46 protein-coding genes (1 of these 46 cut by a window edge) are annotated in these 52,770 nt (G+C 67.9%); 27 read left to right on the forward strand and 19 right to left on the reverse strand.

The features are described from left to right. The 5 genes from AU193_RS10475 to AU193_RS10495 all read left to right on the forward strand — a co-directional run. Positions 1-162 carry the final stretch of a hypothetical protein gene (locus AU193_RS10475; RefSeq protein ID WP_371259179.1) on the forward strand. 843 nt of this gene lie to the left of the window's left edge, so the window shows 162 of its 1,005 coding nt (coding positions 844-1,005); its start codon lies off the left edge, out of view; the stop codon is at positions 160-162. Between the two features lie 8 nt (positions 163-170). Next, positions 171-1,640 carry a hypothetical protein gene (locus tag AU193_RS10480; protein WP_064422355.1) on the forward strand — a complete coding sequence of 490 codons (1,470 nt, stop codon included), beginning with the start codon at positions 171-173 and terminating at the stop codon, positions 1,638-1,640. A gap of 168 nt (positions 1,641-1,808) precedes the next feature. Then, positions 1,809-3,638 (forward strand): phosphoenolpyruvate carboxykinase (GTP), encoded by a 1,830-nt coding sequence (locus AU193_RS10485; protein WP_064422312.1) that lies wholly within the window; start codon positions 1,809-1,811, stop codon positions 3,636-3,638. A gap of 195 nt (positions 3,639-3,833) precedes the next feature. Beyond that, a complete protein-coding gene (gene fadD4 / locus AU193_RS10490) occupies positions 3,834-5,375 on the forward strand; it encodes a fatty-acid--CoA ligase FadD4 (RefSeq protein ID WP_064422313.1) in 1,542 nt (513 codons plus the stop codon). Further along, on the forward strand, positions 5,372-6,262 hold the full coding sequence (locus AU193_RS10495) for an enoyl-CoA hydratase/isomerase family protein (RefSeq protein WP_064422314.1): 891 nt from the start codon (positions 5,372-5,374) through the stop codon (positions 6,260-6,262). Before fadD4 ends, AU193_RS10495 begins: the two co-directional genes overlap by 4 nt. On the opposite strand, the gene AU193_RS10500 is transcribed toward AU193_RS10495, so the two are convergent. Further along, complete coding sequence (locus AU193_RS10500) at positions 6,254-6,991, reverse strand: GntR family transcriptional regulator (RefSeq protein WP_064422315.1); 738 nt, start codon at positions 6,989-6,991, stop codon at positions 6,254-6,256. The genes AU193_RS10495 and AU193_RS10500 overlap by 9 nt on opposite strands. Positions 6,992-6,994: 3 nt before the next feature. Beyond that, positions 6,995-8,143, reverse strand: coding sequence for an acyl-CoA dehydrogenase family protein (locus AU193_RS10505; protein WP_064422316.1), 1,149 nt, complete (start codon positions 8,141-8,143; stop codon positions 6,995-6,997). 31 nt (positions 8,144-8,174) lie between these two features. Between AU193_RS10505 and AU193_RS10510 the strand changes: the two genes are divergently transcribed. Genes AU193_RS10510 through AU193_RS10520 form a run of 3 tightly spaced genes read left to right on the forward strand, consistent with a single transcriptional unit; the run spans position 8,175 to position 11,636 of the window. Then, a complete protein-coding gene (locus AU193_RS10510) occupies positions 8,175-9,167 on the forward strand; it encodes a MaoC family dehydratase (protein ID WP_172798269.1) in 993 nt (330 codons plus the stop codon). A gap of 52 nt (positions 9,168-9,219) precedes the next feature. Then, positions 9,220-10,338: a CoA transferase gene (locus AU193_RS10515; RefSeq protein WP_064422318.1), complete on the forward strand. Its 1,119-nt coding sequence runs from the start codon at positions 9,220-9,222 to the stop codon at positions 10,336-10,338. Beyond that, positions 10,332-11,636 carry an amidohydrolase family protein gene (locus AU193_RS10520; protein WP_064422319.1) on the forward strand — a complete coding sequence of 435 codons (1,305 nt, stop codon included), beginning with the start codon at positions 10,332-10,334 and terminating at the stop codon, positions 11,634-11,636. Before AU193_RS10515 ends, AU193_RS10520 begins: the two co-directional genes overlap by 7 nt. 1 nt (position 11,637) lies before the next feature. Here AU193_RS10520 and AU193_RS10525 read toward each other — a convergent pair whose 3' ends face one another. Continuing rightward, entirely contained in the window at positions 11,638-12,540 is a 903-nt protein-coding gene (locus AU193_RS10525; protein ID WP_064422320.1) for an alpha/beta hydrolase, read from the reverse strand. Positions 12,541-12,688: 148 nt separating this feature from the next. Here AU193_RS10525 and AU193_RS10530 point away from each other — a divergent pair, with 148 nt between their 5' ends. Genes AU193_RS10530 through AU193_RS10540 form a run of 3 tightly spaced genes read left to right on the forward strand, consistent with a single transcriptional unit; the run spans position 12,689 to position 13,964 of the window. Then, on the forward strand, positions 12,689-12,880 hold the full coding sequence (locus tag AU193_RS10530; protein ID WP_064422356.1) for a ferredoxin: 192 nt from the start codon (positions 12,689-12,691) through the stop codon (positions 12,878-12,880). A gap of 2 nt (positions 12,881-12,882) precedes the next feature. Then, on the forward strand, positions 12,883-13,533 hold the full coding sequence (locus tag AU193_RS10535; RefSeq protein ID WP_256364336.1) for a metalloregulator ArsR/SmtB family transcription factor: 651 nt from the start codon (positions 12,883-12,885) through the stop codon (positions 13,531-13,533). Continuing rightward, positions 13,530-13,964: a hypothetical protein gene (locus AU193_RS10540; RefSeq protein WP_064422321.1), complete on the forward strand. Its 435-nt coding sequence runs from the start codon at positions 13,530-13,532 to the stop codon at positions 13,962-13,964. Before AU193_RS10535 ends, AU193_RS10540 begins: the two co-directional genes overlap by 4 nt. Here the strand turns inward: AU193_RS10540 and AU193_RS10545 are convergent, their stop codons facing one another. Next, positions 13,965-16,133, reverse strand: a complete 2,169-nt coding sequence (locus AU193_RS10545; protein ID WP_064422322.1) for an acyl-CoA dehydrogenase — start codon at positions 16,131-16,133, stop codon at positions 13,965-13,967. A gap of 151 nt (positions 16,134-16,284) precedes the next feature. Here AU193_RS10545 and AU193_RS10550 point away from each other — a divergent pair, with 151 nt between their 5' ends. Both AU193_RS10550 and AU193_RS10555 read left to right on the forward strand, forming a co-directional pair. Next, positions 16,285-17,508, forward strand: a complete 1,224-nt coding sequence (locus AU193_RS10550) for an alpha/beta hydrolase (RefSeq protein WP_064422323.1) — start codon at positions 16,285-16,287, stop codon at positions 17,506-17,508. Positions 17,509-17,535: 27 nt separating this feature from the next. Then, positions 17,536-18,954, forward strand: a complete 1,419-nt coding sequence (locus AU193_RS10555) for a wax ester/triacylglycerol synthase family O-acyltransferase (protein ID WP_064422324.1) — start codon at positions 17,536-17,538, stop codon at positions 18,952-18,954. A 33-nt stretch (positions 18,955-18,987) separates the two neighbouring features. Here AU193_RS10555 and AU193_RS10560 read toward each other — a convergent pair whose 3' ends face one another. Continuing rightward, positions 18,988-20,262, reverse strand: coding sequence for an alpha/beta hydrolase (locus AU193_RS10560; RefSeq protein ID WP_064422325.1), 1,275 nt, complete (start codon positions 20,260-20,262; stop codon positions 18,988-18,990). 42 nt (positions 20,263-20,304) lie between these two features. Then, on the reverse strand, positions 20,305-21,108 hold the full coding sequence (locus AU193_RS10565) for a lysophospholipid acyltransferase family protein (protein ID WP_064422326.1): 804 nt from the start codon (positions 21,106-21,108) through the stop codon (positions 20,305-20,307). 110 nt (positions 21,109-21,218) lie between these two features. On the opposite strand from AU193_RS10565, the gene AU193_RS10570 reads away from it, so the two are divergent. The 7 genes from AU193_RS10570 (at position 21,219) to AU193_RS10600 (ending at position 26,975) form a co-directional block, all read left to right on the forward strand. Continuing rightward, the gene (locus tag AU193_RS10570) at positions 21,219-22,427 is read left to right on the forward strand and encodes a serine/threonine-protein kinase (protein WP_064422327.1); all 1,209 of its coding nucleotides are present in this window, start codon (positions 21,219-21,221) and stop codon (positions 22,425-22,427) included. 112 nt (positions 22,428-22,539) lie between these two features. Continuing rightward, positions 22,540-24,021 (forward strand): protein kinase family protein, encoded by a 1,482-nt coding sequence (locus AU193_RS10575; protein ID WP_064422328.1) that lies wholly within the window; start codon positions 22,540-22,542, stop codon positions 24,019-24,021. Positions 24,022-24,042: 21 nt separating this feature from the next. Then, complete coding sequence (locus AU193_RS10580; protein WP_064422329.1) at positions 24,043-24,825, forward strand: crotonase/enoyl-CoA hydratase family protein; 783 nt, start codon at positions 24,043-24,045, stop codon at positions 24,823-24,825. A 46-nt stretch (positions 24,826-24,871) separates the two neighbouring features. Beyond that, entirely contained in the window at positions 24,872-25,069 is a 198-nt protein-coding gene (locus tag AU193_RS10585; RefSeq protein WP_156425175.1) for a hypothetical protein, read from the forward strand. A 12-nt stretch (positions 25,070-25,081) separates the two neighbouring features. Further along, a complete protein-coding gene (locus AU193_RS10590) occupies positions 25,082-25,417 on the forward strand; it encodes a hypothetical protein (protein ID WP_064422331.1) in 336 nt (111 codons plus the stop codon). A gap of 90 nt (positions 25,418-25,507) precedes the next feature. Continuing rightward, the gene (locus AU193_RS10595; RefSeq protein ID WP_253867752.1) at positions 25,508-26,431 is read left to right on the forward strand and encodes a helix-turn-helix domain-containing protein; all 924 of its coding nucleotides are present in this window, start codon (positions 25,508-25,510) and stop codon (positions 26,429-26,431) included. A gap of 1 nt (position 26,432) precedes the next feature. Then, positions 26,433-26,975 carry a dihydrofolate reductase family protein gene (locus AU193_RS10600; protein ID WP_064422332.1) on the forward strand — a complete coding sequence of 181 codons (543 nt, stop codon included), beginning with the start codon at positions 26,433-26,435 and terminating at the stop codon, positions 26,973-26,975. Here AU193_RS10600 and AU193_RS10605 read toward each other — a convergent pair. Further along, positions 26,951-27,523 (reverse strand): TetR/AcrR family transcriptional regulator, encoded by a 573-nt coding sequence (locus AU193_RS10605; protein ID WP_064422359.1) that lies wholly within the window; start codon positions 27,521-27,523, stop codon positions 26,951-26,953. The genes AU193_RS10600 and AU193_RS10605 overlap by 25 nt on opposite strands. Before the next feature lie 461 nt (positions 27,524-27,984). On the opposite strand from AU193_RS10605, the gene AU193_RS10610 reads away from it, so the two are divergent. Beyond that, positions 27,985-29,820, forward strand: coding sequence for an acyl-CoA dehydrogenase (locus AU193_RS10610; protein ID WP_064422333.1), 1,836 nt, complete (start codon positions 27,985-27,987; stop codon positions 29,818-29,820). Here the strand turns inward: AU193_RS10610 and AU193_RS10615 are convergent. Together AU193_RS10615 and AU193_RS10620 are read right to left on the reverse strand one after the other, a co-directional pair. Further along, on the reverse strand, positions 29,817-31,319 hold the full coding sequence (locus AU193_RS10615; RefSeq protein WP_064422360.1) for an aldehyde dehydrogenase: 1,503 nt from the start codon (positions 31,317-31,319) through the stop codon (positions 29,817-29,819). The genes AU193_RS10610 and AU193_RS10615 overlap by 4 nt on opposite strands. Before the next feature lie 54 nt (positions 31,320-31,373). After that, positions 31,374-32,135 (reverse strand): class I SAM-dependent methyltransferase, encoded by a 762-nt coding sequence (locus tag AU193_RS10620; RefSeq protein ID WP_064422334.1) that lies wholly within the window; start codon positions 32,133-32,135, stop codon positions 31,374-31,376. A gap of 46 nt (positions 32,136-32,181) precedes the next feature. On the opposite strand from AU193_RS10620, the gene AU193_RS10625 reads away from it, so the two are divergent. Beyond that, complete coding sequence (locus tag AU193_RS10625; protein WP_064422361.1) at positions 32,182-33,342, forward strand: glycosyltransferase family 4 protein; 1,161 nt, start codon at positions 32,182-32,184, stop codon at positions 33,340-33,342. Between the two features lie 27 nt (positions 33,343-33,369). Here AU193_RS10625 and AU193_RS23430 read toward each other — a convergent pair whose 3' ends face one another. The 3 genes from AU193_RS23430 to AU193_RS10640 are packed head-to-tail and all read right to left on the reverse strand — an operon-like array spanning position 33,370 to position 36,517. Further along, the gene (locus tag AU193_RS23430; RefSeq protein ID WP_064422335.1) at positions 33,370-33,624 is read right to left on the reverse strand and encodes a type II toxin-antitoxin system VapC family toxin; all 255 of its coding nucleotides are present in this window, start codon (positions 33,622-33,624) and stop codon (positions 33,370-33,372) included. Then, positions 33,621-35,306 carry a hypothetical protein gene (locus tag AU193_RS10635; protein WP_082682928.1) on the reverse strand — a complete coding sequence of 562 codons (1,686 nt, stop codon included), beginning with the start codon at positions 35,304-35,306 and terminating at the stop codon, positions 33,621-33,623. Before AU193_RS10635 ends, AU193_RS23430 begins: the two co-directional genes overlap by 4 nt. 14 nt (positions 35,307-35,320) lie before the next feature. Continuing rightward, complete coding sequence (locus AU193_RS10640; RefSeq protein ID WP_064422336.1) at positions 35,321-36,517, reverse strand: DUF3068 domain-containing protein; 1,197 nt, start codon at positions 36,515-36,517, stop codon at positions 35,321-35,323. A 204-nt stretch (positions 36,518-36,721) separates the two neighbouring features. On the opposite strand from AU193_RS10640, the gene AU193_RS10645 reads away from it, so the two are divergent. Beyond that, complete coding sequence (locus AU193_RS10645; RefSeq protein ID WP_064422363.1) at positions 36,722-37,834, forward strand: acyltransferase; 1,113 nt, start codon at positions 36,722-36,724, stop codon at positions 37,832-37,834. On the opposite strand, the gene AU193_RS10650 is transcribed toward AU193_RS10645, so the two are convergent. Continuing rightward, positions 37,831-39,297: an AMP-binding protein gene (locus AU193_RS10650; protein ID WP_064422337.1), complete on the reverse strand. Its 1,467-nt coding sequence runs from the start codon at positions 39,295-39,297 to the stop codon at positions 37,831-37,833. The two genes, AU193_RS10645 and AU193_RS10650, sit on opposite strands and share 4 nt — an antisense overlap. A 1-nt stretch (position 39,298) precedes the next feature. Next, a complete protein-coding gene (locus AU193_RS10655; protein ID WP_064422338.1) occupies positions 39,299-40,270 on the reverse strand; it encodes a phosphotriesterase in 972 nt (323 codons plus the stop codon). Positions 40,271-40,343: 73 nt separating this feature from the next. Here AU193_RS10655 and AU193_RS10660 point away from each other — a divergent pair, with 73 nt between their 5' ends. Next, complete coding sequence (locus AU193_RS10660) at positions 40,344-41,939, forward strand: MFS transporter (RefSeq protein ID WP_064422339.1); 1,596 nt, start codon at positions 40,344-40,346, stop codon at positions 41,937-41,939. Here AU193_RS10660 and AU193_RS10665 read toward each other — a convergent pair. Beyond that, on the reverse strand, positions 41,932-46,083 hold the full coding sequence (locus tag AU193_RS10665; protein WP_064422340.1) for a DUF3367 domain-containing protein: 4,152 nt from the start codon (positions 46,081-46,083) through the stop codon (positions 41,932-41,934). The genes AU193_RS10660 and AU193_RS10665 overlap by 8 nt on opposite strands. Before the next feature lie 49 nt (positions 46,084-46,132). After that, positions 46,133-46,306: a DUF2613 domain-containing protein gene (locus AU193_RS22815; protein ID WP_066810839.1), complete on the reverse strand. Its 174-nt coding sequence runs from the start codon at positions 46,304-46,306 to the stop codon at positions 46,133-46,135. Between the two features lie 109 nt (positions 46,307-46,415). Here AU193_RS22815 and AU193_RS10670 point away from each other — a divergent pair, with 109 nt between their 5' ends. Both AU193_RS10670 and AU193_RS10675 read left to right on the forward strand, forming a co-directional pair. Then, a complete protein-coding gene (locus AU193_RS10670; protein ID WP_172798270.1) occupies positions 46,416-47,588 on the forward strand; it encodes a glycoside hydrolase family 3 N-terminal domain-containing protein in 1,173 nt (390 codons plus the stop codon). Positions 47,589-47,623: 35 nt separating this feature from the next. Continuing rightward, the gene (locus AU193_RS10675; RefSeq protein ID WP_064422342.1) at positions 47,624-48,253 is read left to right on the forward strand and encodes a TetR/AcrR family transcriptional regulator; all 630 of its coding nucleotides are present in this window, start codon (positions 47,624-47,626) and stop codon (positions 48,251-48,253) included. A gap of 69 nt (positions 48,254-48,322) precedes the next feature. Here the strand turns inward: AU193_RS10675 and AU193_RS10680 are convergent, their stop codons facing one another. The 3 genes from AU193_RS10680 to AU193_RS10690 all read right to left on the reverse strand — a co-directional run bounded on the left by AU193_RS10680 (position 48,323) and on the right by AU193_RS10690 (position 51,122). Continuing rightward, positions 48,323-48,730, reverse strand: a complete 408-nt coding sequence (locus AU193_RS10680) for a DUF3883 domain-containing protein (protein ID WP_064422343.1) — start codon at positions 48,728-48,730, stop codon at positions 48,323-48,325. Positions 48,731-48,898: 168 nt separating this feature from the next. Next, positions 48,899-49,741 (reverse strand): MaoC/PaaZ C-terminal domain-containing protein, encoded by an 843-nt coding sequence (locus AU193_RS10685; protein ID WP_064422344.1) that lies wholly within the window; start codon positions 49,739-49,741, stop codon positions 48,899-48,901. Position 49,742: 1 nt separating this feature from the next. After that, positions 49,743-51,122: a 3-oxoacyl-ACP reductase gene (locus AU193_RS10690; RefSeq protein ID WP_064422345.1), complete on the reverse strand. Its 1,380-nt coding sequence runs from the start codon at positions 51,120-51,122 to the stop codon at positions 49,743-49,745. Between the two features lie 46 nt (positions 51,123-51,168). On the opposite strand from AU193_RS10690, the gene AU193_RS10695 reads away from it, so the two are divergent. Then, positions 51,169-52,467, forward strand: a complete 1,299-nt coding sequence (locus AU193_RS10695; protein WP_064422346.1) for an acetyl-CoA C-acetyltransferase — start codon at positions 51,169-51,171, stop codon at positions 52,465-52,467. Positions 52,468-52,770: the final 303 nt, after the last annotated feature.

Consider the following 52,770-nt stretch of genomic DNA (forward strand, 5'->3'; position numbering starts at 1 on the left):
GCCGCGGGCGCGCGCGTCGACCGGGGCGACGACCCGGCCGCGCACCTGCGCCGCGCCGTGCAGTGGCAGCGGTACGGCAACGGCCCGGTCAACGCGCTGCACCGCGCCTGTGCGGCCGACATCAGCCGCGGTTCGCTTCGCCTGCTCGGGCGGTCACGGTGACTGCGGAAGTGACGAGTACCGATCCAGTCGCCGCGGCCGATGCGGTCGTCGCGGCCGTCGAACCCGGACTCGCCCCGCCTGCGGTGCGCGCCCGCGACGTCGTACTGGTGACCGGTCCCTGGCTGGCGGGCACCACCAGCGTGGTCGCGGCGCTTCGGGAACGGATGCCCGAGCGCACCTTCGTCGAGGCGGAGGATCTCGGCCCAGCCGAGGCGCCCGCCGCTGTGGGGTTCGTGGTGTCGGCGGTGTCGCCGCTGACCGAATCCGACTGCGCGCTGGCCGATTCCGTCTCGCGTCATACCGACCTGGTGGTGGGTGTGGTGTCGAAGATCGACACCCACCGCAACTGGCGTGAGGTGCTGGCCGCCGATCGGGCGGTGTTGGCTGATCGGTCACCGCGCTACGCCTCCGTACCGTGGGTGGGCGCGGCCGCCGCACCGGATCTGGGTGAGTCGCACATCGACGAACTGGTGAGCCTGCTGTGCCGGCGGCTGGCCGATCCCGAACTGGAGCGACGAAACCGCTTGCGGGCGTGGGAAGGCCGGCTCGAGTCGGTGACATGCCAGTACCGCGCCGACGGCGACGGTGCCCATCGACGTGCTCGCGTCGCGGCGCTGCACAAGAATCGTGACGACATCGTGCGAACTCGCCGGGTGACGAAGTCCGAACGCAACATCGCCCTGCGCAGCCAGATTCAGCAAGCCCGTGTCCAGTTGGGGTATCTCGCGCGTAATCGCTGCACTTCGGTGCGGGCCGAACTCACCGAGGACGCGTCCGCACTGGGCCGCAGGGCACTCGGTGACTTCGAGTCGCGGGTGCGCGAACGTGCCGCCGAGGTGGTCGATGAGGTCGAGGACGGTGTCACCGCGCATCTGGGCGACGTGGCGGCACAGCTCGGGATGACCGCTCCGCCGGTGTGTGACGCGCCGGCGGTCCCCGAGATCGCCCCGCCGCGGCTGAAGTCGCGGCGGTTGGAGACTCAGCTGACGACGATCCTCGGCGCCGGTTTCGGTCTGGGGGTGGCGTTGGCGGTGACGCGCTTGTTCACCGGGCTGGCCCCCGGTCTGACCGTCGCCGGTCTGGTCGCCGGTGGTCTCGTCGGGCTGGTGTTGACGGTGTGGGTGGTCGGTGTCCGGCGGGTGCTGCAGGACCGGGCCGTGCTGGATCGCTGGCTCACCGACGTCACCGGCACCGTCAAGTCCGCACTCGACGAACGTGTCGCGACGCGGGTGCTGGCCGCCGAGAACGCGCTGTCATTGGAGTTGGCCGCCCGGGACGAACGCGAGGCATCCACCGCGGCGGAGCGGATCGCCTCGATCGACGCCGAACTTCGTGAGCACGCGCTCGAGAGGGCGCGGGCCGCCGCCGAGCGCGACCGCCGGCTGCCGTCGCTGCAGCGGGCGCTCGACGCCGTCCGCGCCGATCTGTCCGGCCGGCGCGCACGACGTGATGACACTCGGTCGGTAAAACCCCTGTGAAACAGCCATCTGAATCGTTCCTGTGAGTGATCGGACACACTCCCGATTCACCGTGCACTTCTAACCCGCGATAACCTCGGTATAGGGAGACCGCAGCGCCGCCTATCCCTGTCTGGGTGGCGCACACGGAGCCTTGGGGCCTGGCAGCAACAGACACAGGAGATTTTCATGACCGCAGCGACCATCCCGGGTTTGGACACCGCACCGACGAAACACGAGGGTCTGCTCGCGTGGGTGCAAGAGGTCGCCGAGCTGACACAGCCCGACCGCGTGGTGTTCGCCGACGGCTCTGACGAGGAGAACGCCCGCCTGTGCGAGCAGCTCGTGGCGGCAGGCACCTTCAAGCGACTCAACGACGAGAGGAAGCCGAACTCGTACCTCGCGCTGTCGGATCCCTCCGATGTGGCCCGCGTCGAGTCACGGACCTTCATCTGCACCGAGAAGGAGATCGACGCCGGCCCGACCAACAACTGGATGGATCCGGCCGAGATGCGCGGCATCATGACAGACCTCTACCGCGGCTGTATGCGTGGCCGCACCATGTACGTGGTGCCGTTCTGCATGGGCCCCCTGGGCGCCGAGGACCCGAAGTTGGGCGTCGAGATCACCGACTCCGAATACGTCGTCGTGTCGATGCGGACGATGACCCGGATGGGCAAGGCCGCGCTCGACAAGATGGGCACCGACGGCTTCTTCGTCAAGGCGCTGCATTCGATCGGCGCACCGCTGGAGCCGGGGCAGAAGGACGTGCCCTGGCCGTGCAACGACACCAAGTACATCACCCACTTCCCCGAGACCCGCGAGATCTGGAGCTTCGGCTCGGGCTACGGCGGCAACGCACTGCTGGGCAAGAAGTGCTACTCGCTGCGCATCGCCTCGGCGATGGCGCACGACGAGGGCTGGCTCGCCGAGCACATGCTGATCCTCAAGCTCATCTCGCCGGAGAACAAGGCCTACTTCATCGCGGCGGCGTTCCCGTCGGCCTGCGGTAAGACCAACCTCGCGATGCTGCAGCCCACGATCCCCGGCTGGCGCGCCGAGACGGTCGGCGACGACATCGCGTGGATGCGGTTCGGCAAGGACGGCAGGCTGTACGCCGTCAACCCGGAGTTCGGGTTCTTCGGTGTGGCGCCGGGCACCAACTGGTCCTCGAACCCGAACGCGATGAAGACCATCGAGGCCGGCAACACGGTGTTCACCAACGTCGCGTTGACCGACGACAACGACGTGTGGTGGGAGGGCCTCGAGGGCGATCCGCAGCACCTGATCGACTGGAAGGGCCGCGACTGGACGCCGGACTCCGAGGAGAAGGCCGCGCACCCGAACTCGCGCTACTGCACCCCGATGTCGCAGTGCCCGACGCTGGCGCCCGAGTGGGACGACCCGCAGGGTGTGCCGATCTCGGCGATCCTGTTCGGCGCGCGTCGCAAGACGACGGTGCCGCTGGTCACCCAGGCCCGCGACTGGCAGCACGGTGTGTTCATCGGCGCCACCATGGGCTCCGAGCAGACCGCCGCCGCCGAGGGCAAGGTCGGCACCGTGCGCCGCGATCCGATGGCGATGCTGCCGTTCCTGGGCTACAACGTCGGCGACTACTTCGCGCACTGGATCGACATCGGCAAGCAGTCCGACGAGTCGAAGATGCCGAAGATCTTCTTCGTCAACTGGTTCCGTCGCGGCGACGACGGCCGCTTCCTGTGGCCGGGCTTCGGTGAGAACAGCCGCGTGATGAAGTGGATCATCGACCGCATCGAGCAGAAGGCCGGTGGCCGCACCACGCCGATCGGCACCGTGCCCACCGCCGAGGACCTCGATCTCGAGGGTCTTGACGTCGATCCCGCCGACGTGGACGCTGCGCTGGAGGTCAACGTCGACGAGTGGCGCCGGGAGCTCCCTCAGATCGAGGAGTGGTTCGAGTTCGTCGGCGAGAAGCTGCCGACCGGCATCAAAGACGAGTTCGACGCGCTGAAGCACCGGTTGGAAGCGGAAGCCGAATAATCCGCGAGCGTGCGTGTTTGCGCACAACACGCCACTGAAATACGACACTTTGAGCACGCTCACCGCAGGGTGAGCGTGCTCAAAGTGTTCGTGGCTGCTCAGCGACGCTGCTGCTCTTAGAGCCGGCTGCCTGGCGAGCACACAAATCGGCGACCACTTGACACCTGTCAAGTCGGCACATCGTAGAGTCGGCCCATGCAGATCCGCGAACACGCCGAGGCGACGCCCGACAAACCCGCCGTCATCATGCATCCGTCGGGAACCGTCGTGACCTTCGGTGAACTCGAGGCGCGCGCCAACCGCTTGGCGCACCACTTCCGGCAGGCCGGCTTGGTCGAGGGCGACACCGTCGCCCTGCTGATGGAGAACAACGAGCACTTCCACACCGTGATGTGGGCGGCGCGACGGAGCGGCCTTTATTACGTGCCGATCAACACGCATCTGACGGCCGCCGAAGCGGCCTACATCATCGACAACAGCAACGCCAAGGCCATCGTGGGATCAGCGGCGCTGCGCAAGACCCTCGAGGGGCTTGGCGGCGAGCTCCCCCGCGGGCTGCCCGAACTGCTGCTCATCGCCGACGGAGCGTCGGCGAGCACCTCCAGCGATCTCGACGGCTGGCAGCGCTACCCCGAATGCGTTGCCGCGCATCCCGATACGCCGATTCCCGATGAGATCGAAGGGGACCTGCTGCAGTACTCGTCGGGCACCACCGGTCGACCCAAGGGGATCAAGCGCGAACTTCCGCACCTCACACCGGCCGAGGCGCCCGGCCTGATGACCATGATGGTCTCGTTCTGGATGGAGCCGGATTCGGTGTATCTGAGTCCGGCGCCTCTTTACCACACCGCCCCGTCGGTGTGGTCGATGACGGTTCAGGCCGCCGGCTACACGACCGTGGTGATGGAGAAGTTCGACCCGGAAAGCGCGCTGGACGCCATCCAGCGCTACGGTGTCACACACGGCCAGTTCGTGCCGGTGATGTTCACCCGAATGCTCAAACTGCCCGAGTCGGTACGCAATTCGTACGATGTGTCGAGCCTCAAGCGCGTGATCCATGCCGCGGCACCGTGCCCGGTCGAGATCAAGAAGCAGATGATCGACTGGTGGGGCCCGATCATCGACGAGTATTACGCGTCCTCGGAGGCGCACGGCTCGACGTTGATCAGTGCGGAGGACTGGCTGGCGCATCCCGGGTCGGTCGGCAAGCCCATGGTCGGCACGCTGCACATCTGCGACGAGGACGGTAACGAGCTGCCGCCCGGTGAGCCGGGTGAGATCTACTTCGAGGGCGGAACCACATTCGAGTACCTCAACGACCCGGAGAAGACCGCGAAAGCGCGCAACAGGCACGGCTGGACGACCGTCGGCGACATCGGTTATGTCGACGAGGAGGGATTCCTCTACCTCACCGATCGCAGGCATCACATGATCATCTCCGGCGGCGTGAACATCTACCCGCAGGAAGCCGAGAACATGTTGGTCACCCACCCGAAGGTGTTGGACGCCGCGGTGTTCGGGATCCCCGACGACGAGATGGGCCAGCGGGTCCACGGTGTGGTGCAGACCGTCGACCCAGCCGACGCCACCCCTGAGTTCGCCGCCGAACTGGTCGAGTGGCTCCGGGATCGGCTGGCGCACTACAAGTGTCCGCGGTCGATCACGTTCGAGGCACAGTTGCCCCGCACCGACACCGGCAAGCTGTACAAGCAGGAGCTGATCAAGAAGTACTCGTGACACACGTCGACTTGCCAGCGGGCATCGTCGCGGCGATCGAATCGCCAACTGACGCCGCCACATTCACGCTGTCGGAACACGATTCCGACGACAGCCGGGTCGTCACCGTGCCCTCGGTGGCCGACGCGCTGTCCGACGTGACCGAGCGGTGCGCCCGGTGGCCGCACGCCGCGGGCATCTGCGACGACGTCCTTCGCGCCGTCGACCCAGCCGCCCCCGCCTTCGCGGGCGTCATCACCGAGTCGCTGGCGTACTCCACACTTCAGTCGGGGCCGGAGTTCGCCCGCTGGCTCGCCGAGCGGGGACCGTCCCAACTCCCGGACATCCCCGAACCCGTTGTGGCCGAACGAATCGACGACACCCTCTACGTTCGCTTCAACCGGGTGCAGCGGCACAACGCGTTCTCCACCGACGCTCGCGGCGCGCTGCTGGAGGCGCTGGAGGTGGCGAGGCTCGACCCGTCGGTCACCGAGGTCGTGCTGTCCGGCAACGGGCCGTCATTCTGCAGCGGCGGGGATCTCGCCGAGTTCGGCAGTTTCGTCGACCCAGCGAGCGCCCATTTCGCCCGCACCCGCTACAGCCCCGCGCTGGCGCTGGCCGAGCTGACCGACCGCCTCGGTGAGCGCTGCCGCGCGCGAGTTCACGGTCAGGTGCTCGGCAGCGGATTGGAGATGGCGGCGTTCTGCGGTCACGTCGAGTCGAGCGCTGATGCCGTCTTCGGGTTGCCGGAGCTGAGGCTGGGGCTGATCCCGGGCGCCGGCGGAACGGTCAGCATCACCCGCCGTATCGGCCGGTGGCGCACGGCGTACTTGGTGCTGTCCGGCCGCACCATCGATCCGCCAACCGCCTTGCGGTGGGGCCTTGTCGACGCCGTTACGTCAACCTGAGCGGCGCAGCGTCACGCGGTAGGTGTACTGCTCGGGTAGGAAGTGGCTCACCGACAGCTCGACCGGTCGGCCGTCGGCGTCGGAATACAGCCGATCCACCCGCAGCATCGGATGACCGGGCTCGCAGCGCACGGCGTCCGCGACGGCACCATCGGCGGGGGCGACCGTGATCGATTGCGCCGCTTCGACGATCGGCGCGCTCAGATACGGCTCGAGCAACCCGATCACCGTCTGGGTGCCGACCGCTCCGTCGGCCAGGTCCGGCGAGTCCGACACCGCGGCGGCCACCGTCGGCGCCAGATGCACCGTCGTCGACACGAACGCCACCCCGGGATCGGCGCCGTGCAACCGGCGGAACACCACGGTGTGGACGATGTCGTCGTCGAGTCGAAGCCTGCTGGCCGCTTCGACGTCGACGCGCCGTCGCAGCCCTTCGAGCACCTCCATGGTGGTGTCGTCGGACAGGCTCATCAGGTCGTCGATCGAGCCGAACTGGCGCAGGTATCGCCGCCCGGAGCCGCTGGCGTAGGTGCCGCGGCCGGGTACCCGGTACACCGCCCCCTCGGCCACCAGGTCCTGGAACGCCCGGCGTACCGTCTGCCGTGACACCCCATGAGCGGCAACGAGTTCCGACTCGGTCGGCAACCGCACACCGTTGCGGTAGCGGCCGGCCGCGATCTCTTCGCGTAACTGGTCGCGCAGGGTCTGGTATGCCGGCGCGGACTTCATCGGCTACAGGCCGCCCCGGGCCACCAACTGCGAGGCGATGACGTTGCGCTGGATCTCGTTTGTGCCCTCACCGACGATCATCAGCGGCGCGTCGCGGAAATACCGTTCGACGTCGTACTCGGTGGAGTATCCGTACCCGCCGTGGATGCGGACCGCGTTGAGCGCGATCTCCATCGCGACCTCGGAGGCGAACAGCTTCGCCATTCCCGCCTCCATATCGCAACGCTCGCCGCTGTCGTAGCGCTCGGCGGCATAGCGCGTCAGCTGGCGGGCGGCGGTGAGCTTGGTGGCCATGTCGGCCAGGTAGTTGCCGATGGACTGGTGCTTCCAGATCGGTTGGCCGAAACTCTCCCGCTCCTGGGCGTACCGCAGCGCATCCTCCAACGCGGCCGTCGCCACACCCAACGCCCGCGACGCGACCTGAATACGGCCCGTCTCAAGACCTTTCATCATCTGGGCGAAGCCCTTGCCCGGTTCTCCGCCGAGGATCGCCGACGCGGGCACACGGCAGTCCTCGAAGGTCACCTCGCACGATTCGACGCCCTTGTACCCGAGCTTGGGCAGATCCCGCGACACCGACATCCCCGTCATGCCCTGTTCGACGAGCACCACCGAGATTCCCTTGTGCCGCGGAGTGGCCGTCGGATCGGTCTTGCACAACAGCGCGATAAGTCCGGACCGCCGCGCATTGGAGATCCAGGTTTTCGAGCCGTTGATGGTCAGACCGTCGCCTTCGGACGGCAGCGCCGTCGTCGACATGTTCTGCAGATCGGAACCGCCGCCCGGTTCGGTCAGCGCCATCGTGGCGCGGATCTCGCCCGTCGCCATGGCGGGCAGATAGCGACGCTTCTGCTCCTCGGTGCCGAACAGCACCAGAAGCTTGGCGACGACGGTGTGCCCGCCCATCGCCCCCGCCAGGCTCATCCAGCCGCGGGACAGCTCCTGGGTCACCTCGACGTAGCAGGGCATCGACACCGGCGAACCGCCGTACTCCTCCGGGATCGCCAGACCGTAGATGCCGATCTGCTTCATCTGCTCGATCCACGCCTCGGGATATTCGTTGGCGTGTTCGACGTCGCGCACTCGCGGCCTGACCTCGCGGTCGATGAAGGTCCGCACGGTGGCGACCAGCATCGTCTCTTCCTCGTTCATGTACGGCCATATTGACACTTTATGCGGCCAAATGCCAAAGTGGGCAGCCGTGAGCGGCCCATACTTCGACGACCTGCAGGTCGGGCAGGTCTTCGACACCGCACCGTCGATGACGTTGACCTCGGGTGCGGCCGCCGTGCATCAGTCGATCGTCGGTGACAGGTTGCGGCTCGCGCTCGACGGCGAGCTGGCCGCGGCGGTCACCGGTGCCACCGCCCCGCTGGCGCATCCGGCGTTGGTCTGTGACGTGGCGATCGGCCAGACCACCCTGGTCACCCAGCGGGTGAAGGCCAACCTGTTCTACCGCGGACTGGTCTTTCACCGGTTCCCGGTCATCGGCGACACCCTGTTCACCCGCACCGAAGTGGTGGGGCTCAAGGAGAACTCGGTCAAGCCGGGGCGGGCGCGCACTGGGCTGGCCGCGTTGCGGATGACGACCGTGGACGACCTGGGGCGCCTGGTGCTCGATTTCCACCGCTGCGCGATGCTGCCACTGAGTGACGGCGCGGGAGACACCGGCCACCGCGACGACCTGTCGACGATCGGAACCGAAAACCCCTCCACGCCCGACCCCACCACCGACTGGGACGCCGACGCCTACCGCGCGAAAGTGCCGGGGGCCCACTTCGATCCGAACCTCGCGGGGACCGTGCTGCACAGTACTGCCGACGTCGTGACTAGCGCACCCGAGCTGGCGCGGTTGACGCTGAACATCGCTGCGACGCATCATGACTGGCGGGTCAACAATCGTCGTCTGGTCTACGGAGGGCACACCATCGGGTTGGCACTCGCCCAGGTGACCCGACTGCTGCCCAACCTCGTGACGGTCCTCGGCTGGCAGTCCTGCGACCACACCGGGCCGGTGTACGAAGGGGACACGCTCTACAGCGAGGTGCACGTCGAGCGGGCGGAGCCGCTTCCGGGCGGTCGCGGCGGCGTGCTGACGTTGCGGTCGCTGGTGTACGCGGTCGATGAGCAGGACCGCAGTGTGCTCGATTGGCGCTTCACCGCGCTGCAATTCTGAGCGGCGCCACCCCCGGCGGTACACGCATGAGAAGTAGGTCGACAATGGGATCGTGACGTCGACGGTGTTGACTGTCCCCACGGCCGTGCTCGACCGGGCGCAGCGGGTCGGCGACGCGTTCGAGACCTTCACCGGCGTCCGCGTCGACGCCGCCGAGTTGATCGGCGGGCGCGCCGCGCTGCTGGGCCTCTCACCGGACGGTCGAGTGTCGGCCGGCGGAGCGACACAGCTGTTGCCCAGTCGTGACGGCTGGTGCGCCCTGACGCTGTCGAGAGCAGACGACCTCGCCGCCGTTCCCGCGCTACTCGGTACCGACGGGGTCGAAGATCCTTGGCGCGCCGTCGGAAAATGGATCGCGCGAAACGACAGCGCCGACGTCACGGAGCGTGCCCGGCTGCTCGGGTTGCCGGTCGCGGCGCTAGCCGAAACCCCCGCCGAGCCACCGCGGGTGTATCCGTTCGGGGCGGGCACAGCGACGCGCGGCCCCGCGGATCTCCTGGTCGCCGACCTGTCCTCGATGTGGGCCGGACCGCTGTGCGGACAGCTGCTCTCGTTGGCGGGCGCGACCGTGGTCAAGGTCGAGAGCGCCGCGCGGCCCGACGGCGCACGCCATGGATCGCCGTCGTTCTTCGACTGGATGAACGCCGGAAAGCTCTCCTACATGGTCGATTTCGATGAACCCGCCGGTCTGCGGGCGCTGCTGGCCGCCGCTGACGTCGTGATCGAGTCGTCGCGTCCGGCGGCATTGGTTCGCCGGGGGCTCTCCCCGACGGACGTGGCGCCGCGAGACGGTCGGGTGTGGTTGAGGGTCACCGGCCACGGCACGGACGGAGACCGCGAGAACTGGGTCGCGTTCGGCGACGATGCCGCCGTGTCGGGTGGCCTGGTTTGTGGGGGACCCGACGCGCCGGAGTTCTGCGGTGATGCGATCGCCGACCCGCTGACGGGCCTCGAAGCTGCGTTGGCCGTCGCGCAGTCGTTGCGCAGCGGGGGAGGAGAGCTGATCGAGTTGTCGATGGCCGCCGTCGCCGCCACCTACGCACAACTGCCGCGTGACAACGAATCACTCTGTGCGGCAACGCCGCAACCATCTGCAGCGGCGCCGCCGATTGGGGCCCACAACGAGGAAGTGGAGCAGCTGATCGAGCAGCGACGGTTGACGTCTTGCTGATCCAGCGGGCGACGCTGCTCGACGGCGCTGCCGTCGACATCCGGGTGGAAGAGAAGATCACTGCGGTCGAGCCTGCGCTGGTTCCGCTTCGTGACGAGCCGATCTACGACGCCGCCGGTCGAACCGTCATACCGGGATTACACGATCACCACGTCCATCTACGTTCTGCCGCAGCGGCTTTGCGGTCGGTGCGGGTCGATCCGGCAGAGGTGCGCAACCGGTCGGAACTGGCCCACACGCTGGCGAACGCGGACGTCGGCGCCGATGGCTGGGTCAGGGCGGTGGGCTATCACGAGGCGGTTGCCGGCCGGCTCGATCGCACCGTACTGGACGAGGTGGCGCCCGCTTTTCCGGTACGGGTGCAACATCGCAGCGGTGTGCTGTGGACGCTGAACTCGGCGGGACTGGTCCGAGTGGGAATGGCCGACCACCCCGACGGGCGGTTGCGCAGCGCCGACCGCTCCTGGTCGGAAACCCTGCAGCGTAACGACACCGGTCTGAACGAGGTGAGTGAGCGACTCAGCGGCCTGGGCGTCACGGGTGTCACCGATGCCACCCCGGACCTCGAGATCGACGACATCGTCAGGCTTCTGGAGACCCATCGCCGCGGCGAACTGCGCCAGCGCGTGCACTACCTCGCCCCCGGTAAGCGGATCCTGCACGATACCGACCTGGACCTCGACGGCCTCACCTCCTGGATCGCCGGACGGCATGGTGAGGGGGCGCCAGTCGCCGTGCACTGTGTGACCGCAGCGCAAATCGTCGTCACGCTGTCCGCGCTGCAGGCAAGCGGAACGCATCCGGGGGACCGCATCGAGCATGCATCCGTGGTCCCCGACGACGGCATCGAGTCCCTTGCAGCAAGCGGGGTGACCGTGGTGACGCAACCGAACTTCGTCGCCGAGCGCGGCGACCAGTACCTCGAGGATGTTCCAGCCGACGAACACCACGAATTGTGGCGCGTCGCTTCGCTGTTGCGGGCGGGGGTGCCGCTTGCGCTGTCGACCGATATGCCGTTCGGCGAGGGTGACCCGTGGGCCACAATGCGTGCCGCGGTGCGACGCGTGACCGGTAGCGGCGCGGTACTCGGCGCCGACGAACGCATCACGGCACCCGAAGCGCTCGGTATGTTCCTCGGTACCGGGGATGATCCGTTACGGCGCCGAACCGTCGCGCCCGGGCAGCCGGGCGATCTGGTCGTGCTGGAGCCGTCCCCGGACGACCTGTTCGAGACCCTGGCGTCGGACATGGTCGCCGCCACCGTGATCGCTGGCGAGGTGGTGTTCGAGCGCGGGTGACTCAGGCGGCCGCGGGTGCCAACGCCCGCTGCAACATCGCGCACTGCGTGTCGAAGAACTGCTGTGAGACAGAGGCTTTGGGCACGATGCCATCGAATCCGTGGAATGCGCCGTCGACGATCTCGACCTCGCACGGCACTCCTGCGGCCTCGAGTCGTTCGGCGTACTCGAGATCCTCGTCGTGGAAGAGATCCAGTGTTCCGACCCCGATCCATGCGGGTGGCAGTCCGCTCAGGTCGGCCCGGCGAGCGGGCACGGCCACTGCGGGATCGGCGTCGCCGAGATAAGCCGACCAGCCGAACTTGTTACTCGATCTGTTCCACAGTCGAAGCCCGGGGTTGTCCGGTTCACGGCGGTCCACGGTACGGTCGTCGAGCATCGGATAGACCAGCAGCTGGGCGGCCGGTGCGACCTCGCCGCGGTCCCGCGCCAGCAGCGCCAACTGGGCCGCCAACCCGCCGCCGGCGCTGGCGCCGCCGACCGCGACGCGGCCCGAGTCCACCGACGGCAACGCCACCAACCACTTCAGCGCCGAATAGCAATCCTCCAGCGCCGCTGGATACGAGTGTTCGGGTGCCAACCGGTAGTCGACGGAGGCCACCGTGACCCCCAACCGCCGTGCGAACCGGCGGCAAAGTTCGTTGTCCTGGCCGGGATGGCCGATGAGGTAACCCCCGCCGTGAATCCACAGCAGCGCGGGCCCCCTTCCCGTACCGCCGGGTGGCCGGTACAGCCACACGTCCACTCCCGACGGGAGGGTCAGCGCCTCGACATCGCGCGGCACCCGGCGCCACATGCGCCGGGTGATCATGCGAACGATCGGCAGCGTCGCGGGTGTGATCACCTGTTTCGGGGCGAGGCGGGCGGCGCGGCGAAGGTCCGGATGGAAGTCGGTGAACGGCACCCGACAAGTATTACTTCAGACGAGTGTCCCTGCGTGCGGGAACGTCGACCTGACGCAATCGTCGTTCGTCAGTACGAAGCGTCGAAGCGTCAGTTGTTTATACAAGAGTTACTTGTATAAAATACCCCCGATGATCGAGGAGGGCGTTATGCATGTCGTGGTGGACCGCGATCGCTGTGAGGGGAACGCGATCTGTGTGAAGTACGCACCGGCGGTGTTCGAGCTCGATGACGACGACTACTCCGTGGTGACCGTCGACCCGATCCCCGCCGACCTGCAGGCGCAGAGCGAGAAGGCCATCGCCGAGTGCCCGCGGGCGGCGTTGTCCAAAAAGGATTGAGCGTGAAGGCAGGGCGCCGCGAAGAGGTGCTGACGGCGTTGCGGTCCGCGGGCAGGCCCATGAGCATCAGCGAGATCGCCGAGCGGTTGTCGGTTCATCCCAACACCGCCCGATTCCATCTGGAAGCACTGGGCCGAAGCGGACGCGTGGAAACGGTCGAGCCCGAAAGGACAAGACCGGGCCGCCCGCCTCTGCTGTTCCAGGTGACCGCGGGAATGGATCCCGTAGGTCCGCGTGACTACCGGACGTTGGCAGGTGTGCTCGCGGATGCGCTTGCGCGCCAGCGTGACCCGCAAGGTCGGGCGGTCGCAGCGGGCCGCGCGTGGGGGCTCACCGAGACGGTCGCCAGCGGGGACGACGCGGTTTCCGACCGCGGGCAGGCCGTCGACCGGCTCACCGACCTGCTCGCCGAACTGGGATTCGCTCCCGAACGACGCTCCGCCGACACCGATCTCGATGGAATCGGGTTGCGCAATTGCCCCTTCCTGGAGCTGGCCGTGAGCCGTCGGGAGGTCATCTGTCCCGTGCATCTCGGCCTCATGCAAGGTGCGCTGGCGGCATGGGACGCTCCGGTCACCGTGGATTCGTTGACACCGTTCGCAGAGCCGGGGCTCTGTGTCGCGCATATGACGCCGAGGAGGCGAGCTCAGTGACAGTCGCACATGCGGTTTCGATCGCGGTCACCTTCGTCTGGCTGGGCATGGTGCTGGCCATCTCGTTCGTCGAGGCCCCGCTGAAGTTCCGGGCCCCGGGGGTGTCCCTGCAGATCGGGCTCGGCATCGGCCGGTTGGTGTTCCGCGCGCTCAACAGCATCGAAGTGGCGCTGGCGGTGATCCTGGTCATCGCCGTGGCGATTGAGCGGCCGTCACTCGTGGCCGTCGTCGCGGTCGGCGTCGTCGTCGTGGCGTTGGCCGCTCAACTGGTAGCGGTCCGGCCGGCGCTGAACCGTCGCTCCGACGCGGTACTGGCGGCACCGGCGGGGCAGTCGCCGCCGGGACGCTCCCGCGCCCACTACGGATATGTCGCGCTCGAGGCGCTCAAAGTCGTCGCGCTGGTAACCGGTGGGATTGCCTTGCTGGCGTGACTATTTCAGCAGCGGGTCGCGCGGTAGACCGAGAATGCGTTCGGCGATCGTGTTGCGGGTGATCTCCGAAGTGCCTCCGGCGATCGTCATCGCCCGGTTACCGAGGTAGGCCAGCGTCAGCGTCGGGGTCTTTCCGACAACGGCTGCAGATCCCGCCAACTCCATGGCCAATTCGGTCATCCGCTGGCCGGATTCGGCCACCAGGAGTTTGGTGACGTTGCCCTCCGGCCCTGGCTCCGAACCCGCGATCGCGCGGGTCACCCGTCGCAGGTTCAACAGCCGCAACGTGTGCGTCTCGGCGATCACCTCCCCGGCCCTGCGCAGGTACGTCGCGCGGGTCTCGGCCGACGCATTGTCGAGTAACTTCACGAGATCGGCTGCGGTGAACCCGGTCGCGCCGCCCGAACCGCCGCCGATCGAGATGCGCTCGTTGCCCAACGTCGCGCGGGCCACCAGCCAGCCCTTGTTCACATCCCCGACGACATCGGCGTCCGGGACGAAGACATCGTCGAAGAACACCTCGTTGAAGTGGGCGTGGCCGGTCAGGCCGCGAAGCGGATTGACCGTCACGCCAGGGGCTTTCATGTCGATGGCCATCATCGTCACGCCCGCGTGCTTGGGTGCGTCGTGGTCGGTTCGCACGGTGGCCAGGCCCCACTGACAGTGGTGGGCCAAACTGGTCCACACCTTCTGGCCGGTCACCCGCCAGCCGCCGTCGACCTTCTTCGCCGAGGTCCGCACCGCCGCGGCATCCGAGCCTGCGCCGGGTTCGGAGAAGAGTTGACACCACATCACCTCGCCGCGCAGCACCGGTTCGACCCAGCGCTCCCGCTGGTCGTCGGTACCCGCCTGGGCGATGGTCAGCGTGACCCAGCCGGTGATGCCCAAGTCGGGACGCTCGACGCCGTCGAACTCCTCTTCGATGACCAGCTGCTCGAGCACCTCCGCGGCGCGCCCCCACGGTTTAGGCCAATGCGGCAGCAGATAACCGGAGTCGACGAGGAAGTCGCGCTGCTGGTCGGCGGGCAGGTTGCGTAGCTTCGCGACGGCCTCGCGCGCCTGCTCGCGGAACTGCTCCGCCTCCGGCGGCAGCGTGAACGAGGCGCCTCGTGCTTGGTCGCTGCGATGCGCCTCCACGATGTCCAGCAGCGGATCACCGGCCTCGGCCATCAGGGCCGCGAGCGTCCGAGCGCGCCGCAGATACAGGTGCGCATCGTGCTCCCAGGTGAAACCTATCCCGCCGTGCAACTGAATGTTGGTCTGTGCGTTGAAGATCTGTGTGCGAATGGCGTGCGATGCGGCGACCGCGGCGGCAAGCGACGCGCTGTCCAGGTCGTCGGCGCGGGCGGCATCCCACGTCGCCGCCGTCGTCACTTCGGCGTTGACGAGCATGTTCGCCGCGTGGTGCTTGACGGCCTGGAACGTCCCGATCGTTCGGCCGAATTGCTCTCGGACCTTGGCGTATTCGACGGCCATCTCCATGCTCGCCCAGCTCACGCCGACCGCTTCAGCTGACGCGAGGATACGAAAGACCGTGTGCGCCTTCGCTGCCGCCCCGCGAAGGACACGCTCGTCGGTGACCGCCACACCGCTCAGTGCGACCGAGCCGAGGCTGCGCGAGGTGTCCATCGACTCGAGTGGGGTGATTGTGACGCCCTCGGCTGCGGAATCGATGACGACGACGTCGTCACCCGCGGCCACGACCAGCAGGTTCGCGTCCGGCGCGCCCAGCACCGCGGGACTCTCGCCGGTCACCACCAGGTCGGATCCGATCGTCACACTGCCCGAAACCGCGAGCGCGCCGACCACACTACCGTCGGCGAGACCCGGAAGTAGTTGCGCGCGAGCCGAATCAGGCGCGCACCGGTCTATCACCACAGCCGCGGCCACCGTGGGCAGGAACGGCCCCGGGCACAGCTGGCGTCCCTGAGCCTCGAGCACCACCGCCAACTCCGCGAGCCCGAATCCCGACCCGCCGTATTCCTCGGCGATGGCCAGGCCGGTCCATCCCAGGTCCGCCGCGGCCGACCAGATCTCGGCGGGGTGCGAGGAACCGCCCTCCAGCGTCGACCGGGCGGCCCCGCGACTGTTCACGCGGTTGAGCTGGCCGAACACCGCATCGGCGAGGTCGACGTGTTCTTCGGTGATCGCGAGCGCTGACTTACTCACGTGAAAAGTCCTCTTCGAAGTTGACGGTCGGCAAGTCACGCTAGACCATCTGCGCAGGTCACGGTATAGACCTCGGAGATCCCGAAATGTGCCCAGTAGACACTTCAAGAAGTTGACATGCGCGTAAGGATCGCCGAGGTACAGTCGCGCAATGACGGTGCGACCGGATGCCAGGTACCCAGGCCCGACGTTCTGGACACGCGCGCGGTGGTTGCTGAACGCCGGTCCCTCCGACTACATGCTGGCGATGAGCGTGGCCTCGGCTTCGCTGCCCGTCATCGGAAAGCACCTCGAGCCGTTGGGCGCTGTGGCCGCGATGAGTGTCTGGGGGTCGCGCCACGCACCCGACTTCCTCGGTGCGACGGTGAAGTCGTGGTTTAGCCCGGGTGATGCCGAGCAAAAAGAGGTCGAGCGCAACAGCACCAACACCGTCACCCAGGCGGCGCTGCGCGGTGTCGTCAACGCCAAGGACCTCGCGATCGATTGGCCGGCGCCGGAGTCGGTGCCACCTTTGTGGAAACTGCGCGAGCACCGGCGCAACGTCTATCGCACGTCCGTGCAGTACGGCCCCCGGCCCTCGCAACTGCTCGACGTCTGGCGGCCCGAGGAGTTGCCGGCCGAGCCCGCCCCGGTGCTGATCTTCGTACCGGGTGGCGCATGGGTCCACGGCAAGCGCATCCTTCAGGGTTACGCGTTGATGTCCCATCTCGCCGAGAAGGGCTGGGTGTGCCTGTCCATCGACTACCGTGTGGCGCCGCACCATCGGTGGCCGGCGCATATCCACGACGTCAAGACCGCGATCGCGTGGGCCCGCGCGAACGTCGACAGATTCGGCGGCGATCGGGACTTCGTGGCGATCGCGGGCACCTCGGCGGGTGGGCACCTGGCGGCACTGGCGGGCTTGACGCCCAACGATCCGGAGCTGCAGACCGATCTGCCGGAGGATGCGGACACGTCCGTGGACGCGGTCGTCCCGATCTACGGTCGCTACTGCTGGGAAGATCGCTCGACCGTCGAACGGGTGCGGTTCGTCGACTTTCTGGAGCGGGTCGTCGTCGGACACAAGGTCGTCCGAAATCCGGATGTCTATCGCAAGGCGTCCCCGATCGCACAGGCACATGCCCAGGCGCCCCCGTTCCTGATCGTCCACGGCACCGGCGACAGCGTCATTCCGGTGGCGCAGGCCCGCGCGTTCGTCGAACGGCTGCGCGCGGTGTCCCGGTCGGTGGTGAGCTACGTCGAACTGCCCGGCGCCGGGCATGGGTTCGACATGACCGACGGGGCCAGGACCGGATCGGTCGCCACGGCAATAGGATTGTTCCTGAACCAGATTCATCGAAACCGGACGCTGGTCGGGGCCAAAGAGGTTATATAGGCACCTCCGGACGGAGGGGGTGGCACCGTGAGAAGGCTCAGCGGCTGGGACGCGATCCTGCTGTATTCGGAAACCCCCACTGTGCACATGCACACCCTCAAGCTGGCCGTCATCGACCTCTCCGAGCTGGGTGACCGTCCCTTCGGCATCGACGAGTTCCGCCGCGTCATCCACGGGCGGCTCTACAAACTCGACCCGTTCCGCTACGAGCTCGTCGACATTCCGTTCAAGATCCACCACCCGATGTGGCGGGAGAACTGCGAGGTCGACCTCGAGTACCACGTGCGGCCCTGGCGGGTGGACAGCCCCGGCGGGCGCCGACAACTCGACGAAGCGGTCGGCCAGATCGCCAGCACACCGCTGGACCGGAGCAGGCCGCTGTGGGAGATGTACTTCATCGAGGGCCTGGCCAACGGAAGAATCGCGGTGCTCGGCAAGATCCACCACGCCCTCGCCGATGGGGTCGCGTCGGCCAACCTCCTGGCCCGCGGTATGGACCTACAGCAAGGTCCGCAAGCCGAACGCGACTCGTATGCAACCGATCCGCCACCGGGGAAGGCGGACCTGGTGCGCTCGGCGTTCGCCGACCACATGCGCCAGATCGGTCGGCTACCGGGCGTCATGCGCTATACGGCGCAGGGCCTGCAACGGGTGCGCAAGAGCGCGAAGAAGCTCTCGCCCGAGCTCACCCGGCCCTTCACGCCACCGCCGTCGTTCATGAACCACCGCGTCGACGCGCAACGCAAGTTCGCCACCGCCACCCTGGCGCTCGCCGACGTCAAGGAAACGGCCAAGCATCTGGGCGTCACCATCAACGACATGGTGCTCGCGATGTCGGCGGGCGCGCTGCGGGAGCTTTCACTGAAGTACGACGGACGGGCCGATCATCCCCTGTTGGCCTCGGTCCCAGTCAGTTTCGACTTCTCACCCGAACGCATCTCCGGCAACTACTTCACCGGGGTCATGATGACGGTCCCCATCCAGCTCGAGGATCCGCTGCAGCGGGTCCAGGCCGCGCACGACGCCGCCGTGGAGGCCAAGGAGACCCACCACCTGATGGGGCCGGAACTGGTGAGCCGGTGGTCGGCGTATTTCCCGCCGAAACCTGCCGAGCGACTGTTTCATTGGCTGGCCGAGAAGGACGGCCAGAACAAGGTCTTGAACCTGCCGATCTCCAACGTTCCCGGGCCCCGCCAGCCCGGGCGGGTCGGTGGCGCTCTGGTCACCGAGATCTACTCCGTCGGCCCGCTCACCACCGGCAGCGGGTTGAACATCACGGTGTGGAGTTACGTCGACCAGCTCAACATCTCGGTGCTGTCCGATGGTGCCACGCTCGAGGACCCACATGAACTGACCGACGCGATGGTCGATGCCTTCGTCGAAATCCGCCGGGCGGCTGGGCTTTCCGACGAGCTCACGGTCGTCGAATCCGCTATGGCGCAGTAACGGCGGCGTCCGTTTCCGCAGTATCCGGTTGAACTAAGCCCCGGCCGATTCCGCCTGCGGCAATTGGCCACTCGACTGCTGACGCTGCGCGTGTACCCACGACAGGAACCGCTCGACCGCCTCGGCCGTGTAGTGCGCCCGCGGTGACCCGTAGAAGTCGAACGCGTGCTGGGCGTATGGAATCTCGGCGTAGGCGACGGTGGACGTCGACACCTTGCGCAGTGCCTCGACGAAGTCGCGGCCCTCCTGCACCGGGATAATCGAGTCGTCCTGACCGTGAAGCACGAAAAACGGTGGCGCGTCGGGCCGTACCCGCATGATGGAGGAGGCGTCGACGAAAGTCTGCCTGTGCTCGGTGATCGGCTTCTTCACGACGAACTTCTGCAGGAAAGCGACGAATTCCTTGCGGCCGGAGCCTCGTGCCGACACCCAGTCGTAGCGCCCGTAGATGGGTACCGCGGCCACCACCGAGGTGTCGACGTCCTCGAATCCCGGCTGCCACTGCGGATCGTCGGGCGTCAGCGCGGCCAGCGAGGACAGATGGCCGCCCGCGGAGCCCCCCGTGATCGCGACGAAGTCGGGGTCTCCGCCGTAGTCGGCGATGTTCTCCTTGATCCAAGCCAGCGCCCGTTTGACGTCGATGATGTGAGCGGGCCAGGTGTGCCGCGGGCTGACCCGGTAGTCGATCGACACGCATACCCAGCCTCGCTCGGCCATGTGGCTCAGCAGGGGATAGGCCTGCGGCCTGCGCATGCCGATGGCCCAAGCCCCGCCGGGCACCTGCAGCAGCACAGGCGCCCTACCGTCACGCGGCAGATCGGCGCGCCTCCAGATGTCGGCACGGTTGACCCGGCCGTGCGGGCCGTACTCGACGGTGTTGGCCCGCTCGACGTAGCGACGACGCACCAGCTCGTTCGGCGGGACTCCGATCATTCGCCGGCGCCGCGCGGGCTGCGACGACGCTGCCACCTGCTCATAGTCCTCGCCGAGCGCCTCGCGCAACGGCTCCTCGAAGTACCGCTTCGACGTCACATTGCGGTACATGATCAGGCCGAGTAACGCCCATGCGACCGCCGTCAGCGCTAACGCGATACGGCCAAGCGCACCGCGGAAATCACCCCGCAGGCCCCGTCGCGCCGCGTCGAGCATGGAACCGACCAGGTACAGCGGTGCGGCCTCGGTCGTCGGCCAGCCGAACGCGAAGACCGGCAGGGTGATGTAACCCTCGCGCCCGAGCGGCTGCACACCGTTGGCGGCATTGGCGAGTTCGGCGGCTGCGCGCAGCAGCGGAAAACGGCGTCTAGTCATCGAGGTCCGTCATATCCCCCGGACGGGTCTCCAAAACAAGTGTCAGCCCAGGATCGGGAGGCGGCGCTCGGTGGCCAGCTCGTCGAGGGCACGCTGCATCACCCGCCGTACATGAGCGTCGACCTCGTCGATGTCGGGGTCCTCACCGAACTCGGCGGTGATGTCGATCGGCGGCAGCACCTGCATGACGATCTTGGAGGGCAGCGGGATGTTGGGCGGCACCACCAACGACAGACCGAACGGGAACCCGAACGAGATCGGCATGATCTTCGCCCGGGCCAGCCGCGCGATCGGGCCGAGACGCTTGGCCAGCCAGGTGCCGCGCGACAGGAAGATCTGGGTCTCCTGGCCGCCGATGCCGACGGTCGGGACGATCGGCACGCCGGCGTTGAGGGCGGCCTTCACATAGCCGGTCCGCCCGCCGAAGTCGATGACGTTCTCCGAGAACGTGGGCCGGTACACGTCGTAGTCTCCGCCGGGGAAGACCACGACCAGACCGCCGGAGCGCAACGCCTGATCGGCATTTTCGTGGTTGGCGCTGATGTAGCCGATCTTGCGGAAGAACTCGCCGGTCGGCCCGACCATCAGCATGTCGTGGCTGAGCGTGTAGATCGGGCGGTCGTAACCGTGATGCTCATAGAAGTCCGCGGCCAGGATCGGCACGTCCATCGGCAGCATGCCTCCGGAGTGGTTCGAGACCACCAGGGCGCCGCCCGCCGGGATGTTCTCGAGGCCGCGCACCTCGGACCGGAAGTAGCGCTTGAGGAGCGGGCGGGTGACGGCGAAGAAACGTTCGGTCAGCCCCGGGTCCCATTTGGTGAGCTGCGACGGCTCGGTGTCGGCCACCGGACCCCCTCTGGTCGAGAAACTGAAACGTGTTCTAGATTACCTGAGCGCCGCTGTGCTGGACAAACGGTCGGGGTTTGCCGCTATGTGCGTTCGGCTACCTTATCCGCATGGACGGCCGCGACCTACTTGCGGACCGCTACGAATTGCGAGGTGTACTCGGTCGCGGCGGTATGGCCGAGGTCCACGATGGGTGGGACACCCGGTTGCATCGTCCGGTGGCGATCAAGGTGCTGTATCCGGCTTTCACCGCCGACACCGACATGCGGCGACGGTTCGAGGAGGAGGCCCGAGCCGCCGCGGCGCTGAACCACCCCAACATCGTGTCGGTGCACGACTGTGGCGAGCACGACGGCAGCCCGTTCATCGTCATGGAGCGGCTGCCCGGACGGACGCTGCAGGACGAGATCGCGATGGGACCGATGCCGCCACCGCGTGTTCGCTCGGTGCTTGACGACGTGCTCGGCGCGCTGGCGTGCGCGCATGCGGCGGGCATCGTCCATCGCGACATCAAGCCGGGCAACGTGCTGATCAACCCGAACAGCGGTGCGATGAAGGTCGCCGACTTCGGCATCGCCAAGACCGCGGGTTCCACCCTCACCGCGACCGGCCAGATCGTCGGCACGATGGCCTACATGAGCCCGGAGCGGGTAGCCGGCGCACCGGCCTCGGTGGCCGACGACCTCTACGCGGTCGGCGTGATGGGCTATGAGGCGTTGACGGGACAGCGGCCGTTTCCCCAGGAGAATCCCGCCGCGCTGCTGCACGCGATCCTCGATGAACCGCCTCCGCCGATCGGCGTGACACGTCCCGACGTCGACCCGGCGCTGGCCGCGACGATCGACCGGGCCATGGCCCGGGATGTGAGTCAGCGGTTCGGTAGTGCGGAGCACATGCGCGCGGCGCTGATGGGCGCTCCCTCCGCGCTGCTGATGGGACCGGCACCCGCAGCGGCGCCACGACCGGCGACCAAGATCCTCGCCGAACCGCTCGCGCCCTCCGCCAACTACTTCGTCGCTCCGCCGCCGCGCCGGCGGTCGATGAGCCGCGAGCGCAAGCTGCTGCTGGCGGCCGCGGGGTTCGTCGCGTTCGTCGTCGCGGGCCTCGCGCTGGCGCTGGACCCGTCGTCGAGCACACCGCCGCCCCAGCAGGTCAGCACCAGCACGCCTGCGCAGCCACCGCCGCCTCCCGCCCCCACCTCGTCGCTGCCGCCGACGTCGACCGCAGCGCCGATCGTCGAAAACCCCAAGCCGCCCAAGCCTCCCAAGAAGGGCAACGGCAACGGACGCGGAAACGGCAACGGCAAGAAGGACGACTGACGAGTTTGAGCTCGGCGTAGCGCGGCTACTCACCGTCGACGATTGAGCCGGCTGGCGTCCCCGCCGCACCGTTGCGAACGGCTGGACCCCCACGGCGAGTGAGTTCGGAGCGATGGCCACACGTGAGCAACGACTGATTCCCGGCATGGCGATCGGGGGCCGATACCGGCTGCTCGCTGCGCACGGCGGCCGCCCGCTGCTGGATTTCTGGCAGGCGCTCGACACCGCGTCGGGACAACACGTCGCGCTGACCGTGGTTGACGTCGCACAAGAATTGCCCGACGAGTTCGTCCACGAGATCCTGGCGCGCACCATCCGGCTGCGGGGTCTCGACACAGGCGGTATCGCGCCGGTGCTGGATGTGCTGCACACCGGCGCCTTCGGTGTCGTGGTATCTGACTGGCTTCCCGGACAGAGCCTCCGCGAGGTCGCGGACAAGGGGCAGGCGCCCGACTCCGTGGCCGCCATGACGCGGGCGCTGGCCGCGGCCGCCGAGGCCGCGCACCGCACGGGTCTCGTGCTGTCGATCGACGATCTCGCGCGCTTGCGGGTGAGCGCCGACGGACACCTCGCGCTGGCGTTTTCGGCCGTACTGCCTGACGCCACCACGCAGACGGATCTGCGTGGAATCGGCTGCGCGCTGTACACGCTGCTCCTCGGCCAGTGGCCGAACGGTACGGACCGGCCCGAAGAGCCGGCCGAACTCGATCCCCGGATCCCCTTCCTCATCTCCACCACGACCTCGGCGCTCCTGCGAGACAACGGTGGAATCAGCAGCGCCGCAACACTACTCGCCTTGCTGGAACAGGCTGCAGCACCCGACGTCGCGCCGACTCACCGAGTCATGTCGCCCCAGCCGACGCCGAAGCCTGGATGCTATGCCGAATTCCGCAACTTCGGACCCGAGGAACGAAAAGAGGTGGCCCGCCGCACGATCCTCCGCACCGGACTCGGTGCCGCCGCAGCCATCGTTGCGGTGGCGATTGTGGCGCTGGGCTCGTCGCTCAACGGTCTGCTGGACACCAATGACGACAACGTCGCGATCGACGCGGACAAACTCGGGTTGGTACCGACGACCACGGTGCCCGAACCTCCCGACCAGACCAAGACCGTGCGCGGGTTGGCTCCCGGCGACCGTGTCCCGTTGGAGGCGGCGACGGTCTTTGCCCCCGACGGATCGCCGGACAGCCCCGACGATGCCGGTTTGGCGATCGACGCCAAGCCCGACACGGCATGGTCGACCGACCGCTACTACGACGCCGATCCATTCCCGAAGTTCAAACCCGGCGTGGGTCTGCTCATCTCGTTGCGAGAGCCCAAGCCGATCGCCGCGGTCACCGTCGACCAGGACAGCGCCGGCTCGCTGATTCAGATACGCGGCACCGACACTCCCGGAGAACCGAAGGTGCTGGCCGACACCTTCGAGCTCACACCCGCCACACCTGTTCAGTCCGGCGTGACTCGAATCCCCGTGACGGACCCGCGGCCGATCTCGCGCGTGGTGGTGTGGATAACCAAGTTGGGCACGGCCTACGGTCAGAACCGTGCGGCCATCGCCGAGATCGGAGTGCATGGGGCCGCTGCGCCCGCATGATCCGATCCGTGGGCCGTTACGATCAGCCGCGTGAGTGACAACACTGAACCAGTCGTACTTGTCGAACAGCGCGACCGCATCCTGATCATCACCATCAACCGTCCGCAGGCCAAGAACGCAGTGAACGCCGACGTCAGCCACGGCCTTGCGGAAGCGATGGACCGACTCGACAACGACGCCGGCCTGTCGGTGGGCATCCTGACCGGATCCGGCGGCTCGTTCAGCGCGGGCATGGACCTCAAGGCGTTCGCGCGCGGCGAGAACGTGGCCATCGAGGGCCGCGGGCTGGGCTTCACCGAGCGCCCGCCCGCCAATCCGCTCATCGCGGCGGTCGAGGGCTACTGCCTCGCGGGTGGGTGCGAGCTGGCGCTGGCCACCGACCTGATCGTGGCGTCGAAGGAATCGGCATTCGGCATCCCCGAGGTCAAGCGCGGGTTGGTGGCCGGTGGCGGCGGGCTGCTGCGGTTGCCGCAGCGGCTTCCCTACGGCCTCGCAATGGAACTCGCGCTGACCGGTGAGAGCCTGTCCGCGCAGCGCGCCCACGACCTCGGGATGGTCAACGTCCTCGCAGAACCTGGTCAAGCGTTGGAGGCGGCGATCGCCTTCGCTGAGAAGATCACCGCCAACGGTCCGCTCGCGGTGGCGGCGACCAAGCGGATCATCGTCGAGTCGCGTGACTGGAACTCCCAGGAGATGTGGAAGAAGCAGGTCGAGATCTTCGGACCGGTCTTCATGTCCAACGACGCCAAGGAAGGCGCGATCGCGTTCGCCGAGAAGCGGGCGCCGAAGTGGACGGGCACCTAACGGGTTTCATAACCGCCGCCCGGGGCAACCGTTAGACGTGGAAACGTTGTCCCGAGCGCGGAACGCGCAGAAGCGCATCTTCAAGGTGCAGCGACGAGTGTGGTTGATGCAGGCCGCGGTGTGGCCGACGTTGGCGCTCGCAGGTATCGGAGCGATCGCAGCGGTGGTCGTGCGGTATCGCGGCCGCGCCGACGGGCCGGGGACAGCGATCCCCTCGCCGACCGACGGCCTACCTCACCTGTAAAGGAGACAGCGCATGGCGCAGAGCGACGACCTGCCGATCACCGATTACGACCAGCTGCCGCTGACCGAGTTGCGTCACCGCATCCGTGCGCTCGACGAACCCCAGTTGCGGGCGGTGTTCGACCACGAAACCGAGCACGGAAACCGCATCCCGGTGCTGGAGGTGCTTCATGCGCGGCTCAGGGAATTGAGCCATGGCGCAGAGCCGTCCTCCGGGGACCCCAGCAACGCGCCCGAGGTGAGCGGTACGGCGGGCGGCTCACGCGTGCAGGAGTCGACGGCCGCGCAGGCCAACACCCCGCTTCGGCACGGCGTCGCGAACCAGACGCCGTCCCGCGGCAAGCCATAGGTCCGCTGCAGGCGCCGCGCCACGAGATCCTCGACAGCTGAACGCAGCAGGAATCGTCATGTTCTTTCGCGGGCGGCGCGACCATACTCGGTGATCGTGACCACCGAACCGCGCCGCGACCGTCTTCGCGAACTGCTCGACGCGGTCGTCGCCGCCGACAACAGCGGTGTGGACAGCATGGCCCGCAGCACCCACGCCTCCGAATTCCACTTCTCGCGGGAAGTGCGCCGCCTGACCGGTGAGTCGCCGGCGGCCATGCGTCGCCGCATCATGCTCGAGCGCGCCGCGTGGCGGTTGCAGCGTGGTGAGCGCGTGACCGCCGTCGCGGCCGACGAAGGATGGTCGTCGGTCGAGGTGTTCTCGCGCGCCTTCCGGCGCACCTTCGGTGTGCCGCCGTCGCGTGCCGCCGACATCGCGTTCCGGGTGAGCGCGCCCAACGGTCTTCACTTCCATCCGCCGCATTCGCTGTGGCTCGACAACGCAGGGGACGCCAAGGAGCCCGACATCTCTCAGCTGATGGTGGCGCACGACGTCGCCGACACCGCGTATCTCCTCGACCGCGCGGGCTCCTTGACCAAACAACAATGGCGAGAGGAGCTTTCGCCCGGGCAGGTGGTTCTCGACTGGGACGGTACCGAACCCAGTGTCGGGGCTGTGCTCGGTGCGATCGTCTGGACCAAGCAGGTGTGGCTGGCAACGATCGAAGGTCTTGACTTCCCGGATCGCACGGTCACCCGACCGGAAGCCACCACGGCCGCTCAGCTGGCCCGGCACCACGACGACATCGCAAAGCGCTGGACGACAATGGTCGCCGAGTATGCCGCCGACGGCCGGATGGGGGACACCGTCATCGACGCGCTGTGCGATCCGCCCGAGTCGTTTCAGCTGTACGGCATCGTCGCCCACGTGTTGCAGTACTCGGCCCACCGGCGGGGACTGGCCCGAACGATGCTGGCTCGGCACGGCATCGACACCCATCGGGGTGACCCGTTGGAATGGATGCGGGGCAACTGATTTGGCTACGGTCTACTACACGGCGTCCAGCTTGGACGGTTTCATCGTCGACGATCACGACAGCCTGGACTGGCTGACATCGCGCGACATCGACCAGAAGGGACCGTTCAACTACGACGAGTTCATCGCGACGATAGGCGCCGTGGTGATGGGTTCGGCGACCTACGAATGGATCGTGCGCAATCAGCCGGGTGACTGGATGTACGAGCAGCCGTCCTGGGTGTTGACGCGGCGTCCGCACATCGTCGAGTCCGGGCATCCGGTGCAGGTTTTCGCCGGCGAGGTCGCCGAACTGCACCCGACGCTGCTCACCGCCGCGGCGGGCAAGGACGTGTGGCTGGTCGGGGGAGGCGATGCCGCGCGACAGTTCGTCGAGGCTGATCTGATCGACGAGATGATCGTCAGCTACGCGCCGTGCTCGCTCGGTGCGGGTTCGCCGGTGCTGCCCGTTCGTTCGGAATGGGCGCTGGTCGATGCGGCGGTGAACAGGGACTTCGTCTGCGCACGATGGCGCTCGGCTCAGTTCCGGTCGGGTACGCCGTAGCGCCGGATGAAATCCCTTGACCTGATCAGGAATTCGAGCTGCTGGGCGACGTCGTGAAGCGGGTCGACGGAGCGCGTCGACCGGCACAGCACCACGGCGCCCTCCAGTGCCGCGATGCAGGTGATCGCAAGGGAGGCCGCATCGGACTCGTCGAAACCGTCGGAGACGAACGCGCGGGTCAGCGCGTCACGCCAGTGGCCGAAGATGCTGCCGGCCACGCTCGTGAGTTGAGGTTCGTCTGCGGCCGACCCGATCGCCGCCGCGACCACTGGACACCCGGCGACGAAGTCGCTTTCGACGAGTAGATCCTGCCAGAACGCCACGAAGCTGCGGACCAGATGCATGCCGCCTTTGGTGGCCGCCTCGTCGATCTCCTTGGTGATCGCCTCGCCGGCGAATCGAAGCGCCTCGCGCAGGATCTGGTTGCGGCCCGCTGGAAAGTGGTGGTACACCGATCCGCGCGGTGTGCCGCTGCGGGCCAACACCTCGTCGATCGTGACGCCCGCCGCGCCGCGTTCCCGCAGCACCTCGGCGGCGGCGACCAACATCTTGGTGCGCGTCGATCCGCGTTTGTTGGTGGTCTTGGTCGCGGCGGAAGACAGGTCAACCTCCAATGGGGCGGTCAAGCCGCGGGCGTGCGACGCAGTGGCGCCGGACGCCATCCGGGCGTACGGGAGCCGAGTCGAAAGACCCGGCGGGTGTGCACACGATGGGTGAAATGGTATCCGGCGACGTTGACTTCAATGACCCACATCGGGTGCCTCCCTGGTTATGACAAAAAGCATAGATGGGTCAACGCACAGCGGCAATCAATGTATTCCACATCACAGGATGTGAGCTATCGACGCAGTTGAAGCCGTTGACCGCCGGCTTGATGACGTCAACACCTAACCCTCGATTATGTGGCAGACCATAAATCGCAGAAGGATGAGCACCTGTGCGGAAGTGCAGGTCGCGGCGCCGTCGGACCGCTACGCTCGGCTCGACGCGAGAACGAAAGGCGCTCGTCATGGGCCACTACAGAAGTAACGTGCGGGATCTCGAGTTCAACCTCTTCGAGGTGCTGGGTCTCGACAAGGCGCTGGCGACCGGCGAGTTCGGCGAGCTCGACGGCGACTCGGTGCGGCAGATGCTCGACGAGGCGGCCCGGCAGGCCGAGGGTCCGCTCGCCGAGTCGTTCGCCGAATCCGATCGACGTCCGCCCAGCTTCGATCCGGCCACCCATGAGGTGACCCTGCCCGAGCCGTTCAAAAAGTCGTTTCGGGCCTGGCAGCAAGGCGAGTGGTTCCGCGTCGGGATGGCCGAGGACATCGGCGGGGTGGCGGCGCCCGCCGCCGTGGAGTGGGCGATCAACGAGTTCGTCCTCGGCGGCAATCCGGCGGTGTTCATCTACCAGGCCGGGTCGAAGATGGCAGACATCCTCTACGGCATCGGCAACGAACAGCAGCGACACTGGGCTGCGCTGATGGTCGAGCGCGACTGGTGCGCGACGATGGTGCTGACCGAACCCGACGCGGGTTCCGACGTCGGCGCCGGCCGCACCAAAGCCATCCAACAGCCCGACGGCACATGGCATCTCGAGGGGGTGAAGCGGTTCATCACCAACGGTGACGCCGGCGACCTGTTCGAGAACATCGTGCATCTCGTGCTCGCCCGCCCCGAGGGCGCAGGACCCGGCACCAAGGGCCTGAGTCTGTTCATCGTGCCGAAATACCACTTCGACCCCGAGACCGGCGCGCTCGGCGAGCGCAACGGTGTCTTCGTCACCAACGTCGAGCACAAGATGGGGCTGAAGGTGTCTGCGACGTGCGAGCTGACCTTCGGTCAACACGGTGCGCCTGCCGTCGGGTGGCTGGTCAACGACTCCCACAACGGCATCGCTCAGATGTTCAAAGTCATCGAGTACGCCCGAATGATGGTGGGCACCAAAGCGATTGCCACATTGTCGACCGGTTATCTCAATGCGCTCGACTATGCCAAGACCCGGGTGCAGGGCGCGGACATGACCCAGATGACCGACAAGACGGCGCCGCGGGTGACGATCCTGCACCATCCGGATGTGCGCCGGGCGCTGCTGACGCAGAAGTCCTATGCCGAAGGGCTGCGGGCGCTCTACCTCTACACGGCGGCCCACCAGGACCCGGCCGTCGCACAGATCGTCTCCGGTGCCGACGCCGAGATGGCCGGCCGCGTCAACGATTTGCTGCTGCCGATCGTCAAGGGCGTGGGTTCCGAGCGGGCCTACCAGTGCCTGACCGAATCCCTTCAGACGTTTGGTGGTTCGGGATTTCTGCAGGACTATCCGATCGAGCAGTACATCCGCGATGCCAAGATCGACTCGCTTTACGAGGGCACGACGGCCATTCAGGCGCAGGACTTCTTCTTCCGCAAGATCGCCCGCGACCAGGGCGCGGCGCTGGCGCACGTGGCCGGCCAGATTCAACAATTCGTCAGCAGTGACACCGCGCGACCCGAACTGGCGGACGGGCGCGCCCTGCTCGCCACGGCGCTGCAGGATGTGCAGGCCATGGTCGCCTCACTCACCGGTTATCTGATGGCGGCTCAGGAGAATCCGCGTGAGTTGTACCGCATCGGGCTGGGGTCGGTCCCGTTCCTGCTCGCCGTCGGCGATCTGGTGATCGGCTGGTTGTTGTTGCACCAGGCCGAGATCGCCCTGGCGGCGCTGGACGGCGACGTCTCCGACAACGACCGCGCGTTCTACACCGGCAAGGTGGCAGCGGCGAACTTCTTCGCCAAACACATGCTGCCGCTGCTGACCGCTGCACGCGGCATCATCGAGACCATCGGACTCGATGCGATGGACATCCCCGAAGACGCGTTCTAATCCTCGGGGGTGTAGCCGAACGGCAGCAGCACGCTCTTGTGCTCGACGTAGGCCTCGATGCCCTCCGGACCGTTCTCGCGGCCGATACCGGAGTTCTTGTAGCCGCCGAACGGAGCCCCGGGGTCGAACGCGTACATGTTGACCGCGTAGGTGCCGGTGCGGATCTTCGACGCGACCTCGAGCGCCTTCTTGTTGTCGGTCGTCCACACCGAGCCGGCCAACCCGTACACCGAGTCGTTGGCGATGCGAATCGCGTCCTCCTCGGTCTCGTAAGGGATGACCGCCAGCACGGGTCCGAAGATCTCCTCCTGGGCGATCGTCATCGAGTTGTCGACGTCGGCGAACACGGTCGGTTCAACGAACCAGCCGTTGTCCAGACCCTCGGGACGGCTGCCCCCGGTGACGAGGCGGGCACCCTCTTCGACGCCCTTCTTGATGTAGGACTCGACACGGTCGCGCTGCTTCTCGGAGATCAGCGGGCCGATCGCGGCGTTCGGATCGTCCGGCAGCCCGACGGGCATCGCCGAGATGAAGTTGGCGACCTTCTCCACGACCTCGTCGTAACGTGACCGCGGCGCGAGGATGCGCGTCTGCGCGACGCAGGCCTGCCCGCTGTTCATCACACCCGAGAACCCGAGCATCGGCAGCGTCGAGTCCAGGTCGGCGTCCTCGAGGATGATCGCGGCGGACTTACCGCCCAGCTCGAGCGTGCACGGCTTGAGCTTCTCGGCGGCGATCTTGGCGATCTCCTTGCCGACCGCGCTGCTACCGGTGAACGTGTACTTGTCGATCTGGTCGTTGGCGGTCAGCGCGCGCCCGGTCTCCGGTCCGCCCGGGACGATCGACAGCACCCCTTCGGGCAGGCCGGCCTCGGCGAACATCTCGGCCATCGCGAACACCGACAGTGGCGTCTCGGCGGCCGGCTTGAGCACGACGGTGCAGCCGGCCAGCAGCGCGGGGCCGAGCTTGTTGGCGGCCAGGAAGAACGGCACGTTCCACGCGGTCACGGCGCCGACGACGCCGATCGGCTCGCGCAGTACCAGCGTCTGGCCGTAGATGCCGTCGCGGATCTCCTTCCACGGAAACTTGTCCGCGGCGCCCGCGAAGTACTGGAACGACGACATCGCGGCGCCGTACTGCATCATGTCGACGATGGTCTGCGGCTGACCGGTCTCGGCGGCCAGCAGGAACTTCAGCTCGTCGCCGCGCTCCTCCATCAGCTTGACCGCGGCGGACAGCACGGCGGCGCGCTCCTGTGGCGACTTGTGCGGCCACGGGCCCTCGTCGAACGCCTTGCGAGCGGCGGCGCAGGCCGCGTCGACGTCGGCGGCCGACGCCAGCGGCACCTTGCCCACCAACTCGCCGGTGGCGGGCGAGTGCACCTCGATCACGTCCGAGGTGGCCGGCTCGACCCACTTACCGCCGATGAACAGCTTGTCCCACTGTGTCCGATATGCCGGCTCGCCGGCGGAAGTTCGAAACGCGGTGCTCTGTGTCATGACCGTCACACTACCTATGCCGACGCGAAACGAGAACCTGTTGCAGTCGGCCGTTCACGGCGCCCGCAGGACCAGCACCAGGTTGCTCACCAGGAACTCCCGCAGCACGGGCACCTTGGTCAACGACCACGCCCATCGTGGGTGGTAGCGGGGGAAAGCGGTGAGCAATGCCCCGGTGCTCGCGGCCCACTCCAGCCCGTCGGCCGCCGAGACCGCGAACAATGACGAGCCGTAGTTGTTCTTCGGCAGATGACCGTGCCTGCGGGTGTAGCGACGCGCGGCGCGGGCGCCGCCGAGGTAATGCCACAACCCGGTCTCGTGCCCGCCGAACGGGCCCAGCCACACCGTGTACGAGAGCACCACCAACCCGCCGGGGCGGGTCACCCGCAGCATCTCGGCGCCCATCCGCCACGGTTGGCGCACATGCTCGGCCACGTTCGACGACAGGCAGATGTCGACGCTGTCGTCGGCGAACGGCAAAGCCGTTCCCGAGGCACGCACATAGGTGGTCGGGGTCACCGTCCCGGGCGCGGCATGCATCTCGGCCGGATCCGGTTCGACGCCGATATAGCGAAAACCCCTGTCCGCGAACGATTCCGAGAAGTAGCCAGGGCCGCCACCGACATCGAGGACGGTTCGGCCGGCCGGCGAGGATATATCCGCGGCGAGCCACAGATCGGCCACCATCGCGGCGGTGTCCTCTCCGAGCGCGCCGTAGAACCGGGCGGGGTTGCGCTGTTCGAAGCGGAACTCGGCGAGCAGGCGCAGCGACCGGGACAGCGTCGCCCGCTCGGCGAACCGGTCCGTGACTGGCATGGAACCGAAGACTACGCAGCGACGCGATCCGACTACGCTGTTGCCGATGTCTGACCGTCCGCTCCGATCGGTGCTGCTGCTGTGCTGGCGCGACACCGGCCACCCGCAGGGTGGTGGCAGCGAGGCTTACCTGCAGCGCATCGGCGCGCGGTTGGCAGCGTCGGGTGTCGAGGTCACACTGCGCACCGCGCGCTATCCGGGCGCCGCGCGTCGCGAGGTCGTCGACGGAGTACAGATCAGCCGCGGCGGCGGACGCCACACCGTCTACATCTGGGCGGGGCTGGCGATGGTCCTGGCCCGCATCGGACTCGGGCCGCTGCGACGCGTGCGACCCGACGTGGTGATCGACACCCAGAACGGCATCCCGTTCATGGCGCGACTCGCCTATGGTCGGCGCGTCGCCGTGCTCGTGCACCATTGTCACCGCGAACAGTGGCCGGTGGCCGGTCCGGTGCTGGGCCGCATCGGCTGGTTCGTCGAGTCGACGCTCTCGCCGCGCGCGCACCGGCACAACCAGTACGTCACCGTGTCGCTGCCGTCGGCGCGCGACCTGGCCTCGATGGGTGTGCGTCCCGGCCAGGTCGCGGTGGTGCGCAACGGGCTCGACGACGCTCCCGTGTCGACGCTGACCGCCCGCCGCGCGCCGACACCCCGGATCGTGGTGCTGTCACGGCTGGTGCCGCACAAGCAGATTGAGGACGCGCTCGAAGCCGTCGCCGCGCTGCGGCCGCGGTTTGCGGGGCTGACGCTCGACGTCGTCGGTGGCGGCTGGTGGGAGCAGCGCCTGATCGAACATGCCGCGCTGCTCGGCATCTCCGAGGCGGTGACGTTCCACGGCCACATCGACGACGACGCCAAACACCGTGTGCTGCAAGAGGCTTGGGTGCACGTGCTGCCGTCGCGCAAAGAGGGCTGGGCCCTGGCGGTCATCGAGGCGGGTCAGCATTCGGTGCCCACGATCGGCTACCGGTCGTCCGGTGGGCTGACCGATTCGATCGTCGACGGCGTGACCGGCGTGCTGGTCGACGAGTTCGACGGACTGGTCGACGGTTTGGCTGAACTGCTGTCCGATCACGTGCTGCGAGAGCAACTCGGAACCAAGGCGCACGCCCGCTGCGGCGAGTTCTCCTGGGAGCAGAGCGCCGACGCGATGCGCACCGTACTCGAATCCGTGCATTCCGGGCGGCACGTCAGCGGCGTCGTCTAGGCCGAGGAGGTGTGTCGACCTCGCACCTCAGGCCCGGTACACCGCCGATGCGCGGTCGAGGGTGACCAGTGTCGCGTTCAGATTCTCGGCCAGTGCGACGTATGCCCCGTCGTAGCTGGAGAGATTCTCCCGTAGTTCCCAAATGCAGTCGGCTAGAACGTCGCAGGGCCAGTAGTCGATAGCAAGGTCGAGAAGGTCTATATGTGCTTGCCCGAGATCGCGCGTCGTCGGCGATGCCTCCACGATCCTGGCCGCGCTACTGGGCCCCAGTAGCAGGATCAAGCGCTTCGAACTCGGCGCCGGATCGCCGTGAACAGCGACAGGGCCGCGCCCGCAACCAGCATCGCCAGCCACGCCAGATGGGCGGCCACCATCAGGCCCCTGCCGGAGGCCTGCGGCGACGAGCCACCGACGAGGTACAGCGTGAGGTCCTCATCGGTGTACGCCACGGGCAACGGCAAACGCGTTGGCGGACCGTCGGTTTCGACGCCACCGGATTCAAAGACGCCGCTGGATTCGAAGACGACCCACCCGACACCGGCATCGGCCAGCAGTTCGCGGTCGGCGCCCTCGACGAGGATCTCCTGCACCTCGCGCGCGCGCTGACCCTCACCGTGCACCGTCCGATCGCCGACCTGTAGATCGCCGGTGGTCAACACCTCGGCGCGCACCCACCGGGGCAACGGGTCGAGCACCGGTGCGTCACCCGCCCACTCGAAACGGCGCATGCTGCCCACCGGCATCACCGCGACCGGCCGGGGGTCGGCGTTGATCATGGTGGCCACCTTCGCCCATCCCGGCGGGTACTGCACGGACGCGACCCGGCCACCCACCCCCCACGCCAGGTCCGGCAACGTCGCGATCAGCGCGACGCAGCAGAGCGACGCGACCGCCGCCATCGGTAACCAGCGTCGCGCGAAGACCACGGCGGCGGCGCCGGCCACCGCGTAGCCGGGCATCGCCAACGCCACCCACTTCTGCCCGTCGCGGACCACCCCCAGACCCGGCAGGGCGCGGACGGCCGCCTCGACGAGGACCAGCCCAGGAGCGGTGGCCATCAGCGCCGGCACCACGACGGCAACCCCGGCCAGGGCCATCAGCGGAATGGCCGCCGGCCGGCGCAACACGATCGGTAAGCCCAGTGCGACGACACCAAGCAAGACCGCGGTGCCCACGATCGCGAAAAGTGTTGTGCGGGAAGGTGGTACCGCGTCGGCGTTCCAGATGCCACCCAGGCCGGCCAGGCTGAGCAGCGTTCCCAGACCCGGTTCGGCGCGCGCCGCGAACGCCACGACGCCATCTGCCTGCGACGACTCCAACGACCGAGCCACCGTCGCCGCGATCAGCCACGGCAGCGCCGCGACGACCGTCATGGCCGACGCCACGCCCGCACACCGCCACCGCTCCCACCCTTCACCGGGCGCGACGACACACACGAGCGCGACGGTCGCCGCGAGCAGCAGCCCGGTGGGCGTCAGCCCGGCCAGTGCCGTCCAGAACGCCAACGCCCACACCGGAATCCACCGCGCCGACTCCCGCATCCGCAGCACCGCTGTCGCGACCCACGGCAGGCACCCGTAGCCGACGAGAAGGCTCCAGTGCCCTTGCAGCAGACGCTCGGCGACATACGGGTTCCACACCGCGACCGTTGCCGCCACGCACTGCCCGGCCAGGCCCGACTCGGGAACCAGCGCGGCGGCCAACCGCGCCGCGCCCCAGCCCGCCAGCCACAGGCCGGCGATGAGCAGTGCCTTGGTCAGCACGCCGCCGTCGACCGCCGACGACGCGACGGCCATGAAGAAGTCCTGCGGAACGGCCCGCGGTGCGGCCTCGGACAATCCGAGCGCGGCGTCGGACAGATACGAGCGCGGCGTGGACACCGCGTCGCGCAGCAGCAGGTAGCCCGGCGCGAGCAGCGGCGCCGTCACCGCAAGGGCGAGCACCAACGCATAGGCCGGTGCCACCACCGACCGCCCGGTCAGACCGGTCTGTCCGGGGGCAGGTCGGTCGGTCGAGATGTCGGGATCTTCTCGGTCTTGGCTTCGGCTCCCGGGACCTTGATCCCCTGCGTGTCGAAGAATCCGTGGTCGGCCTCGTCGAGACCCGGATCGGCCTCGGCGGACTCCGCGCGCAGGCTGAACGAGCCGAGCAGCGCGCCGCCGACCAACAGCACCAGCCCCATCGCGGTGAAGGTGATCGGCAGGATTCGGCCCCACAGCGCGACGCGGTCCCGCTCGTCGCCCGCGCTGGCGACCTGGGACTCGACGGTCTCCTCGTTGAACGTGATCTTGAAGTCGACGAACGTCACTTCGGGCTTGAGCGGCTCGCGCGCGTAGTAGTGGTAGCCGTGCTCGTCCTTCTTGACGATCGTTCCGGACACCGGGTCGACCCAGAAGGTGCGCTGCGCGGCGTAATACCGCGACATCGTGATCGGCTCATCGGGCTCACCGGGCACGCCCCACATCGCCGCGCGGGCCGTGACCTCGCTGTCGGCGTCGTCCTCGTAGAGCGACGCGTATTTCACCGGCTCGACGAGCTTGCCGTCGGAGTCATAACCGACGTTCTGGGTGAACCGGTAGGTGGTCATGCCGTTGACGTCTTCTTCACCGTCGTAGTTGGCGTCGAACGCCTTCTGCGCGATCGGGTCGAAAACGGAGTAGGTCTTCTTCTCGGTGTCGAACGGGAACCGGTAGGCCAGGCCCTCGTGCGGCAGCGCGATGTTGGTCGGAGGCTTGTCATCCTCCATGGCGCGCGGTTTCTGCACCGCTCCGCCGGGGTTGCTCTCGCTGGACACCGCTTCGGCGGTGCTGCGGTTGACGGTCACGGTGTCGACCAGTGCCAACAGCAAACCCGTGTCCTGCTGTCTGTCGGTGCGGCGCAAGGTCGAACCCACCTGAAGCGTCACCACATCGGCGTTCGACGGGGACTCCACCGAGAGCTGCTGCTGTTGGACCATCGGCACGTCCCGGTCGACGACGAACCGTTCGCCGTTCAGCGATCCCGGGTCGAAGGCCATGCCGCTGCCGTCGCTGATCAGCGTGGCATCGAGGTCCAGCGGGATCTTGGCGATCTTGCTGTGGGTGTAGGTGGACAGCAACAGCGCGGCGATCAACAGGGCGGCACCCAGCCCCAAGATCCCGCATGCTGCAATCCGCAGCGCCACTGCGCGGTTCAAACCGTGCCTCCTTCACCTGCGGTATGCCCGCAGAAACCCGTCTGACCCTAACAGCACAAATTAAGGTCGTCGTTTAGTCCAGACCCATCCGAGGACCCATGGTCAGCGGGGTTGGCTCCGCCCGGCACACTGATTCCCGTGGGCGGCGAGACTCGTGACGAGCAGGTGGGCGGAACCCGCGGGTTCCTGCCTGCTGTGGAGGGCATGCGCGCCTGCGCCGCGGTCGGCGTCGTCGTCACCCACGTCGCATTCCAGACCGGCCACACCGGCGGGGTCACCGGACGGCTGTTCGGGCGGTTCGATCTCGCGGTGGCCCTGTTCTTCGCGCTCTCCGGGTTCTTGTTGTGGCGTGGGCATGCCGCGGCCGCGCGCGGGCTGCGGCCGATCCCGCCGACCGGCCACTACCTGCGCTCGCGGATCGTCCGCATCATGCCCGGGTATCTCGTCGCCGTCGTGGTGATCCTGTCGCTGCTGCCCGAGGCCAGTGCGGACCTGACCGTGTGGTTGGCCAATCTCACGCTGACCCAGATCTACGTGCCGCTGACCCTCACCGCGGGCCTGACGCAGATGTGGAGCCTGTCGGTCGAAGTCGCGTTCTACATGGCGCTGCCGCTGCTCGCGCTGCTGGTGCGACGCGTCCCGGTGCGCGCCCGCATTCCGGTCATCGCCGCCGCGGGCATCGCCAGCCTCGGGTGGGCCGTGCTGCCGATCGCGACACCGGCGGGCGTCAACCACCTGAACTGGCCGCCCGCGTTCTTCTCCTGGTTCGCCGCGGGAATGCTGCTCGCCGAGTTGACGGTCACACCCGTCGGGTGGCCGCACCGACTGGCCCGGCGGCGGGTGCTGATGGCGGTCGTCGCCGTCGCGGCGTTCGTGGTCGCCGCCTCGCCGATCGCCGGTCCCGAGGGCCTGACCCCCGGCACCGTCAGTCAGTTCATGGTCAAGATCGCGATGGGCGCAGTGGTCGCGGGTGCGCTGCTCGCTCCGCTCGTGCTCGACCGCCCCGACACCCCGCATCGGTTGTTGGGCAGCACGACGATGGTGACGTTGGGGCGGTGGTCTTACGGGTTGTTCATCTGGCATCTGGCCGCGCTCGCCATGGTGTTTCCGGTCATCGGCGAGTTCGCGTTCAACGGACACATGCCGGTGGTGCTGGTGCTGACGGTCGTGTTCGGGTTCGCGATCGCAGCGGTCAGCTATGCGCTCGTGGAGTCGCCGTGCCGGACGGCGTTGCGCCGCTGGGAGTTTCGCCACGCCCGGCCGGTACCGCCGCTGGACTCGTCGACCACCAGCGTGCCCGAACCCGTCGCGCGTTAGCTCAACTGCGTGGCTCGTCGCGAGATGATCTCGTCACGCACCGCCGACCGCCGCGCCTTGCCGGCGTCGTCGCGCAGTGGCTTGTCGGTGAACTCGACCGTTCTGGGCAGTTTGTAGCGCTCCAGTCGATGCGACAGGAACGCGATGACGGCTGCCTCGTCGAGACCGTCGGCCTGCACCAGCGCGTGCGGCACCTGGCCCAGATCGTCGTCGGGGACACCGACCACCAGACACGACAGCACCGCGGGATGCTCGGACAGTGCCGACTCGATCTCGGCGGGATAGACGTTGCGGCCGCCGACGGTGAACATGTCCACCCGACGGTCGTTGAGGTAGAGGAAGCCGTCTTCGTCGAAGTAGCCGAGGTCGCCCAGCGAATCCCAGCCGTCGCGCGACTTCGCCGTCGCGCCGACGTATCGGTAGGTGGGTGCGGTGCCCGGCGACGGCCGCATGTAGATCTCGCCGACCACCCCCGGCGGGCACTCGTTGCCGTCGTCGTCGAGGACCTTCATCTCACCGGCCACGACGACACCCACCGAGCCGGGATGAGTCAACCACTGGCTACCTGAGATGAACGTCAGCGCCTGTAATTCGGTGCCGCCGTACAACTCCCACACAGTCTCCGGCTGCAGTATCTCGATCCAGGCGCGCTTGACCGCGGGTGGACACGGTGCGCCGACATGCCAGAACCGCCGGATCGACGACAGGTCGTAGGCATCGGGGTCGGCCCGGTATACGGGAAGCAGTCGTTGCATGATCGTGGGCACCGTCGTCAGGAACGTCACGCGGTGCTCGGTCACCAGCCAGAGGAACTCGTGCGGTTCGAACCACGGCATCAACACCAGGTGATGGCCCTGCACCAGTCCGATCGCGAACGTGGTGAAGCCGGTGTTGTGGCTCGTCGGCACCGAGATCAGGTTGACGTCACCCTCCTGCGCCCCAAGCGGATAACCGACCAGCGGCGGGAAACGACTGTCGATGCCAGCCTCGATGAGTTTCGGCCTGCCCGTGCTGCCGCCCGACGCCATCGCCTTGAACACCGGCGACACCTTCTCCGGCAGCGGCCCATCCGACAGGCTCTTGTCCGGGACGAAACCCGTTGGCACGCTGGCTATCCGGCCGGCGGGATCGGCGCGACCGACCACCAGGGCGCGAGGCCGCAGTTCGAGCAGCCCGCTCAGTTCGGCGTCGGGCAGCCGCGGCGAGAGCGGCTGCGGTATCGCGCCCAGCTTCCAGATCGCCAGCACCGCCTGCACCCACTCGATGGAGTTCGACAGCACCACCGAGACGTAATCACCTTCTCGCACACCAAGTTCGGCGTAGGCGCGGGCGAGTCGGTTGGTCGACGCGTCGACTTCAGCTCGGGTAAGGGTGACCCGCTCGCAGGTGACTGCGGGCGCGTCCGGGTCGGCCGCGGCCAGCCGCGACACCTGCGTGCTGATCGGCGGAGTCAGTTCGGCCATGTCAGTAAGCGCCCCGCGTCTCGAAGATCCGCCGCGGGTTGTCGACGAGCATCGTCGTGAGCTGCTGGTCGGTGACCCCCCGCTTCTCGAGCGCCGGAATCACGTCGTTGTGGATGTGCAGGTAGTGCCAATTGGGCATGGTCTGCTCGGCCAGCCCTTCCGGTAGCCAGTCCATGTAACAGGACGCGTCGTGTGACAGCACCATCTTGTCGGCGTGACCGCGCTCGCACATCCGCGCAACGGTGTCGACCCGCTCTTCGAACCCGAGGAACACGTCCACTCCGAACCGGTCCATCCCGATGTAGGACCCGTTGTCGATCAGCTGCTCCAGATAGTCCAGATCGGTGCTGTCGCCGCAATGCCCGATGACGACGCGCGAGAGGTCCACCCCCTCCTCGCTGAACACCCGCTGCTGATCCAGGCCTCGCTTGGTCGCGGCGTGGGTGTGCGTCGAAATCGGGACGCCGGTTTGTCGGTGCGCTTGGGCGACCGCCCGCAGCACCCGCTCGACGCCCGGTGTCAGACCCGGCTCGTCGGTCGCGCATTTGAGGACTGCGGCCTTGACAGAGGTGCCCGCGATACCGGTGGTGATGTCGCGGACGAACATGTCGACCATCGGCTCGCCGAGCGGCGTTTCCGGCCCGCTGAAGTGGAAGAACATCGGGACGTCGTTGTAGGTGTAGACGCCCGTCGCCACGATGATGTTGATGTCGGTCTGCGCGGCGATGCGCTCGATGCGCGGAATGTAGCGTCCCATCCCGATCACCGTCAGGTCGACGATGCTGTCGACGCCGCGGGCTTTCAATTCGTTGAGGCGGACGACGGCGTCGGCCTCCCGTTGGGCCTCGTCACCCCAGACCTCCGGATAGTTGGTGGTGATGTCGAGGGACTGGATGAAGACGTGTTCGTGCATGAGCGTGACGCCCAGGTCTGCGGTGTCGATCGGTCCACGAGCGGTGTTCAGTTCCGGCACGCGGCCGATGCTACGAGATAGCGGTCGACCAATCGGGTACTTGAAACCTAATTCGTAGCGAAAGGCCAACCGTATGGCGGCATCGTCCGGTGTCCGCGCCGCACCGTCGGCGTGGGCGCCGCTGCGTTCGCCGATGTACCGGGCATTGTGGATCGCGCAGCTCGTGTCGAACCTCGGTACCTGGATGCAGACGGTCGGCGCCCAGTGGATGCTGGTCGACGATCCCGGTGCCGCGGTGCTGGTGCCCCTGGTGCAGACCGCGACGACGCTGCCGGTGATGCTGTTGGCCCTGCCCTCCGGTGTGGTGGCCGATCTGACCGACCGGCGACGCCTGTTGATCGCCACGCAGTCGGCGATGGCGGCCGGTGTCGCGATCCTGGCGATCTTGACCGGAGTCGGGCTGACGACGCCGGCGGTGCTGCTCATCCTGCTGTTCCTCATCGGTTGTGGGCAGGCGCTGACGGCCCCGGCGTGGCAAGCCATCCAGCCCGAACTCGTTCCGCGCGAACAGATTCCCGCCGCCGCGGCGCTGACCAGCCTGGCCTTGAACACCGCGAGGGCGATCGGGCCCGCGATCGCGGGTGTGCTGGTGGCACTGTCGGGGCCGACGATGGTGTTCGCGTTGAACGCGGTGTCGTTCGTCGGCATCGTGGTCGTGCTGTTCACCTGGCGCCGGCCGACGGAGGAACGGCTGCTGCCGACCGAGCGACCGTTGTCCGCGCTGACCGCCGGCGGCCGGTACATCCGCAGTTCGCCGGTGGTGCGGCGCATCCTGCTGCGGGCGCTGCTGTTCATCGCTCCCGGTAGTGCGCTGTGGGGGTTGCTTGCCGTCATAGCCGATCGGCAACTGCACCTGTCGTCCGCGGGTTACGGCATGCTGTTGGGAGCGCTCGGTGTCGGCGCGGTGTGCGGTGCGACCGTGCTGTCCCGGCTGCAGGTCCGCTTCGGGCGCAATGCGCTGCTGGCCGTGGGCGCGGTCGGTTTCGCGCTCGCCACCGCGGTGCTGGCGCTCGTCCCGGTGTTGGCGGTGGTCATCGTCGCGATGATTGTCGGGGGACTGTCGTGGTTGCTCACCTTGTCGACCCTGAATGCGTCGATGCAGCTGAGCCTCCCGGCGTGGGTGCGGGCGCGGGGCCTGTCGGTCTACCAGCTGGTGTTCATGGGTGGGCAGGCCATCGGTTCGCTGGTGTGGGGTCTCGTGGCCGGCGCGACCAACAGCGTGACCGCGCTGCTGATCGCGGCCGGACTGCTCGCCGTATGCGCGGTATCGCTGCTGTGGTGGCCACTGCATCCGGGCACCGGCAACCTCGACGTCGAACCGTCGGCGCACTGGCCGGAGCCGGCGCTGGTGTTCGAACCCGCCCCACCCGACGGCCCGGTCGTGGTGCTCAAGACGTACCGGGTCGCATCGGAGAACGAGGCGGCGTTCGTCGCGGCGATGGACCGGGTGAGGCGTTCGCGGCAGCGCACCGGGGCCGTGCAATGGCGGTTGTTCCGCAGCGGCGAATTCCCCAACACGTTCGTCGAGGCGTTCGTCGTGCGGTCGTGGTACGAGCACCTGCACCAGCACGTCGTCCGGCAGACGCGTCAGGACCTGATCGCCGAGCGGGAGGTCGAGAAGTACGTCGTCGGTGAACCCAAGCTCGAGCACCTGATCGCGGTCAGCTGAGGCGCGTCTCGGTCCGGATCGGCACGGTCGATGCCGCGACGGCAGCCACCGAGATCAACGCCAGCAGCTGCACACCCCACGAATGTCCGATGTAGCCGTCGACCGATCGCCACGGGTTCTGGCTCAGTACCGCACCGGCGAGGATCAAGCCTCCGGCGGCAGCGCCCACCGTGATTGCCTCGCAGAGCTTTTCGCGGTGACGTAACAGCCAACGGACGCCGAGCGCTACACCGACCACTGCCACGCCCGCCACCCCCGAGATCGCCGCGCCGACGGCCAGCGCTGCGGTGCCGACGACGACGGCGCCCGGCCGCCACACCGGAACCGGCTCGACCGGTGCTGGGCGCCTGCGCATGGGTAGGAACGCCAGCAGCGCGAGTACCGGCAACAGCGCCAGCCCACCGATCAGGCCGGCGCGGTAGAGCCCATTCGTCGGGAAGCTCAGCGTGACCGGTCCCGCCGCCCCGGGCGGCAGCACCCAGCCTTGCTGCCAGCCGTTCACCGTGACCGGCGTCAACAGGGCCCCACCGCTGTCGTGGGCAACCCAGCCGGGGTTGACGCTTTCGGGCACGACGAGCACCCGGGACGACGGCGACGGCGCAACCGTCACCTCGCGGCGGTCTGCGCTCCAGTGCCCGATCTGCGCGGGAGTGGTTGGCGCCGGGCGTATTTCGCCGGCTCGCGGTCCGGCGAGCTGAGCGCCGTCGACGATGAACTCGGCTCCGGGGCTGATGACCAGTTCCTGCTGTCCCTCGGGCAACAGGATCGGCTGGGCTCGGCATGGGCGTGCGACGATCGGTTCGCCGTCGAGCAATTCGCCGACGCTGGTGGTGAGCGAGGTCTGCACGAATTCACCGGCGACACCGATGACCGGTCCCTCGCCACAGGGCATTTCGATGGTGCGGTCCCGATTGGCCGCCGCGTCGGCGGCCGCGATCGGGTCACCGCGGGTGTCGAGCGCCGTCACCTCGGCCAGGCCGGGTGGCTTGAGTTGGTCGAAGCCCAGCGCCGTGCGGTCGATGACGTCGTCCCACTCGAGGATGGAGATCGTCACCGTGTCGGTGACCCTCGGTTTGAGATCCAGTGTCTGCGCGCCCACGTCGCCGGCGACCGGGCGGATCTGCGGACCGTCGCCGAGGTCGATGGCCAGCAGGCTCGGATGTGCGGGTAGCTCAGCCGAACTCGGTGTGACCCGTATCCCGCCGACCTCACTTCGCCGGGGCAGTTCGAGTGTCAGCGTGGGTGGCGTCCCCTGTTGGACGACGCGCTGCGGGGCGGTCCACGCGGTGTCGGGGTCACCGTCGGCGGCGGCGTAGGCCGAACCGAGCACGTCGATCGGATCGGCGTCGCCCAGCGCCCGGGCGGCGCCGGGCGCGCTGACGAGGTCGGCCAGCTGGGGCCCCTGGCGGGCGCGCACCCACACGGTCGGGGTCACCGCGATCGGCGCCGGCACCGTCAGCGTGCGGCTCAGGTTCACCGGCTCCTCGGGTGCCAGCGCCATCAACGACGCGCACCGAACCCCGTTCGGGCTCTGCGCGCAGCCTGACCGTCCCAGTAACTCCGAGCCCAGGTCCCATTGCGCGACAGTCGAATCCGGGGGCGGTCCGGGCACCGCGACGGTGTGGCGCAGGCTGACGGGATGGGCGAAGCCGTTCGCGTCGTACTGGGTGACGGCGAGGTCGGTGATGCCGAACTGCACGCCGGGTGAACCGTCGTCGGTGGCCACCGCGGTGAGCCGCACCCACGGTGACTCGCCGTACGGCAGGGCGGCGGTGAGCGGTTTGCCCGCCTCGTCGAATCGCAGGGTGCTGGTGCCGTTCACCGTCGATATCTCGATGCGGCGGATCTGTGCACCGACCGCGGTGGCGCTGGGCGTGACCGTGATCGTCGCATTGGTGACGGGGTGATCGAAATCGACCTGCATCCACTGGCCGATCGCCGACTGCAGCGAGTTGGAGACCCAGCTGGTCGACGGGTCGGCATCGACTGCCGCGGCTGGGCCGGTCGCCGGCGCGACGTGGGGAAGCGCGGTGGAATCGGCCGCTGAACTCGACACCGACACCCGGCCACCGTTCCACTGCCCGTAGACGAGATCGGCGCCGGGAGAGGGATAGTCGATGACCCGGTTATGGGTATGCCGCGGGTCGTCGGGCGCGCGGATCGCCGACGAGTGGTCGTCGACGCGGCCGTAGTCGGTTTCGCGCGCGAGTGGGGTGTCGGTGACGGTGACCAACGGTGCCGGCACGCCCGCGCGTTCGGCGTCGGCGGTCAAGAGCATGGGGCCCAGCGGTGGGCGGTCGAGCAGCCGGCGGCGCTCGTCGAGCCGCAGCAACGCCTCGGGGGCGCCGTCGACGCGCGCCATGCGGTCGGTGTCGACGAGATAAGGCGTCACCGGCGTTTCGGCGTGTACGCGGTAGATCTCGACGGCGGGGTAGCGCGGCCGCAGGCCGCTGTCGGAGACGAACCCGGTCAGGGTGCCCGCACCCACCGGGTCGCCGAATTCAGCGACCTTCCCCAGGCCCGGTGAGCCGTCGATCGCGCGGTGCACGAGCAGCGGCCGCGCCGACCGCGATGACTCCGGGTCCAGGTCGTTGCGCACCACGACATACGAAATCCCCTGGCGGGCAAGGGCGTCCGCCAGCCCTGCGGAGGGACGCCCGGCGGCGAACAGTCGCTGCACGGAATCCAGCGCGCGGATCGTCTGCGGTGGGGTCAGCGGGATGGAATCCCGGACACCCCAAAAGCTTTCGCCCAGCACCTGCAATGGTTCGTCGTGGCTGTTGCCCCACACCTGGGTGGCGAAGGGAGCGCCCGGCGCCACCAGGACGCGGCCGCCGGTGTTGTGTTCGTCGAGCCAGTCGGCGGTGTCGTGCCAGTACTGCGGGATGGCATCGAAAGCACCTGGCGGAGTGAGCCGTCCGGTCCATGCCAGCGACGTGCCCGCCGCCAGTGCGACCAGCACCACGATCCCCACCGCGACGCGCTTGTCCCGTTCTGGGTGCGCCAGCGCGGTCGTCCACTGCGCCCGCGGTGCGCTACCCGGCAGCGGGATGCGGCCGAGCAGATGCGCCAACCCCAACGCCAGTGGCAGTCGCAGCATCGGTTCGAGCTTGTGCAGATTGCGCAGCGGCGTCCCCGACGCGTCGAGGAATGCCTGAACCTGCTGCGCCACAGGTGAGCCCAGACCACCGGAGTAGCCGACGGCGAGCAGCGTGACGCCGATCAGCAGGATGGCGATGAGCCGACCGCGGGCGGGCATCGTTTTCAAGGCCAGCCCCGCCAGCCCCGCGGCGGCGACCAGGGTGGTGGCCAGTACGGCGACCGAACCGGTCACCAGCGACGCGCCGGCCGTCGCGTTGGGCGCGACGAACGGCGTCCAGGCGTCGGTGCCGCGCATCATCTCGGTCAGCGACATCCACCGCGTCGTGACGCCGGAGGACTCGATGAAGTCGAGGAACGGCGGGCTGACCCGGCCCAGCAGCACCAGCGCGACCGCCCACCACAGCACCGCCAGCGTGATACCGAGCGCCCACCACGCCGCGAAACGCCACCACAGCTTGGTGGGCCGGTGACACGCCAACCAGATGACCGCGCACAGGCAGCCGGTGAGCGTGGCCACCGCGTTGACCGCCCCCATCAACGCGATCGCCACCGCCGACCGCATCGCCAGCACCCGTACCCGCGCATCCCCCTGCAAGACCAGAATGACCGGCAGCAGCACCCACGGCGCCAACATCATCGGCACCGTCTCCGACGAGATCGCGCCGAGTGTGGTCAGCACCCGCGGCGACAGCGCGTAGGCCACCGCGGCGATCACGCGTGACGTCGGGCTGCCGATGCCGAGCGCCTCGGCCACCCGCAGCACACCCCAGAACCCGACCACCAGCAGCAGCGCCCACCACAGCCGCTGGGTGACCCACCCGGGCAGCCCGACGACGTCACCGAGCAGGAAGAAGGTGCCGTGCGGGAACAGATAGCCGTACGCCTGGTTCTGGGCCTGGCCGAACGGCAGCTCGCTGTTCCACAGGTTGAACGCGCGGGCGAGAAAGCGCAGCGGATTGGCGGTCAGGTCGAGCTTGGTGTCGGGTGAGATCTGTCCGGGTGACTGGGCGAACGTCAGGACCAGCGCCGCCGCAGCGGCCACCCACAACCAGCGCCGGGAGAGCGGGGCCGTCTGCGCGGCGGCCCGGGAGTCAGCTGCGGTCGCCGTACTCGACCCTGTTGAGCACGGAAGACGCCGGATCGCCCGCTTGCAGAGGAGGCTTGTTGTCCTGCTGCACCATCAGCGTCACACCGAACACGGCTGCCGCGCCCAACAGCAGACCGACCACGATGCTGGCGGCGGCGGGCACGAGGAACCGATCCATGCGGCAAAAGTAGCACGCGGTCCATGTCCGCAGCTGAAACGCAGATTCTCGTCGCACACGCCGACCACGAGATAGAACTGAGCCACGACAGCCGTTAGTGTCGAGGCCCATGGCCTTGCCCCGCGCTTTGTGTGCCCTCGTCGCCGCTCCCATGTTGCTGATGGCGTGCTCGCCTCCGGCGCAGGAAGCCGCGCCGTCTCAGGTGTCCGCGCCCATCACCAAGGCGGCGAGCGCGGTCCCCAACGCTCCAGCCCCGGGTGCTCCCACCGCCCCCGCGTGCGGAACCGGAGAATCGCTGCTGTCGGCGATGTCGACTCGCGACAAGCTCGCCCAACTGCTGATGGTCGGGGTCTCCAACGCGGCCGACGCGCGCGCAGTCGTCGACAATCACCACGTCGGCGGCATCTTCATCGGCAGCTGGACCGACCTGTCGATGCTCTCCGACGGCTCACTGGCCGCGGTCGCTGGATCGGCGACCCCGCTACCGCTCGCGGTCAGCGTCGACGAGGAGGGCGGCCAGGTGTCGCGGTTGGCGGGGCTGATCGGCAGCCAACCGTCGCCCGCCTCGCTGGCGGCCAGCAGCACACCCGACGAGGTGTACAACATCGCGTTGAAGCGGGGCCAGGCCATGCGCGGGCTCGGGATCACGATCGACTTCGCGCCGGTCGTCGACGTCGATGGGGGCGGTGCCATCGGCGACCGGTCGTTCGGCTCCGATCCGGCCGTCGTCACCGATTTCGCCGGCGCGTATGCCCGCGGCCTGCGCGACGGGGGTGTTATGCCGGTGCTCAAACACTTCCCCGGCCACGGGCGCGCCTCGGGCGACTCGCACACGGGCGGCGTCACCACGCCGCCGATCGCCGACCTGCAGACCACCGATCTGGTGCCGTACCGGACGTTGGCCAGCCAGGCGCCGGTCGGAGTGATGGTCGGTCATCTACAGGTGCCGGGGCTGACCGGCAGCGATCCAGCCAGCCTCAGCCCGGCGGCCTACGCGCTGCTGCGGTCGGGCAATTACGGCGGCCAGCCGTTCAACGGCCCGGTGTTCACCGATGATCTGTCCGGTATGCGGGCCATCACCGACCGGTTCGGGGTCGCCGAGGCGGCGCTGCGTAGCCTGCAAGCCGGCGCCGACGTCGCGCTGTGGCTGACTACCGGCGAGGTGCCCGCCGTGCTCGACCGGCTGGAGAAGGCGCTGGAAGCCGGTGAGTTGTCGATGTCCAGCGTCGACGCCTCGGTTCTGCGGCTGGCGGCGGTGAAGGGCCCCAACCCGCGCTGCTGACGCCTGCCGGGCAGGCGATTGCTTACCCTGGTGGAATGGCCGGAGGGACCAAGCGGTTGCCGCGCGCGGTGCGCGAACAGCAGATGCTCGACGCCGCAGTGCAGATCTTCTCGGTCAACGGCTACCACGAGACGTCGATGGACGCGATCGCCGCCGAGGCGCAGATCTCCAAGCCGATGCTGTACTTGTACTACGGCTCCAAGGAGGAGTTGTTCGCGGCGTGCCTGGACCGCGAGTTGGGGCGGTTCGTCGACGAGGTCCGCAGCCAGATCGACTTCAAGCAGAGCCCGAAAGACTTGTTGCGCAACGCGGTTCTGGCGTTCCTGAACTACATCGACGCCAACCGGGCGTCGTGGATGGTGCTCTACAGTCAGGCCACCAGTTCGCAGGCGTTCGCCCACACCGTGCGCGAGGGCCGCGAGCGCATCATCGACCTGGTCGGCAGGCTGCTGCGCGTGGGCACCCGAAACCCCGAGCCCGACACCGACTTCGACATGATGGCCGTCGCCCTGGTCGGTGCCGGCGAGGCGGTGGCATCGCGGGTCAGCACGGGTGATGCGGGCGTGGACGAGGCCGCCGAACTGATGATCAACCTGTTCTGGCGCGGCCTGAAGGGCACCCCGTCCGACCACCCCGTCGAGACTGCGGTGAGATCACCGAACTAGCGCGAATCGCAGCGCGGGATGTCGACAATGAGTACTCAAGCGGTCGCCCGGCCCCTCGCTCTGGTGCAGTCAGCCGTCTAGGCCGAGGGGGCCTGCGTCGTAGTCAGCGACTGGCCAAGGGACGCTGTAGCCCCTGTATTCCTTCGCCCGCTCAAGCAGCCGCTGTAACCGCGGACCGCCCAGCACCCTGAGCGTGAACCCCGCGGGATCGCCCTGGCGGACGTTTTCGACGACGTACACGTAGAAGTCCGGATTGCGCCGGGCCTCCTCAACCTGCGGCACCTCCATAAGCAGTCCCATACCACGGGCCGTGGTTCCGTACGCCTTGACTTCGATGAGGCGGGGTGGCGACTCAATGTCGGCCGGAGCGCCTCGGTAGCGGGTGTCCTTCGGCTGTCGGCCGTTCGCGCGCTCAAGTTCCATGACCCACGCGATGGCCGCGTCCTCTATAGCTTTATTGCCCGAAAGTGGAGCCACCGGAACGCATCTCAGATCCGAGGCGGGGTTGAGCAGAGGTTCTGCCGCCCAGACAGGAAACCGGCCACCAAGCCAGCACAACTATCGCCAGCTACTGTCAATCTGAGTACGCCTCAGTTTCGACATTGAGGAACGGAGCTGCTGTCGCGAATGGCAGTGTCGCCGCGACTACAGCGAGCGGACCGTCCCGAACAAATGCGGTTCCCGCTTCTTCATGTCGCGCAACGTCAGATCCCAGCCGTCGGACACCCGTTCGACATACAGGCCCGCGCTCGCGGGCAGCACCACCGGCTTGGCGAACTTCACCGAGTACTTGACCGCGTCCGGCAACTGACCCTCGATGTTCGCCAGAACCGCTGCCGCGCTGAACATTCCGTGCGCGATGACGGTCGGGAAACCGAACAGCTTGGCCGCGATCGAGTTGGTGTGGATCGGGTTGTGGTCGCCGCCCACCGAGGCGTAATGCCGGATCTGTCCCGGGGTGATACGCAGCATCGCATTCGGCGGTCCGAGTTTCGGCGGCTTCTGCGGCGGCGGCTTCGGCTCGTCGGACAGGCTCGTGCGCTGCTGGTGCAAGAAGGTCGTCACCTGGTGCCACGCCTGCTCGTTGCCCACGTTGACTTCGGTCACGATGTCGACCAGCAAGCCGCGCCGATGCTCGCGCAGATTCTCCGCGTGCACCTTCACCGAGACGGTATCGGTCACCGCGATCGGGCGGTATTGGGTGATGTGGTTCTCGATGTGCACCGAACCCATTGCCGCGAAAGGGAAGTCGAAGCCGGTGACCAACGACATCAGCGTCGGGAACGTCAGCGCGAACGGATACGTCAGCGGCACCGTGTCCCCGAACTGCAGACCCGTCACCGCGGCGTAGGCCGCCACGTTCTCGGGATCGATGCTCAGGTCCTCGACGGTCAGCGTGCGGTCGGGCAGCGTCTCGCCGCGCGGCACAAAGGGCAGCGCGCCCGCCGCCGCCCGCGCCAGGTTCATCAGCCCGGACGGTTGGCTCATGTCAGGCCCCCAGCCAGGCCTGGCCGCACACCCGCACCGTGTTGCCGGTGACGGCGTTGGACGCGGGGCTCGCGAAGTAGGCGATGGTCTCGGCCACGTCGACCGGTTGGCCGCCCTGATAGAGCGAGTTGAGCCGACGGCCCACCTCGCGGGTGGCCAGCGGAATCGCCTCGGTCATCTTCGTCTCGATGAACCCCGGTGCCACCGCGTTGACCGTGATGCCCTTGTCGGCGTAGGCCTCCGACAGGCTGTCAGTCAGCCCGATCATGCCCGCCTTGGTGGCCGCGTAGTTCGTCTGCCCGCGGTTGCCCGCGATGCCGGCCATCGACGACAGGCCGACCACCCGGCCACCCTCGCCCAGCACTCCGTTGTTGACCAGACCCTCGGCAAGGGCAAGGGGCGCAATGAGATTCACCGCGACGACGGAGTCCCAGCGCCCCTCGTCCATGTTGGCGAGCAGCTTGTCGCGGGTGATGCCGGCGTTGTTGACCAGGATGTCGGCGTGCCCGTCGTACACCTCGCGCAGGTGCTCGGTGATCTTGTCGACCGCGTCGTCGGCGGTCACGTCGAGCGTCAGCGCGGTGCCGCCCACCTTCGACGCCGTCTGCCCCAGCGCCTCGGCCGCACCCTCGACATCGATGCACACCACCTTCGCCCCGTCGCGGGAGAACACCTCGGCGATCGTCGCGCCGATGCCCCGCGCGGCGCCGGTCACGATCGCGACCTTTCCGTCCAGCGGACGGTCCCAGTCCGCGGGCGGCGCCGCGTCGTCGGGACCGACCCGGAACACCTGCCCGTCGACGTAAGCCGACTTGCCCGACAACAGGAACCGCATCGTCGACTCCAGACCCGTCGCGGCCGGCTTCGCCGCGGGAGACAGGTAGACCAGGTTCACCGTCGCGCCGCGGCGCATCTCCTTGCCCAGCGATCGGGTGAACCCTTCGAGCGCGCGCTGCGCGATGCGCTCATGCTCGCTTTCCGCCTGCTCGGGGGTGGTGCCGATGACGACGACGCGCCCCGACGGCCCGAGGTTGCGCAGCAGCGGGGTGAAGAACTCGTAGAGCCCCTTGAGGCCGCTCGGTTCGGTGATGCCGGTGGCGTCGTACACCAGCCCGCCGAACGAGTCGGCCCAGCGACCGCCGAGGTTGTCGGAGACGACGTCGTAGTCCTCGGCCAGCGCGGTGCGCAGGGGTTCGACGAGTCGGCCACCGCCGGCTGAGCCGGCAATCGAGCCTGAGCCGCCGATCAGCAGCGAACCCGCCAGCGGCGGCTCACCCGGCTTGTATCGGCGCAGCGTCTCGGGCTGGGGGATGCCGAGTTGCTTGGCGAGGAACGATCCGGGCGTCGAGTGGACGATTTGCGAGTACAGATCCGAAGCCATGAGGACGAACTTACTCCAGAGTAAGAAGGGTGGGTACTATGGGTGCATGCCTAGTGATACCCGCCGACGCGTCGCCATTCTCGGCGGCAACAGAATTCCCTTCGCCCGCTCCGACGGCGCGTATGCCAATGCGTCGAACCAGGACATGTTCACCGCCGCGCTGGGCGGCCTGGTCGAGCGCTTCAACCTCGAAGGGGAGACGCTCGGCGCGGTGATCGGCGGCGCCGTGCTCAAACACAGCCGCGACTTCAACCTGATCCGCGAATGCGTGCTCGGCAGCGCGCTGTCGTCGTACACGCCGGCGTTCGACATCCAGCAGGCGTGCGGCACCGGCCTGCAGGCCACCATCTCCGCGGCCGACGGCATCGCCTCCGGTCGCTACGAGGTCGCGGCGGCGGGCGGTGTCGACACCGCTTCGGATGCGCCGATCGCCCTCGGTGACGATCTTCGCCGGACACTGCTGGGTCTGCGCAGGGCGAAGTCGAACGTCGACCGGCTCAAGCTCGTGGGGAAGCTCCCCGCCTCGCTGGGCATCCAGATTCCGGTCAACAGCGAGCCGCGCACCGGCATGTCGATGGGTGAGCACGCCGCCGTCACCGCCAAGGAGATGGGCATCAAGCGCGTCGACCAGGACGAGTTGGCCGCCGCCAGCCACCGCAATATGACCGCCGCCTACGACCGCGGCTTCTTCGACGACCTCGTCACACCGTTCCTCGGCCTCTACCGCGACAACAATCTGCGGCCCGATTCGTCGGTGGAGAAGCTGGCCAAGCTCAAGCCGGTGTTCGGGGTCCGCAACGGCGACGCGACGATGACGGCGGGCAACTCCACCCCGCTGACCGACGGCGCCTCGGTGGCGCTGTTGGCCAGTGAGAAGTGGGCCGAACAGCACTCGATCGAGCCGATGGCCTACTTCGTCGACTCGCAGACGGCGGCGGTGGATTACGTCAACGGCCGTGACGGCCTGCTGATGGCGGGCACGTACGCGGTGCCGCCGCTGCTGGCCCGCAACGGGCTGACCCTGCAGGACTTCGACTACTACGAGATCCACGAGGCGTTCGCGTCGGTGGTGCTCGCGGTGCTACAGGCGTGGGAGTCCGAGGAGTACTGCAAGGAGCGCCTGGGCCTCGACGCCGCGCTGGGATCCGTCGACCGGTCGAAGCTGAACGTCAACGGGTCGTCGATCGCGGCCGGGCACCCGTTCGCCGCGACCGGTGGGCGCATCGTCGCGCAGCTGGCCAAGCAACTGGCCGAGAAAAAGAAGGAGACCGGAAAACCGGTGCGCGGCCTGATCTCGATCTGCGCCGCCGGCGGTCAGGGTGTGACCGCGATTCTCGAGGCCTAGACAAGCGCAAGAACCGGCGCAGGAATTTATTTTCGACCCTGTAACACGCCCCAGAACCGCGCCGATACACGGGATAGCTCCGTACTGCCGTCTGACCCCCCGACCCGATGGCAGTACGGGGCACTTACTTTTTGGCCCATCGCCGGTCGTGCTTCGATGCCGGGTGCCAGCGTCTTCGACCGTGACCCAGAAGCTCGTGCGCGCACCCGCGCGCTGCTGCGGTCCAGGGACTCCTGAGCGGAAATTCGCTCTGGTGTGATCGAGATCACCGGCGTACGATCGGTCGCACGACGGGTTCGGGAG

Source organism: Mycobacterium sp. GA-1285, assembly GCF_001499905.1.
Lineage (GTDB): Bacteria > Actinomycetota > Actinomycetes > Mycobacteriales > Mycobacteriaceae > Mycobacterium.

Bases quoted from the DNA above. Each gene is read 5' to 3' on its own strand.
- AU193_RS10485 (WP_064422312.1), top strand. From the start codon at position 1,809: ATGACCGCAGCGACCATCCCGGGTTTGGACACCGCACCGACGAAACAC.
- fadD4 (WP_064422313.1), top strand. From the start codon at position 3,834: ATGCAGATCCGCGAACACGCCGAGGCGACGCCCGACAAACCCGCCGTC.
- AU193_RS10500 (WP_064422315.1), bottom strand. From the start codon at position 6,991: ATGAAGTCCGCGCCGGCATACCAGACCCTGCGCGACCAGTTACGCGAA.
- AU193_RS10505 (WP_064422316.1), bottom strand. From the start codon at position 8,143: ATGAACGAGGAAGAGACGATGCTGGTCGCCACCGTGCGGACCTTCATC.
- AU193_RS10510 (WP_172798269.1), top strand. From the start codon at position 8,175: ATGCCAAAGTGGGCAGCCGTGAGCGGCCCATACTTCGACGACCTGCAG.
- AU193_RS10530 (WP_064422356.1), top strand. From the start codon at position 12,689: ATGCATGTCGTGGTGGACCGCGATCGCTGTGAGGGGAACGCGATCTGT.
- AU193_RS10550 (WP_064422323.1), top strand. From the start codon at position 16,285: ATGACGGTGCGACCGGATGCCAGGTACCCAGGCCCGACGTTCTGGACA.
- AU193_RS10560 (WP_064422325.1), bottom strand. From the start codon at position 20,262: ATGACTAGACGCCGTTTTCCGCTGCTGCGCGCAGCCGCCGAACTCGCC.
- AU193_RS10570 (WP_064422327.1), top strand. From the start codon at position 21,219: ATGGACGGCCGCGACCTACTTGCGGACCGCTACGAATTGCGAGGTGTA.
- AU193_RS10575 (WP_064422328.1), top strand. From the start codon at position 22,540: ATGGCCACACGTGAGCAACGACTGATTCCCGGCATGGCGATCGGGGGC.
- AU193_RS10590 (WP_064422331.1), top strand. From the start codon at position 25,082: ATGGCGCAGAGCGACGACCTGCCGATCACCGATTACGACCAGCTGCCG.
- AU193_RS10605 (WP_064422359.1), bottom strand. From the start codon at position 27,523: ATGTTGGTCGCCGCCGCCGAGGTGCTGCGGGAACGCGGCGCGGCGGGC.
- AU193_RS10610 (WP_064422333.1), top strand. From the start codon at position 27,985: ATGGGCCACTACAGAAGTAACGTGCGGGATCTCGAGTTCAACCTCTTC.
- AU193_RS10615 (WP_064422360.1), bottom strand. From the start codon at position 31,319: ATGACACAGAGCACCGCGTTTCGAACTTCCGCCGGCGAGCCGGCATAT.
- AU193_RS10620 (WP_064422334.1), bottom strand. From the start codon at position 32,135: ATGCCAGTCACGGACCGGTTCGCCGAGCGGGCGACGCTGTCCCGGTCG.
- AU193_RS10625 (WP_064422361.1), top strand. From the start codon at position 32,182: ATGTCTGACCGTCCGCTCCGATCGGTGCTGCTGCTGTGCTGGCGCGAC.
- AU193_RS10645 (WP_064422363.1), top strand. From the start codon at position 36,722: ATGCGCGCCTGCGCCGCGGTCGGCGTCGTCGTCACCCACGTCGCATTC.
- AU193_RS10650 (WP_064422337.1), bottom strand. From the start codon at position 39,297: ATGGCCGAACTGACTCCGCCGATCAGCACGCAGGTGTCGCGGCTGGCC.
- AU193_RS10660 (WP_064422339.1), top strand. From the start codon at position 40,344: ATGGCGGCATCGTCCGGTGTCCGCGCCGCACCGTCGGCGTGGGCGCCG.
- AU193_RS22815 (WP_066810839.1), bottom strand. From the start codon at position 46,306: ATGGATCGGTTCCTCGTGCCCGCCGCCGCCAGCATCGTGGTCGGTCTG.
- AU193_RS10670 (WP_172798270.1), top strand. From the start codon at position 46,416: ATGGCCTTGCCCCGCGCTTTGTGTGCCCTCGTCGCCGCTCCCATGTTG.
- AU193_RS10675 (WP_064422342.1), top strand. From the start codon at position 47,624: ATGGCCGGAGGGACCAAGCGGTTGCCGCGCGCGGTGCGCGAACAGCAG.
- AU193_RS10685 (WP_064422344.1), bottom strand. From the start codon at position 49,741: ATGAGCCAACCGTCCGGGCTGATGAACCTGGCGCGGGCGGCGGCGGGC.
- AU193_RS10690 (WP_064422345.1), bottom strand. From the start codon at position 51,122: ATGGCTTCGGATCTGTACTCGCAAATCGTCCACTCGACGCCCGGATCG.
- AU193_RS10695 (WP_064422346.1), top strand. From the start codon at position 51,169: ATGCCTAGTGATACCCGCCGACGCGTCGCCATTCTCGGCGGCAACAGA.